The organism is Pseudomonas sp. TNT3 (assembly GCF_010095445.2).
GTDB lineage: Bacteria > Pseudomonadota > Gammaproteobacteria > Pseudomonadales > Pseudomonadaceae > Aquipseudomonas.
The window spans coordinates 1-57,185 of the sequence record NZ_WFGV02000006.1 but is presented as its reverse complement, the minus strand read 5'-3'; the positions used below and the strand labels follow the sequence as shown (position 1 = coordinate 57,185).

General features: G+C 58.7%; 57 protein-coding genes. 7 read left to right on the top strand and 50 right to left on the bottom strand.

The window, feature by feature from the left end:
- Positions 1-306: 306 nt before the first annotated feature.
- The 9 genes from GBC55_RS05795 to GBC55_RS05755 all read right to left on the bottom strand — a co-directional run bounded on the left by GBC55_RS05795 (position 307) and on the right by GBC55_RS05755 (position 7,454).
- Complete coding sequence (locus tag GBC55_RS05795; RefSeq protein WP_162436386.1) at positions 307-909, bottom strand: START domain-containing protein; 603 nt, start codon at positions 907-909, stop codon at positions 307-309.
- A 41-nt stretch (positions 910-950) separates the two neighbouring features.
- The gene (locus GBC55_RS05790; protein WP_162436387.1) at positions 951-1,205 is read right to left on the bottom strand and encodes a YkgJ family cysteine cluster protein; all 255 of its coding nucleotides are present in this window, start codon (positions 1,203-1,205) and stop codon (positions 951-953) included.
- A gap of 165 nt (positions 1,206-1,370) precedes the next feature.
- Positions 1,371-1,841 (bottom strand): translation initiation factor 2, encoded by a 471-nt coding sequence (locus GBC55_RS05785; RefSeq protein ID WP_162436388.1) that lies wholly within the window; start codon positions 1,839-1,841, stop codon positions 1,371-1,373.
- A gap of 102 nt (positions 1,842-1,943) precedes the next feature.
- Entirely contained in the window at positions 1,944-3,383 is a 1,440-nt protein-coding gene (locus GBC55_RS05780) for a PLP-dependent aminotransferase family protein (RefSeq protein ID WP_162436389.1), read from the bottom strand.
- Positions 3,384-3,582: 199 nt separating this feature from the next.
- Complete coding sequence (locus GBC55_RS05775; RefSeq protein WP_162436390.1) at positions 3,583-4,395, bottom strand: OmpA family protein; 813 nt, start codon at positions 4,393-4,395, stop codon at positions 3,583-3,585.
- Positions 4,392-4,748: a DUF4398 domain-containing protein gene (locus GBC55_RS05770; protein ID WP_162436391.1), complete on the bottom strand. Its 357-nt coding sequence runs from the start codon at positions 4,746-4,748 to the stop codon at positions 4,392-4,394. Before GBC55_RS05770 ends, GBC55_RS05775 begins: the two co-directional genes overlap by 4 nt.
- Before the next feature lie 9 nt (positions 4,749-4,757).
- On the bottom strand, positions 4,758-5,582 hold the full coding sequence (locus GBC55_RS05765) for a transporter substrate-binding domain-containing protein (protein ID WP_162436392.1): 825 nt from the start codon (positions 5,580-5,582) through the stop codon (positions 4,758-4,760).
- Between the two features lie 192 nt (positions 5,583-5,774).
- Positions 5,775-6,704, bottom strand: a complete 930-nt coding sequence (locus GBC55_RS05760; protein WP_162436393.1) for an FAD-binding protein — start codon at positions 6,702-6,704, stop codon at positions 5,775-5,777.
- Complete coding sequence (locus GBC55_RS05755) at positions 6,705-7,454, bottom strand: electron transfer flavoprotein subunit beta/FixA family protein (RefSeq protein WP_162436394.1); 750 nt, start codon at positions 7,452-7,454, stop codon at positions 6,705-6,707.
- A gap of 546 nt (positions 7,455-8,000) precedes the next feature.
- On the opposite strand from GBC55_RS05755, the gene GBC55_RS05750 reads away from it, so the two are divergent.
- The gene (locus GBC55_RS05750; RefSeq protein ID WP_162436395.1) at positions 8,001-9,665 is read left to right on the top strand and encodes an electron transfer flavoprotein-ubiquinone oxidoreductase; all 1,665 of its coding nucleotides are present in this window, start codon (positions 8,001-8,003) and stop codon (positions 9,663-9,665) included.
- A gap of 90 nt (positions 9,666-9,755) precedes the next feature.
- On the opposite strand, the gene GBC55_RS05745 is transcribed toward GBC55_RS05750, so the two are convergent.
- The gene (locus GBC55_RS05745; RefSeq protein WP_162436396.1) at positions 9,756-10,646 is read right to left on the bottom strand and encodes an AraC family transcriptional regulator; all 891 of its coding nucleotides are present in this window, start codon (positions 10,644-10,646) and stop codon (positions 9,756-9,758) included.
- Between the two features lie 192 nt (positions 10,647-10,838).
- On the opposite strand from GBC55_RS05745, the gene GBC55_RS05740 reads away from it, so the two are divergent.
- Positions 10,839-11,891 (top strand): NAD(P)-dependent alcohol dehydrogenase, encoded by a 1,053-nt coding sequence (locus GBC55_RS05740; RefSeq protein WP_162436397.1) that lies wholly within the window; start codon positions 10,839-10,841, stop codon positions 11,889-11,891.
- Here GBC55_RS05740 and GBC55_RS05735 read toward each other — a convergent pair.
- The 6 genes from GBC55_RS05735 to GBC55_RS05710 all read right to left on the bottom strand — a co-directional run bounded on the left by GBC55_RS05735 (position 11,888) and on the right by GBC55_RS05710 (position 17,762).
- A complete protein-coding gene (locus tag GBC55_RS05735) occupies positions 11,888-12,691 on the bottom strand; it encodes an IclR family transcriptional regulator (protein ID WP_162436398.1) in 804 nt (267 codons plus the stop codon). The two genes, GBC55_RS05740 and GBC55_RS05735, sit on opposite strands and share 4 nt — an antisense overlap.
- A 60-nt stretch (positions 12,692-12,751) precedes the next feature.
- A complete protein-coding gene (locus GBC55_RS05730; protein ID WP_162436399.1) occupies positions 12,752-14,062 on the bottom strand; it encodes an MFS transporter in 1,311 nt (436 codons plus the stop codon).
- Positions 14,063-14,258: 196 nt separating this feature from the next.
- Positions 14,259-15,407 (bottom strand): galactonate dehydratase, encoded by a 1,149-nt coding sequence (gene dgoD, locus GBC55_RS05725; protein WP_090186690.1) that lies wholly within the window; start codon positions 15,405-15,407, stop codon positions 14,259-14,261.
- A gap of 61 nt (positions 15,408-15,468) precedes the next feature.
- Positions 15,469-16,089, bottom strand: coding sequence for a 2-dehydro-3-deoxy-6-phosphogalactonate aldolase (locus tag GBC55_RS05720; protein ID WP_162436400.1), 621 nt, complete (start codon positions 16,087-16,089; stop codon positions 15,469-15,471).
- A gap of 19 nt (positions 16,090-16,108) precedes the next feature.
- Complete coding sequence (locus tag GBC55_RS05715; protein WP_162436401.1) at positions 16,109-17,101, bottom strand: 2-dehydro-3-deoxygalactonokinase; 993 nt, start codon at positions 17,099-17,101, stop codon at positions 16,109-16,111.
- Positions 17,102-17,279: 178 nt separating this feature from the next.
- Complete coding sequence (locus tag GBC55_RS05710) at positions 17,280-17,762, bottom strand: GNAT family N-acetyltransferase (RefSeq protein ID WP_162436402.1); 483 nt, start codon at positions 17,760-17,762, stop codon at positions 17,280-17,282.
- Positions 17,763-18,136: 374 nt separating this feature from the next.
- Between GBC55_RS05710 and GBC55_RS05705 the strand changes: the two genes are divergently transcribed.
- From GBC55_RS05705 to GBC55_RS05695, 3 genes are all read left to right on the top strand, one after another.
- Positions 18,137-19,342 carry an MFS transporter gene (locus GBC55_RS05705; RefSeq protein ID WP_162436403.1) on the top strand — a complete coding sequence of 402 codons (1,206 nt, stop codon included), beginning with the start codon at positions 18,137-18,139 and terminating at the stop codon, positions 19,340-19,342.
- 84 nt (positions 19,343-19,426) lie between these two features.
- Complete coding sequence (locus GBC55_RS05700) at positions 19,427-19,765, top strand: hypothetical protein (protein WP_162436404.1); 339 nt, start codon at positions 19,427-19,429, stop codon at positions 19,763-19,765.
- Between the two features lie 44 nt (positions 19,766-19,809).
- Positions 19,810-20,064: a hypothetical protein gene (locus tag GBC55_RS05695; protein ID WP_162436405.1), complete on the top strand. Its 255-nt coding sequence runs from the start codon at positions 19,810-19,812 to the stop codon at positions 20,062-20,064.
- A 131-nt stretch (positions 20,065-20,195) separates the two neighbouring features.
- On the opposite strand, the gene GBC55_RS05690 is transcribed toward GBC55_RS05695, so the two are convergent.
- From GBC55_RS05690 to GBC55_RS05540, 31 genes are all read right to left on the bottom strand, one after another.
- Positions 20,196-21,125 (bottom strand): PfkB family carbohydrate kinase, encoded by a 930-nt coding sequence (locus GBC55_RS05690; protein WP_162436406.1) that lies wholly within the window; start codon positions 21,123-21,125, stop codon positions 20,196-20,198.
- A complete protein-coding gene (locus GBC55_RS05685; protein WP_162436407.1) occupies positions 21,118-22,584 on the bottom strand; it encodes a cytosine permease in 1,467 nt (488 codons plus the stop codon). Before GBC55_RS05685 ends, GBC55_RS05690 begins: the two co-directional genes overlap by 8 nt.
- 134 nt (positions 22,585-22,718) lie before the next feature.
- A complete protein-coding gene (locus GBC55_RS05680; protein WP_162436408.1) occupies positions 22,719-23,726 on the bottom strand; it encodes an ADP-ribosylglycohydrolase family protein in 1,008 nt (335 codons plus the stop codon).
- Positions 23,723-24,436 (bottom strand): GntR family transcriptional regulator, encoded by a 714-nt coding sequence (locus tag GBC55_RS05675; RefSeq protein WP_162436409.1) that lies wholly within the window; start codon positions 24,434-24,436, stop codon positions 23,723-23,725. Before GBC55_RS05675 ends, GBC55_RS05680 begins: the two co-directional genes overlap by 4 nt.
- A 264-nt stretch (positions 24,437-24,700) precedes the next feature.
- On the bottom strand, positions 24,701-24,970 hold the full coding sequence (locus GBC55_RS05670; protein WP_162436410.1) for a PAAR domain-containing protein: 270 nt from the start codon (positions 24,968-24,970) through the stop codon (positions 24,701-24,703).
- Positions 24,967-26,643, bottom strand: coding sequence for a DUF2875 family protein (locus GBC55_RS05665; protein WP_162436411.1), 1,677 nt, complete (start codon positions 26,641-26,643; stop codon positions 24,967-24,969). The genes GBC55_RS05670 and GBC55_RS05665 overlap by 4 nt, the downstream gene beginning before the upstream one ends.
- The gene (locus GBC55_RS05660; protein ID WP_162436412.1) at positions 26,640-28,673 is read right to left on the bottom strand and encodes a DUF3274 domain-containing protein; all 2,034 of its coding nucleotides are present in this window, start codon (positions 28,671-28,673) and stop codon (positions 26,640-26,642) included. The genes GBC55_RS05665 and GBC55_RS05660 overlap by 4 nt, the downstream gene beginning before the upstream one ends.
- Positions 28,670-31,231 (bottom strand): type VI secretion system Vgr family protein, encoded by a 2,562-nt coding sequence (gene tssI / locus GBC55_RS05655; protein WP_162436442.1) that lies wholly within the window; start codon positions 31,229-31,231, stop codon positions 28,670-28,672. The genes GBC55_RS05660 and tssI overlap by 4 nt, the downstream gene beginning before the upstream one ends.
- 148 nt (positions 31,232-31,379) lie before the next feature.
- Complete coding sequence (gene araH, locus GBC55_RS05650) at positions 31,380-32,348, bottom strand: L-arabinose ABC transporter permease AraH (protein WP_162436413.1); 969 nt, start codon at positions 32,346-32,348, stop codon at positions 31,380-31,382.
- Positions 32,349-32,360: 12 nt separating this feature from the next.
- A complete protein-coding gene (araG, locus tag GBC55_RS05645) occupies positions 32,361-33,902 on the bottom strand; it encodes an L-arabinose ABC transporter ATP-binding protein AraG (protein WP_162436414.1) in 1,542 nt (513 codons plus the stop codon).
- A 64-nt stretch (positions 33,903-33,966) separates the two neighbouring features.
- Positions 33,967-34,971, bottom strand: coding sequence for a substrate-binding domain-containing protein (locus GBC55_RS05640; protein WP_162436415.1), 1,005 nt, complete (start codon positions 34,969-34,971; stop codon positions 33,967-33,969).
- Positions 34,972-35,076: 105 nt separating this feature from the next.
- Entirely contained in the window at positions 35,077-35,895 is an 819-nt protein-coding gene (locus GBC55_RS05635) for an SDR family oxidoreductase (RefSeq protein WP_162436416.1), read from the bottom strand.
- Between the two features lie 196 nt (positions 35,896-36,091).
- Entirely contained in the window at positions 36,092-36,967 is an 876-nt protein-coding gene (locus tag GBC55_RS05630) for an SMP-30/gluconolactonase/LRE family protein (RefSeq protein ID WP_162436417.1), read from the bottom strand.
- A gap of 133 nt (positions 36,968-37,100) precedes the next feature.
- Complete coding sequence (locus GBC55_RS05625; protein WP_162436418.1) at positions 37,101-37,817, bottom strand: FadR/GntR family transcriptional regulator; 717 nt, start codon at positions 37,815-37,817, stop codon at positions 37,101-37,103.
- Between the two features lie 101 nt (positions 37,818-37,918).
- Entirely contained in the window at positions 37,919-38,479 is a 561-nt protein-coding gene (locus GBC55_RS05620) for a DUF1285 domain-containing protein (RefSeq protein WP_162436419.1), read from the bottom strand.
- Between the two features lie 17 nt (positions 38,480-38,496).
- Entirely contained in the window at positions 38,497-39,105 is a 609-nt protein-coding gene (locus GBC55_RS05615; protein ID WP_162436420.1) for a DUF4823 domain-containing protein, read from the bottom strand.
- Positions 39,106-39,221: 116 nt separating this feature from the next.
- Complete coding sequence (locus GBC55_RS05610) at positions 39,222-40,190, bottom strand: radical SAM protein (RefSeq protein ID WP_162436421.1); 969 nt, start codon at positions 40,188-40,190, stop codon at positions 39,222-39,224.
- Between the two features lie 139 nt (positions 40,191-40,329).
- The gene (locus tag GBC55_RS05605) at positions 40,330-40,968 is read right to left on the bottom strand and encodes a TetR/AcrR family transcriptional regulator (RefSeq protein WP_162436422.1); all 639 of its coding nucleotides are present in this window, start codon (positions 40,966-40,968) and stop codon (positions 40,330-40,332) included.
- Between the two features lie 342 nt (positions 40,969-41,310).
- On the bottom strand, positions 41,311-42,096 hold the full coding sequence (locus GBC55_RS05600) for a TatD family hydrolase (RefSeq protein ID WP_162436423.1): 786 nt from the start codon (positions 42,094-42,096) through the stop codon (positions 41,311-41,313).
- A 15-nt stretch (positions 42,097-42,111) separates the two neighbouring features.
- A complete protein-coding gene (locus tag GBC55_RS05595; RefSeq protein WP_162436424.1) occupies positions 42,112-42,468 on the bottom strand; it encodes a PilZ domain-containing protein in 357 nt (118 codons plus the stop codon).
- A gap of 42 nt (positions 42,469-42,510) precedes the next feature.
- Complete coding sequence (locus tag GBC55_RS05590) at positions 42,511-43,497, bottom strand: DNA polymerase III subunit delta' (protein ID WP_162436425.1); 987 nt, start codon at positions 43,495-43,497, stop codon at positions 42,511-42,513.
- Positions 43,490-44,122: a dTMP kinase gene (tmk, locus tag GBC55_RS05585; RefSeq protein WP_162436426.1), complete on the bottom strand. Its 633-nt coding sequence runs from the start codon at positions 44,120-44,122 to the stop codon at positions 43,490-43,492. Before tmk ends, GBC55_RS05590 begins: the two co-directional genes overlap by 8 nt.
- A 19-nt stretch (positions 44,123-44,141) precedes the next feature.
- Positions 44,142-45,356: an endolytic transglycosylase MltG gene (gene mltG / locus GBC55_RS05580; RefSeq protein ID WP_162436427.1), complete on the bottom strand. Its 1,215-nt coding sequence runs from the start codon at positions 45,354-45,356 to the stop codon at positions 44,142-44,144.
- 3 nt (positions 45,357-45,359) lie between these two features.
- Positions 45,360-46,175, bottom strand: a complete 816-nt coding sequence (pabC, locus tag GBC55_RS05575) for an aminodeoxychorismate lyase (RefSeq protein ID WP_162436443.1) — start codon at positions 46,173-46,175, stop codon at positions 45,360-45,362.
- Positions 46,175-47,419 carry a beta-ketoacyl-ACP synthase II gene (gene fabF / locus GBC55_RS05570; protein WP_162436428.1) on the bottom strand — a complete coding sequence of 415 codons (1,245 nt, stop codon included), beginning with the start codon at positions 47,417-47,419 and terminating at the stop codon, positions 46,175-46,177. Before fabF ends, pabC begins: the two co-directional genes overlap by 1 nt.
- A gap of 108 nt (positions 47,420-47,527) precedes the next feature.
- The gene (gene acpP, locus GBC55_RS05565; protein ID WP_003175607.1) at positions 47,528-47,764 is read right to left on the bottom strand and encodes an acyl carrier protein; all 237 of its coding nucleotides are present in this window, start codon (positions 47,762-47,764) and stop codon (positions 47,528-47,530) included.
- Positions 47,765-47,955: 191 nt separating this feature from the next.
- Positions 47,956-48,699 carry a 3-oxoacyl-ACP reductase FabG gene (gene fabG, locus GBC55_RS05560; RefSeq protein ID WP_162436429.1) on the bottom strand — a complete coding sequence of 248 codons (744 nt, stop codon included), beginning with the start codon at positions 48,697-48,699 and terminating at the stop codon, positions 47,956-47,958.
- A 16-nt stretch (positions 48,700-48,715) separates the two neighbouring features.
- On the bottom strand, positions 48,716-49,654 hold the full coding sequence (gene fabD / locus GBC55_RS05555; RefSeq protein WP_162436430.1) for an ACP S-malonyltransferase: 939 nt from the start codon (positions 49,652-49,654) through the stop codon (positions 48,716-48,718).
- A gap of 125 nt (positions 49,655-49,779) precedes the next feature.
- Positions 49,780-50,790 (bottom strand): phosphate acyltransferase PlsX, encoded by a 1,011-nt coding sequence (gene plsX, locus GBC55_RS05550; protein ID WP_162436431.1) that lies wholly within the window; start codon positions 50,788-50,790, stop codon positions 49,780-49,782.
- A 4-nt stretch (positions 50,791-50,794) separates the two neighbouring features.
- Entirely contained in the window at positions 50,795-50,977 is a 183-nt protein-coding gene (rpmF, locus tag GBC55_RS05545; protein ID WP_008152339.1) for a 50S ribosomal protein L32, read from the bottom strand.
- 13 nt (positions 50,978-50,990) lie between these two features.
- Positions 50,991-51,518, bottom strand: a complete 528-nt coding sequence (locus GBC55_RS05540) for a YceD family protein (RefSeq protein WP_004371317.1) — start codon at positions 51,516-51,518, stop codon at positions 50,991-50,993.
- A 105-nt stretch (positions 51,519-51,623) separates the two neighbouring features.
- Here GBC55_RS05540 and GBC55_RS05535 point away from each other — a divergent pair, with 105 nt between their 5' ends.
- A complete protein-coding gene (locus GBC55_RS05535; RefSeq protein WP_162436432.1) occupies positions 51,624-52,202 on the top strand; it encodes a nucleoside triphosphate pyrophosphatase in 579 nt (192 codons plus the stop codon).
- Between the two features lie 48 nt (positions 52,203-52,250).
- Here GBC55_RS05535 and sppA read toward each other — a convergent pair whose 3' ends face one another.
- Genes sppA through rluC form a run of 3 tightly spaced genes read right to left on the bottom strand, consistent with a single transcriptional unit; the run spans position 52,251 to position 54,876 of the window.
- Complete coding sequence (gene sppA, locus GBC55_RS05530) at positions 52,251-53,240, bottom strand: signal peptide peptidase SppA (protein ID WP_162436433.1); 990 nt, start codon at positions 53,238-53,240, stop codon at positions 52,251-52,253.
- A gap of 24 nt (positions 53,241-53,264) precedes the next feature.
- Positions 53,265-53,927, bottom strand: coding sequence for an HAD-IA family hydrolase (locus tag GBC55_RS05525; RefSeq protein WP_162436434.1), 663 nt, complete (start codon positions 53,925-53,927; stop codon positions 53,265-53,267).
- Positions 53,914-54,876: a 23S rRNA pseudouridine(955/2504/2580) synthase RluC gene (gene rluC / locus GBC55_RS05520; RefSeq protein ID WP_162436435.1), complete on the bottom strand. Its 963-nt coding sequence runs from the start codon at positions 54,874-54,876 to the stop codon at positions 53,914-53,916. The genes GBC55_RS05525 and rluC overlap by 14 nt, the downstream gene beginning before the upstream one ends.
- A 699-nt stretch (positions 54,877-55,575) precedes the next feature.
- On the opposite strand from rluC, the gene rne reads away from it, so the two are divergent.
- Positions 55,576-57,185, top strand: a 1,610-nt coding sequence (gene rne, locus GBC55_RS05515; RefSeq protein WP_247266864.1) for a ribonuclease E, incomplete at its 3' end; no start/stop codon positions are given.

The following is a 57,185-nucleotide window of genomic DNA, read 5'->3' as shown; positions in this document are numbered from 1 at the left end:
CTCTGTTGGCCAGGAACTGGCCCCGGGGCTTGCGCGGTGCGCAAATGTTGCACGATCACCCGCAGCATTGCCATTGATTACTGTTCGGTATTGGCGCGGGCGGATTGTCTTGGAGGCTTTGTGAAAATTTCGTGCAACGCATATCCGGAAACAAAATAAAGGCTCTTTGTGGTAATACCGTCAAGCTGAGCCGCTTCATCGACAACGCAAACTCTGTAGCAGCTGGCGAAGCCTGCGTTCGGCTGCGCTGTGGCTTGATAAAAAACGCCCCAAACCAGTCGGGGCGTTTTTTCACGAGCGATGCAATTACTTCTCGGCGCGTTCTTTCAGGGCTTTCAACGTATTGAACGGCGCATCCACCACAAACTTGTTAGCCACCATTGACGGCACGCTGCCGCCCGGCTCGGTGTGAACCTGGTAGATCACTTCGATCTGATCGCCCTTGGGCACGAATTTCCAGAAGCCTTCAACCTTGGCGACCCGCACAAAACCTTTCTCTTCAGGCAGGTACGTCGGCACGCTCTCAAGCTTGCGGGTCAGGCTGCCATCAGCGCCTTGGGTCGAGGTGACATGCATGACTGAATCACGCGGGGTGACAGGCCATGGCGTATTGAATTGCGTGTAGGTCCAGCTTTGATCGCCTTCGTGCTTGAGCAATTTCTGCATCTTGCATTCATGAATCCAGGCACAGGCACCCGGTACGTCTTCCTGCAATGCGCGCAGTTTGGCCATGGTGGTCTTCATCAGGGTCACACCCTGGTAAGCCTTGTAGTCGGAACCGGCCACTTCACTGAGGGACACCTTGATCCCGTCCTCGTTCTTGGCAACTTTCCAGTCCTCGGCGTGTGCCGATGTCGCCAGAAAAACCGTTAACCCACACAGCACAGCCATACGATGCAGCGAACCCATAGTCTTATTCCTTATTGTTGAAGTTCCGTTCGTCAAACACATCACGCCGCCGTCATCTGCTCCCACCAGCCAATCAGGTTGATCGCTTCTTCGCTGCTGTTGCCACAGACCTCGGGGTCGGCATCAAACGCCGAACAAACCGCAGGACGCTCCGGTTTGCCGAAAATGTTGCACAGGTTTTCGACCGACAGTTGCAGGCAACGTTCTCCCGCGGGTTTGCCATTGGGCATACCGGGAATCGGTGAGCTGATTGAAGGGGCAATGCAACAGGCGCCACAGCCCTCACGGCATTTCATGACGACAAGCTCCTCGCGACGGGCGATGTATGAAAAGGACGGGACACAGAGTAACCGCTTAAACAGTTGTTTTAAATTACACGGGCGCAGGTTTTTACGATCAGACAGGTGAGACTGAGCAGTCTCCGACAAAGCGTCCGGCTTGTGAGTCACGTATCAGGGATTTTACTGTTTGAACTCGAAGTCCAGGGCAGCGCCTTCGACGTCGCGGCGCTCTTCATTGCGCAGTTGCAACTGCATTTCATTGTTGAGCAGACGTCCGTTAAGCTGAAAAGGACTGCTACCGGCCTTGTCCCCGAACATTTGTGGCAGCAGTTCATCGTGCCGGGGCAATGGCACCGTACCGATCGGGTCAAGCTCTTCGACCATGTCTTTGGGCAAGCTTAAATCGAGCTTGGCCGCCGGTAGTGGGGTTTTTGCGATCTCACTGGCGGATTTCGACTTGGAAGCAACCGGCGGGCGTTTTTTTACTACCGCTTGTTTGCTTTGGGCCGCCGCTGTTTTTTTCGCGGGTGTCGTTTTCTTCTCGCGAGCGCTTGCCGTCGGGTTTTCCTGAACGGAAGCCGCCATGACGCTTTCTTGAACAGTCATCAGCAGGAAGATCGAAAGACAGGCAGCGGGGAAAAACTGTTTCATGGACCCAACGGCACTCAGGGCAGAGGGCCATATGCTCGCCTGTTGAAGACCACAAGACAAGCACGGGCAGGAATTACCTGCCCTCCCCGTCAAATTTGCCCGTCAAATACCGGCGCCCATTTCCTGGCAAAGCTGGGTGGCAAGCATGCCCAGCGTCATCAGGGCACGCTCGGCCTCACGGTTCCAGGGGATTCCGCAGTTCAGTCGAATGCAGTGGTTGAACTGCTCGGTGTTACTGAAAATCAGCCCCGGAGCAATGCTGATACCTTGCTGCAACGCTCGCACATGCAGTTCCTGGGTGTTGACGCGTCCCGGCAGACTCACCCACAGGATGAAACCACCGGTAGGCCGGGTCATCTGTGTGCCTTCGGGGAAATGCTGCTGAACCGCCAGTTGGAAAGCGCTGAGGTTCTTGCGGTACTCCTGGCGGATGTAACGCAGATGCCTGTCGTAGCCGCCGTTTTCCAGATAAGCAGCAATGCCCATTTGCGTGACACTGCACGCTGAATGGGTGCTGAAGGTCTGCAAACGCTGGATTTCCTGCTGATACTTGCCCGCAATCATCCAACCGATCCGCACGCCGGGCGACAAGGTTTTGGAGAAGCTTGAGCAATAGATCACCCGATCCAGCCGGTCATAGGCCTTGAGCGATTTGGTACGACCTTGTTCGAACATCAGTTCGCCGTAAATATCGTCTTCGACGATCTGGATATCGAAGTCCGATGCCAGGCGCAGCAATTGCTTCTGGCGCTCTTCGGGCATGGTGCCGCCCAAGGGATTGCTCAGACGAGTGGTCAACACCAATGCCTTGATCGACCACTGGTTGGCCGCCAGTTGCAAGGCTTCAAGGCTCATTCCGGTGGCCGGATCGCTGGGAATCTCGATGACCTTGAGGCCCAGCAGATCGGCCAGTTGGAGCAAACCGTAGTAAGTCGGCGATTCGGCGGCGATCAGATCGCCCGGTCGGGTCAGAACGCGCAAGGACATCTGCAGGGCATCGACGCAGCCGTGAGTAATGACCACTTCAGATGGATCGACCACCACACCCGCATCACGCATGCGAATCGCGACTTGCCGGCGCAACGGTTCGAAACCCGGGCTGAACATGTAGCTGAAGGCGCGCGGGCTATGGAAGCGAGTGACCTTGGCCAGTTGCTGATGCAGCGCACGCACCGGCAGGTAATCGACACTCGGCACGGCGGCGCCCAAGGGAAAAACGCCTTCACGACGCGACTCGACCAAGACCTGCTGGATGATGCTGCTGCGCGTCACCAGTCCGGGGCGCTCGACCCGGGCGATGTCTGGTGTCGGCGCGGTCAGGGCGGGAGTCTGGTGCACGTAGTAGCCAGACTGCGGCCGGGCACGAATCAGCCCCTGGTCTTCGAGATTGGCGTAGGCCTGCAACACCGTGGCGTGGCTGACGTTGAGCTGCGAGCTCATCTTGCGCACCGAAGGCACGCGCTCCCCCGGTTGATAGACACCGCGGCGGATGTCCTCGGCCAGCTGTTGAGCAATACGTTGGTAAAGCAGGAGATTGGTCATGACGCGACACTCGATTTCACGGGCATTTTATTCTTGTGTGAAACATACCGGAACAGTTTAGAAGTGTACTGGGACAGTTGCCACAATAGTCGACCATACAGTGCAGTGTCAGCAAAAACTGTACTGTTTTGAGGGCTGGTTGGCAGGCATAAAAAAACCCGGCACTGTCGAGCAGGCCGGGCTTTCCAACTACGCAACCCTATCGGGCGGCGCCGAGTTGGCCTTTTTCGTCGGAGAACACAATTTCCACCCGACGGTTCTGTGCACGGCCCCGTTCGGTGGCATTCACGTCCACCGGGTATTCATCGCCATAGCCCTCGACCTGAATTCGCTTGTCGTCGATGCCCAGGTCCATCAGCACGTCCGCCACCGATTGCGCGCGGTCACGGGACAACTTGAGATTTTCCTGCTTGCCGCCGGTGCTGTCGGTATAGCCTTCGATGCGTACTACGCGCTTCGGATTGAGCTGCAGAAACTGCACAATCTTCAACACCACCCGGTTTGCCGAACTCTTCAATTCCGCTTCGCCCGTGTCGAACAGTACGTCACCCAAGGTCATCACCAGACCACGGTCGGTCTGGGTGGTTGCCAGCGCAACAATCTGTTCTTCCAGCCACTTGCCCTGCTGCTGCACGCTGAGCAGCTTGGATTCGCGCAGGGCCAACTGCAGGCGCTGACGCTCGAGCTCCAGCTTCGCGGCACTCTCTTCATTGAGCACTTTATTGGTGTGCTCACGAGCGATTTCGCTGTAGCGCTGACTCAGGTAGGCGTAATGCAGCACATCCGAACCGCTCCCCCAATAGCTGGAAAGACGGTCAGCGCGCGCCAGCGACTCGCCCGCACGGATCACGTCCTTGGGCGCGATGCGCAACACGTTGGAATCTTCCTTCACCTTCTGAAAGTCGGTCCCCGCCTGCTGCAACGCAGCGTCGCTGTGCTGACCGGCACACCCAAAGAGACCTGCACAACTTGCCAGGATCAAGCCACCAAAGGCTTTGGATTTAAGGCTCATTGGGCATCTCCCAGTTGCTTGCGCAGTCGAGTGATGCGGGTATTGAGGACGTTCAACTGCTCCTCGCTCTTGAGGGTCAGCACACGTGCTTCGGCCAGACGTGCGTCCAGCTCAGCCTGCTCGGCTCGCATGCGCGCATTCTTGAAGGATTGGTCGTTCATGCTGCCCTTGGCACGGTTGTACTTGTCTTCGGCCAATTTCATTTCCGGCACATCGTCGGCGGTAGCACCCACAGCCTTGGCTTGTTCAAGCGCTTGTTCCGTCAGACGCAGTTGTTCATTCGGCGCCGGATCGGCTGCACAACCCGCCAGAGCCAGAAGGGCCAGGGCAGCGAAAAGAGGTCGAATACTCACTAAAAATCCCTACTGTTTTGGGGTACTGGCGGGTTGTTGCTGCTGCTGTTTCCAACGCTCGATATTGCGTTGCAACGCGGCTTCCGTCAGTCCGGACGCGGGCAATTCTGTCATCTTTTTGGCCAACTGTCCGCGCAACCACGGATCGTTGCAGGCGGAGTTATGGGAAACCGCCAGATACAGCCCCGGTTTGTCGACCGGCTGCGCACGCGCGATGAGGTCATTGGCCATGCTTAACGACTGCGCGGCGGCCATGCCCGAGTAACGTCCCGCCAGCACGAACTCCACTTCACCCAACAGCAGTTTTTGAAAAGCCTGGGTCAGGTTGGGCGTGCGTGTGAGGCTTAATTGCTGTTCGGCGAAGGTGCCGAACTGCGGTGTCAGACGCGACTTTTCAGACAGTGCGCCGGGATGCCCGTGCAGGTCTTGCGCTTCGCTGTAGACCAGTACCGAGTCTTTTCGGGTCCAGACGAGGTAATCGTTTTCCAGCAGCGGAGGATGAATGTAATCCAGCGATTCCAGCTCGCTGAGCGTCAACGGAGCATCGGCCAACATATCCATGCGCCCGCTGCGCACTTCGTCCAGGGCTTGGGAGCGTTTACCGGCGTACAGCAGGTCGACCTTGATCCCCAGTTCTGCGGCTACGTGCTGTAACAGGTCCGCACTGGCGCCGATCAGGTGCTTGGGGTTTTGCGGGTCCTGCCACAGGTACGGGGGCGCGTCGGGGCTACCGGTCACCACCAGGCGCTCGCACTTGCCTGCCGCCAAGGACAGCGTCGGCAACGCCATCAGGCCCAACAGCATTGACCAACTGCACATGCGGCGTAAATCCATGACGGTACACTCCCCTGAACCCGGTTACATAACCTGTAGGAGCGAGCTTGCTCGCGATGATCTCAACTGCACCGCGTTTAGCCAGAACGCACGCGTCATCGTTAACGTCCATCGCGAGCAAGCTCGCTCCTACAAAAAAACAAAAAAAAACCCGACCAAAAGGTCGGGCTCTTTATAAGTGAAGCGGCTGGATTAGACCAGCTTCTCCAACTCCGGGATGGCTTCGAACAAGTCCGCTACCAGGCCGTAATCGGCAACCTGGAAGATCGGTGCTTCTTCGTCCTTGTTGATCGCAACGATCACTTTGGAGTCTTTCATGCCAGCCAGGTGCTGAATCGCGCCGGAGATACCGACGGCGATGTACAGCTGTGGAGCAACGATCTTGCCGGTCTGACCGACCTGCATGTCGTTCGGCACAAAACCTGCGTCGACCGCGGCGCGGGAAGCACCCACGGCAGCGCCCAGCTTGTCGGCCAGGGCGTACAGGTGTTTGAAGTTGTCGCCGTTCTGCATGCCCCGGCCGCCGGAAACGACGATCTTGGCAGCGGTCAGTTCAGGACGGTCCGATTTAGCCAGCTCTTCGCCAACGAAGCTGGAAAGGCCAGCGTCGTGAGCTGCAGCAACGGCTTCAACGGCAGCCGAACCACCGGTCGCAGCTACCGGGTCGAAACCGGTGGCACGCACAGTGATCACTTTGACCGCAGCGTTCGATTGAACGGTAGCAATGGCGTTACCGGCGTAGATCGGACGCTTGAAGGTGTCGGCGCTTTCTACCGAGATGATCTCGGAGATCTGGTCAACGTCCAGTGCAGCGGCAACGCGCGGCAGGATGTTTTTGCCGTTGGAAGTGGCAGCAGCCAGGATGTGGCTGTAGCCCTTGCCCAACTCTGCGACCAGAGGAGCGACGTTTTCCGGCAGCTGGTGAGCGTAGGCAGCGTTGTCGGCTACCAGCACTTTCGCCACGCCAGCCACTTGTGCAGCGGCTTCAGCCACGGCGCCAGCGCCCTGACCTGCAACCAGCACGTGGATGTCGCCGCCGATTTTGGCAGCAGCAGCAACGGTGTTCAGCGTGGCCGGAGCCAGCACTTTGTTGTCGTGTTCAGCAATAACCAAGATAGTCATTTAGATTACCTTCGCTTCGTTTTTCAGTTTCTCGACCAGTTCAGCCACCGACTTGACCTTGATACCCGCGCTGCGTGCAGCAGGCGCTTCGACTTTCACGGTCTTGTTGGTGGAGGCGGTGGAAACGCCCAAAGCGTCCGGAGTCAGCACTTCGAGAGGCTTCTTCTTGGCTTTCATGATGTTTGGCAGAGACGCGTAGCGCGGCTCGTTCAAACGCAGGTCGGTGGTGACGATGGCCGGCAGCTTCAGGGAAACTGTCTGCGCGCCGCCGTCGATTTCGCGAGTTACAGCCACGGTGTCGCCGCTGATTTCGACTTTCGACGCGAACGTGCCCTGACCGTAGCCGCTCAATGCAGCGAGCATCTGGCCAGTCTGGTTGTTGTCGCTGTCGATGGCTTGTTTGCCAAGGATCACCAGCTGAGGCTGTTCCTTGTCGACAACAGCTTTCAACAGTTTGGCAACGGCCAGGGAAGTCAGATCTTCGGCGGATTCGACGAGGATGGCGCGGTCGGCACCCAGAGCCAGCGCGGTGCGCAGTTGCTCTTGAGCGGTGGACGGGCCGACGGAGACAACGACGATTTCAGTCGCAACACCTTTCTCTTTCAGGCGTACGGCTTCTTCAACGGCGATCTCGCAGAACGGGTTCATCGACATCTTGACGTTGGCAAGATCGACGCCGGAATTGTCCGCCTTGACGCGAACCTTGACGTTGTAATCAACAACGCGTTTGACAGCTACAAGAACCTTCATGGATTCCTCGTTACTCTCCGGTGAAAAGAAAGTCGCCTAGGCGAACCTGGCGGTTGATGCTCATCGGGCGCAAGGGCACCTCCAAAAACGCCGGCAAAAGTAGCAAGTGACCATCGCTCATGATGAAGTTGACCGTTCGTCAGCGGTGACCGACGAGTCATTCATTATCGCGGCGTGTAAACTGCGCGCCAAAGCAGCGCTGCGCATCACCTTCTACTGCCATCGCCCTGTCTTTAGAGGTGCTCTTGAAACCAACAGTCAGCCTACGGCGAGCGCAAAACCGACCGTATCTTGACCGGAACACCTATTCCGGTCAATACGCCAAAACTGCCGTTCATGCGGCGCGTGACTTTGATTTCTCTGGCTTTGAGCCAATTCAAACAAACGTTTGTATTGGACGCTAGGAGTGGTGTAGATATAATGCGCCACCCAGAGAGAAAGGTGGTCAATCGATTGTCCGTTCCGCGCGTTGCGAGGAATTTGTGGATGCGACACCAAAACTCCAATTAGAAAAAAAACTGTTGAGCCTTGAGTAGGAGATAACCTGTGGAACGCGAATACATGGAATTCGACGTCGTCATCGTCGGTGCCGGCCCCGCTGGTCTTTCCGCTGCCTGCCGATTGAAGCAGAAGGCCGCTGAAGCCGGTAAGGAAATCAGCGTCTGCGTGGTCGAAAAAGGCTCCGAAGTCGGTGCTCACATCCTTTCCGGTGCCGTGTTCGAACCACGCGCCCTGAACGAATTGTTCCCGGACTGGAAAGAACTGGGCGCTCCGCTGAACACACCGGTGACTCGCGATGACATTTTCGTCCTCAAGAACGCCGACAGCGCGCAGAAAATTCCTGACCTCTTTGTGCCCAAGACCATGCACAACGAAGGCAACTACATCATCTCCCTGGGCAACCTGTGCCGCTGGCTCGCCCAGCAGGCGGAGAACCTGGGCGTGGAAATCTACCCGGGCTTCGCGGCTCAAGAAGCATTGATCGACAAAAACGGTGTGGTCCGCGGGATCATCACCGGTGACCTGGGTGTCGACCGCGAAGGTCACCCTAAAGAAGGCTTGTACACGCCGGGCATGGAACTGCGTGGCAAGTACACGCTGTTCGCCGAAGGCTGCCGTGGTCACATTGGCAAGCAGTTGATCAAGCGCTTCAACCTCGACAGCGATGCCGACGCCCAGCACTACGGCATCGGCCTGAAGGAAATCTGGGAAATCGACCCGGCCAAACATCAGCCAGGCCTGGTGGTCCACACCGCCGGCTGGCCGCTGGACATCATGGGCAGCGAGAACACCGGCGGCTCGTTCCTTTATCACCTGGAAAACAACCAGGTGGTTGTCGGCCTCATCGTCGACCTGTCCTACAGCAACACCTACCTGTCGCCGTTCGACGAATTCCAGCGCCTCAAGCATCACCCGGTACTCAAACAGTACCTGGAAGGCGGCAAGCGCATCAGCTACGGCGCCCGCGCTATCTGCAAAGGCGGCCTGAACTCACTGCCGAAAATGGTCTTCAAGGGCGGCGCGCTGATCGGTTGCGACCTCGGCACCCTGAACTTCGCCAAGATCAAAGGCAGCCACACCGCGATGAAGTCCGGCATGCTCGCCGCTGAATCCGTGGCCGAAGCGCTGTTCGCCGAGAAGGATGGCACCGAAGAACTGACCACTTATGTGGACGCGTTCAAGAAGAGCTGGCTCTACGACGAATTGTTCGCCAGCCGCAACTTCGGCCCGGCGATCCACAAGTTCGGCGCGATCGTCGGCGGTGGTTTCAACTGGCTGGACCAGAACATCTTTGGCGGCAAACTGCCGTTCACCTTGCACGACACCAAGCCGGACTACGCTTGCCTCAAGCTCGCGGCTGACTGCAAGAAGATCGACTACCCGAAACCGGACGGCAAGATCAGCTTCGACAAATTGAGCTCGGTGTTCATCTCGGGTACCAACCACGAAGAAGAACAGCCTTGCCATCTGAAGCTGACCGATCCGAGCATCCCGATCGCCAAGAACCTGCCGCTGTACGATGAGCCTGCCCAGCGTTACTGCCCGGCCGGCGTGTACGAAGTGGTGACCAAGGAAGACGGCGAGAAGCGCTTCCAGATCAACGCCCAGAACTGCGTTCACTGCAAGACCTGCGACATCAAGGACCCTGCGCAGAACATCACCTGGGTGGCGCCGGAAGGCGCTGGCGGCCCGACTTACCCGAACATGTAAGTCGAACGCCTGAACATCAAGGCTCCCGAAACGGGGGCCTTTTTGTTGCCCGGGATTCAAGCCACACTCCTACAGAGAAACCATTGCCACTCAGGCGGCGCGTTCGTCGCCGGGACTGCGCTCGAAGTAGCGCTTGTACTCGCGGCTGAACTGCGACGTGCTCTGATAACCCACACGATGCGCGACCTGCGCCACGCCCAACCCCTCGGTCACCAGCAACGCCTGCGCCTTGAGCAACCGCAAGCGCTTCAGGTACTGCACCGGCGATAACAACGTGCTGCGTTTGAAATGCTCATGAAAAGTCGACGCACTCATGTTCGCGCAACTCGCCAGCGTCTCCACGTTCAATGGCTCGGTGTAATGCCCATGCAGGTGGTTAAGCGAGGCGGCAATCCGCGCGAACTGACCTTGCTGCTCCACCAACGCCCGCAACACATCGGCCTGCGGTCCACGCAAGGCAACGAACAACAACTCACGCAAACGGGCCTGGCCCATGATCTGGCATTCCAGCGGATCGTGCAGGCAGCGCAACAACCGTTCCACGCAGCCGCGCATCGCGTCGTCCAGTACCGCCGAGGTCATGGATTCTGGTGTTTGCGCTGGAATATGACGCCCCGGTGCCAATCCCATGGCCAACACCAACTCACCCAGCAACACGCGGTCAATCGCGATGGACACGCCCAACATCGGTCCATCTGGCGCCGCAAAGGTTTCGCATTCGAAAGGCACCGGCAGGGCCTGAATCAGATAATGGCCGGCGCCGTACTCCAGCCGCCGCGGCCCCAGATACGCCAGTTTGCTGCCCTGAGCGATGATGACCAGGCTCGGCTCATAAATCTGTGGACCACGGGCGACATCGCAGCTGGCACGCAGCACCTGCACGCCGGGCAACGCTGTCGGTGCGAAGCCGTCGCGAGTCGTCAGTGGCTGGACCAGAGAAACCAGCGTGGCATTGGCATCGAGATGGCGGGTCAACAACATGGAAAGCTCTTCACAGAAAAAGTGGCGGAAAACGGGATGAAACCATCATCGCAGGTCTGCAAACCAATATGACCAATCAACGGCGCATGTCGGAGGATTAGGCATGATACGCGGAGGAATCGCCATGGCCGGGCGAACAGAGGACGCCCAAAATGCGCCACCTCACCCGTCACTGCTTCTGCGAGGTTTCTTATGTACACCGCCATCGGTTATGCCGCCCAATCGGCCACCACTCCCCTCGCCCCCGTGAAATTCGAACGCCGCAGCCCCCGCGCTGATGATGTTGCCATCGATATTCTTTACTGCGGCGTGTGCCATTCCGACATCCACCAGGCCCGCAACGAATGGGGCATAGCGGTTTACCCGCTGATGCCCGGCCACGAGATCGTGGGCAAAGTCACTGCCATAGGTGCAAACGTCACCCGGCACAAAATCGGCGACCTGGTCGGTGTCGGCTGCATGGTCGATTCGTGCCGCAGTTGCGAAGCCTGTCAGTCGAACCTCGAGCAGTATTGCCTCGAAGGCCCGACCATGACCTACGCCACGCCTGACCGTGTCGATGGCAGCAACACCATGGGCGGCTATTCGGACAGCATCGTGGTCAGCGAACACTTCGTCGTGCGCATCCCGGAAAAACTCGATCTGGCCAGCGCCGCGCCAATTCTCTGTGCCGGTATCACCACCTACTCGCCGCTCAAGCACTACGGCGTCAAGGCGGGCGACAAGGTGGGTATTCTCGGTATGGGCGGACTCGGCCACATGGGCATCAAGTTCGCCAAGGCCATGGGCGCCGAAGTGACGCTGTTCACACGCTCGGCGAGCAAGGCCGAGGAAGGTCGTCGCCAAGGCGCGGACCATGTGATCGTGTCCACCGATGCTGAACAGATGAAGGCCGCAGCCGGACATTTCGACTTCCTGCTGGACACCATTCCGGTCCAGCACGACCTCAATCCCTACCTCGACACCCTGCGTTTCGACGGCGTGCACATTCTGGTGGGCTTGATCGAACCGGTCGATCCACCGGTTCATGCGGGCAAGTTGGTGATGAGCCGCCGTGTGTTGGCCGGTTCCCTGATCGGTGGCATCGCAGAAACCCAGGAAGTGCTGGATTTCTGCGCCGAGCACAACATCACCTGCGACATCGAAATGCTCGACATCCGTCAGATCAACGAGGCATACGCCCGCATGATTGCCGGTGATGTGAAGTACCGGTTCGTCATCGACATGGCGACCTTGAAGGTCTAAACCTTCGCGCCAAGTTCTGCCGAAAGCCTTGCTGTGACCCCTTTGATCAGGGGAATCAGCTCGGCCATTTTTTCCAGCGGCATGTATGGCACGGTGCTGGCGATGCTGATACCGGCGACGATGCGCCGGCTGGCATCACGGATCGGTGCCGCCACGCAGCGAATCGACGGTTCGTTGTCTTCCAGGTCAAAGGCGTAACCGCCCGCCACGTACTCGACCATGCGCTGCTGAAATTGCTCCCAGGACTGCTCGGGGTGCTGCGGCCAAAACTGATTCTTCCCACCCGCCGGCAAGCTGACTTCGTACAGCCGCTGCCATTCCTGCTGCGTGTCATCGAGCATCAGCGCCTTGCCAATCCCGGTGCGTGCCAACGGCATTCGGTGGCCGACCCGCGAGCGCATTTCCGGGCCGTTGCGCCCCGGATTCTTGTGCAGGTACAGCACCTCGTCACCTTCGCGAATCGCCAGGTGAATGGTGTCGCCCGTCAGCGCCGACAACTCATCCAGATAAGGCCCCGCCAGGGTTACCAGCGGCAATTCCTCACGCGCCTGAAAGCCCAGTTCGATGAGCTTCGGCCCCAACAGGTAACCGACTTGCGGCACCACGCGCAGATAGCGCTCGTCCACCAGGCAACTGGCCAGGCGGTGAGTGGTGCTTCGCGTCGTGCCGATCAACCGGGCAATTTCCTTGAGATCACGGGCACCGCTGGCCACGGCCTGAACCACACCCAAACCACGAAGCAGGGTCTGGGTGCCGGTCGGTGCGGCGTCCTTGGCGATTTTTGGGGCGTCTTCCTGCATATCCAGCCTTTACCGTTGAGCGAGTGAACGGGTGGCATTATGGTCGCCCCATGCTTGGGACTACAACTTGATACGCTCGACCTTACCCACCAGCAGCACGTAGGAAAGCGCCCCGATCAATGCCAGCACCGAGATGTAGGTAATGGCCGGCGCAAATGAGTCACCCGTCGCCAGGAAACCGATGACGATCGGCGTGGTAATCGCCGACAGATTGCCGATGAAATTGAACACCCCTCCGGTCAATCCAAGTAACCGCGCCGGGGCCAATGTCGACACCAGCGACCAGGTGATCGACGCCAGTCCGTTACCGAAAAACGCGAGCGCCAGGAAGGCAATCACCAGCGGTGTGGACTCGACGAAGTTGGCGCCGATGATCGAGGTGGAGATCAGCAGCCCACCGATGATCGGCAACTTGCGGGCGAACCCGACCGTGTAGCCGCGACGGATCAGAAAGTCGGAAAAGAACCCGGAACACAGCACACCCACGAAGGCGGCGAGAAACGGCAACGACGCCAACAGGCCGGACTTGATGAAGTCCATGCCGCGATATTTCACCAGGTACGTCGGGAACCAGGTCAGGAAAAACCACAGCGTCGAGTTGAGGCAGAACTGACCGAGGTAAATGCCCCAGAGTTTGCGTTTGGTCAGGACAATGCCGAGGTCGACCCAACTGAATTTCGCCTTGACCTTGGCTTGCTCAGCCTGGATATCCACCAGCCCGCCGCCCTCGCGGATCAGGTCGATTTCGGCTGCGTTGGCGCCTTTGAAGTCCCGAGGTTCGCGATACACGGCGTACCAGATCACGGCCCACAGAATGCCCACCGCACCCGTGCTGACAAACACCATGTGCCAGCCATATTGATGCTGCAGCCAGGCCAGTACCGGCGTCAGAAAGGCCAACCCCACGAACTGCCCCGAGGTGTAGAAACCGATAGCCGTGGCGCGCTCGCGCTCCGGAAACCAGGTGGTCACCACACGGCTGTTGATGGGATACGCCGGCGCTTCCAGTGCACCCACTGCCATGCGCAGGACGAAAAGCGCAATGAAGCTGGCGGCGAAACCGAGCATCACCGTGGCGATCGACCACAACAACAGCGCGACGCTGTAAAGAATGCGCGGCGGCACCCGATCCACCAGCCAGCCGCCGGGGATCTGCATGGCCGCGTAGGTCCAGCCGAAGGCGGAGAAGATCAGCCCGACATGAATCGGATCGATGCCCAGTTCGCTGGTCAGCGCCGGGGCGGCAATCGACAGGTTGCTGCGGTCCAGGTAGTTGATCACCACCGTGATGAACAGCAGCACCATGATGAAAAAGCGCTTGCGGCTGGGTGCCACCAACGACGCCTGCCCGGTAAGGGTTTGCGGTTGCATGGGGAGTGCCTCTTATTATGTTTATTGAGGTCGAATTGAAGACTGGTGTTCGCGGATCTCCTGTCCATGGAGATCAAACTGTGGGAGCCAGCCTGCTGGCGATAGCGGCGTGTCAGTCGCCATAAATGCTGGCTGTGCTGACCATATCGCCAGCAGGCTGGCTCCTACAGGGGATTTGCGGTGGGTCAGAGGGCGATCACCACTCGGCAAAACTGCCATCGGCATGGCGCCAGATCGGGTTGCGCCAGCGGTGGCCGACGGCCGCGCGTTCGATCACGTATTCCTCGTTGATCTCGATGCCCAGGCCCGGGCCGTTCGGGATTTTCACGAAGCCTTTGTCGTAGTCGAACACCCGAGGGTCCTTGACGTAGTCCAGCAGGTCGTTGCTTTCGTTGTAGTGGATGCCCAGGCTCTGTTCCTGGATGAACGCGTTGTAGCAAACCGCATCCAGTTGCAGGCAGGCGGCCAGCGCAATCGGGCCCAGCGGGCAATGCAACGCCAGCGCTACGTCGTAGGCCTCGGCCATGTTGGCGATCTTGCGGGTTTCGGTGATGCCGCCGGCGTGGGAGGCGTCGGGCTGGATGATGTCGACATAGCCCTCGCTGAGTACACGCTTGAAATCCCAACGGGAGAACAACCGCTCACCCAGGGCAATCGGCGTGCTGGTCAGCGGTGCCAGTTCCTTCAGCGCTTCGTAGTTTTCGCTGAGCACCGGCTCTTCGATGAACATCAGTTTGTAGGGGTCGAGTTCCTTCATCAGGACCTTGGCCATGGGTTTGTGCACCCGGCCATGGAAGTCCACGCCGATACCGACGTTCGGCCCCACCGCATCGCGTACGGCAGCGACGTTGGCCAGGGCCAGGTCGACTTTCTCGAAGGAATCGAGGAACTGCAGTTCTTCAGTGCCGTTCATTTTCACGGCGGTGAAACCACGCTCGACCGCTTCTTTCGCAGCGCGAGCGGTGTCCGCAGGCCGGTCGCCACCGATCCACGAGTAAACACGAATCTTGTCCCGCACCTGGCCACCGAGCAGATCGCTGACAGACACACCCAGCGCCTTGCCCTTGATGTCCCACAGCGCCTGATCAATACCGGCCAGCGCGCTCATGTGGATCGCACCACCCCGGTAGAAACCGCCACGGTAGAGCACCGTCCAGATATCTTCGATATTGCGTGGGTCTTTGCCGATCAGGTAGTCGGACAATTCCTCAACCGCTGCGGCAACCGTATGGGCGCGGCCTTCAACCACGGGCTCGCCCCAACCGGTCACGCCCTCGTCGGTTTCGATCTTGAGGAAGCACCAGCGCGGCGGAACGATGAAGGTGGTGAGTTTGGTGATTTTCATCTGTGCTCTCTTTTTGTAGATGCAGCTCTTATAGATGTAGCGCTCGCAGCGCCATGCCGTCTTAGCGAAGGGCTTTCCAGGCAGCCACGTAGGCCTTGGCGTTCAGCGCCACGTCCTCGGGCGTCATGCCCGGCTTGAACAGCCCCGAACCGAGGCCGAATCCTTTGACGCCGGCGTCGATGAACACCTGCATGTTGTCCGGCGTGATGCCGCCGACCGGTGCCAGGATCGTTCCAACCGGCAGCACGGCGAGCCAGGCTTTCACCACGGCCGGGCCCATTTGCTCAGCGGGGAACATCTTCAATACGTCAGCACCTTCGGCGAGCGCAGCGAACGCCTCGGTCGGCGTCGCCACACCCGGCGACAGGAACAACCCTGCCGCTTTGGCCGCACGCAAGACCTTGGCATCGCTGTGAGGCATGACGATCACCTGGCCGCCCGCGGCTTTTACCTGTTCGACCTGTTCCGGCGTCAGCACCGTGCCCGCACCGATCAGGCAATCGGCGGGCAAGGTACTGCGAAGGATGCGGATACTTTCGTACGGCTCGGGGGAATTGAGCGGCACTTCAATGACACGAAATCCGGCGGCATACAGGACCTCGCCGATAGCGGCCGCTTCCTGTGGGCGCAGGCCACGCAGGATTGCGATCAGACCGTTTTGCGCCAGTGCTTGCTTGAGCATGTCAGACCTCCAGTCAGGTTTAACGGGATGGGTTTTGCGTCACGAGTCCGGCGGCCAGCGCCAGCTGCCACAAACCGCGTTCGGTGGCTTGTTCCGCCTGCATCACGCGAGCGAAACCACAGGCATCGAGGGCCCGGCTGTAGCGGGCACACAGTTGGGAATTGCCGATGAGGATGATGGACGGCAGGTGAACGCTGTTACGCCGGCGGCGCTGAACGGTCGCCAGCGCCGACAACTCATGGCCGATCAGCAGACCGGACAGGTAATCCGGTTGGGCGGTGGCACTGAGTTCACCGGTCAGGCCCAGGCTGCGGGCACTGAACAGTGTCGACAAAGGCCCGATTTCGCCGTCAGTCGATAGGGCCACTTGCACGCCACGGTCAAACGCCTCGCCATCAAAAGACGCACCACGTTGCTGGGTGCGTCCCAGAATGCTGTGTTCACTGAGTACTGCGAAGACTTCGCCAGTCATGAACGTATCGAAATGCACAATGCAGCCGTCGGTGACTTCAACCCATTTCGAATGACTGCCAGGCAGGCCGATCAGCAGATCGCCGCCCGTCCCTTCCACCAGGTTTTGCAGGACACCGAGGACCTGGGTTTCTTCGCCGCGCATCACATTCGGCAAACGAGAACGCTGAATCACCCCCGGAACGATGTGCACATCAACGCCGCGAAGACTGCGAATCACTTGCAGGGAAGTGCCGAGCGTGGCGACGTTTGCCGGCGTATCGCGGTAGGCGGCTTCGCGCCAGCCCTGGGCGCTGCCGACCATGCCACAGGCAATCACCGGTAACCCTGGTTGCGCGTCGAGCCAGTCGCCGCAGGCCTCATCGAACGCCAGTTCAAAACCGTCGTTGCATGTCTGACCGGCAATGACTCGAGGGGTTTTGGGCAACTGCATGATCCCCGATGACAGCGAACGCTGTTCGAGCACCACGCCACCTTCGGCAAGTTTGTAAGCACGTAATGAGGTCGTCCCCCAATCGAGCGCGATCAATTGCGCCAGCATCGCTTCACCTGTTTTGTTTATTGGCAGTGAGTGCGCTGACTATAAACCTGGATGGACACAAATCTCAATATATAAATATCACTCCCATATATAGGGATTGATGCAAAAAAAGATCGCAGCCTCGTCAGCTCCTGCATGGGTGCAGGTGCTGCCGAACGGTGCGATCTTTTAGACGGTGTTAATTACCGCCAGCAAACTCCCGCAACACCGCCCCGTCCATCCGATACCGGACCCACTCTTCCTGTGGCTGTGCGCCCAAGGATTTGTAGAACTCGATGGCCTGTTTGTTCCAGTCCAGGACACTCCACTCAAAACGTCCGCAGTCATTGGCGCAGGCGATTTTTGCCAGGTGGCGCAACAACGTCTTGCCTGCCCCGCCACCGCGCTGTTCGGGGGTGATGTAGAGGTCTTCGAGGTACAGGCAGTTGCTGCCGAGCCACGTGGAATAGCTGAAGAAGAACACCGCGAAACCGATCGGCGAACCTTCACGCAAACAGATCAGGCCATGGGCGGTGGCGCCTTCGCTGAACAGGCTGCGTTCGATGTCGGCGACGCTGGCAATGACTTCGTGCCGGGCACGTTCGTAGTCGGCCAGCTCAGTGATGAACGCGAGGATTTGCGGAGCATCGCTGGGGGTCGCCGGGCGGATTTCGATCGTCATGGACGTGCCTTGTCAAAAGTTGAAAACGCCATACTAAGTCGGCTCGACGCGCGCGTCACATGGGATTACAAAAACCATGGAGCGCTGGGAGATTACTTGTGGCGAGGGAGTTCACTCCCGCTGGGTTGCGTAGCAGCCCCAAAAAAGGCGACCTACGTTTTCCGGTAAACAAGGTTGGTCATGACAAGGGCTGCTGCGCAGCCCAGCGGGAGTGAACTCCCTCGCCACAAGAGCGTATCCGGCTAATGCTGCGCGATTGAACTGGCGTTACTCCGGCCCGCACTAACGCTGAAATCGTGAACCTCGGACCTAACGCAAACCCCTTGCGTGGTAGAACGTCGAGCAGTGCGTTTATAAGTACAAGGAACAGCCACATGTCTACGGCAACACCATCGGTCTCCAGCAAGTCATTCGGCCTGTTCTGCGTCGCCAGTTACCTGCTGTCGCTCTCCTACGGCTCGACCTTTTTACTGTCGCTGCTGATCAGTGCCCGCGGTGGCAATGAGCATGACGCCGGCAGTGTGATTTCGGCGGCAATGCTCAGTACCTTTGCGGCGGTGATTGTTTCCGGGCACCTGTCCGATCTGCTCGGCGCGGCCCGCTCGATTGCGCTATTCGGCGTACTGCTGGTCGCTGCGAGCCTGGGCTTTGCGCTGACGCCGGGGTTTGGCAATCTGTTGCTGTTTTTCGGGTTGTTGCTGGGGTTGGGCTGGGGTGTGTTTTACACCCTGGGACCGATCATCGTGGCGAGCCTGGTCACACCGTCCCAACGGGCCAAATACTTTGCGCTGTTGTCGGGGAGCATGCTGAGCGGCATCGGCAGCGGTCCGTTGTTGGGTCGTGCCGCCAGTGCCCTGGGTTACCCCGTGACCACTGCTTTTTACCTCGCGGCGCTGGCGAGTCTGATTGGGGTCTTGATGTTTTGGCGACTGAGCGCACAGCTCGAAAATGCTCACGCTACCTCAGCGCCCGCCGCGCGTATCTCGTGGCGCACCACTTCTCGAGTGCTGTCGTCCAGCGCGGTGTTGCCGATCATCATGGTCGGGTTGGGCGGTTGCATCTTCGGCGGTCTTTCGAGCTTTCAAACCAGCTACGCAGCCGCGCGGTCACTGGACTATTCGCTGTTTTTCCTCGGGTTCATGAGCGCGGCGATCAGCGGCCGAATGTTGATCGCCGGTTTCGTGGTCAAGCGCGACCCGCTGATCGCGTCCTGCCTGTTATCAGCGCTGACGTTGATTTCGATCGGACTGTTCAGCTTTGTCGTCGACGACGCCTTCAGCTACCTCCTGGCAGCGGCGATACTCGGCATCGGCTATGGGCTGACGTATTCAGTGATCAACGGTCTGGCAGCGAACGAAGCACCGGCCGGCACCACTTCGCAGGCTTTGTTGCTGTTCAGCCTGTCGTACTTCATCGGCGTGTTTGGTTTTCCCCTGCTCGCCGGGAAGATCATCGTCGAACACGGGATGACGACACTTTTATACACAGTTCTGGGTGTGGCCTTGCTGAACTGGCTGATCACCGCGGGACGCCTGCTCTGGCGCCGGTTCGTCAGCGCACAAGCCCTGGAGCGCGCGTAGACCGTTCGTCGTTCATCAGGCACCAATCCAAATCGAGGGCGGACCAATATCAGGTAAGGACTCTAAACAAATGGAGACGACACCATGATCATGTCCAAATTGACCGCCCTCACACTCGCTACGCTGCTGTCTTCTACTGCTTTTGCCGCCACCGTCGCCACCGGCACGGGGCCGACCAACCCGGTTGAAAGCCCAAAATCCCCCGCCATCCAAAGCGCCCCAGGTATCAATACCAACGGCACGGGCGTGGACAGCAGTCTGCCGCCTTCCACGGGCACCGACCCTCGGACTCAGGGCAGCGACGCGGGCCGTCAAGGGGGAATGAACATGCCGGACACTCAAACACCTGACAACGCAGACACTGGCACCGGTTCGAAAACCACCACAGGAGGTTCAGGTTCCGAAGGGGGCGCCAGCCAATAGTTCGCCGACGCGAGCGACCTATCCACATCCATGAAGAGGTAAGCATGAACGTCGATAAAAACCTTGAAAAAGAAGTCTTGACCCGCCTGCTGCACGCCCACCCGAGTGGGCTGGGCAAAGAGGTCCTGGACAATTACCGAGGGGAAAAAGTCGTGGCCAGTACCCTCGCCGCCTTGCAGGAACGTGGCCTGATTCACCACGGGCATGTGACCTGTAACGAGGCCGGCGAACACTCTTTGCACCTGCCGATCAAACTCAGCGCTGCGGGCGTGGAAGAGGCGCGAAAGCTGGACGTTTAATTCGCTGAAAATCAAAAGATCGCAGGCTGGGTCGGTGCCCGCAGCGGGTTACAGCTGATTCAGGGTTTGCCGCCACTGCGATCTTTTCAACACAAATCACTGTGGGAGCGACTTGCCCGCGAAGGGCCAGATCAACAGGCGAAAGTCTCTCGGATTAACGCATCCACTTCAGCCGCACCGGGTGAAGTCGCCGGCCCCCATCGGGTCACTGCGAGTGCGGCTGCAGCATTGGCGCGCCGCGCCGCGTCATCCACTGACAATCCCTGTGCCAACCCCGCCACAAACACCCCGGCATGGGCATCGCCAGCACCGTTACTGTCCACCGCCTCGACCTTGAAGCCCGGGACATGCCGACGCTCGCCACGCTGTTCGACCCAGCATCCCTGCGGACCATCGCGCACCACCATCAGCACATCGGGTGGCAGATGGTCGGCCAGCGAAGTCAGCGCCTCGCCAATCTCTGACACTCCGGCGAACCGCAGCGCTTCGACGCTGTTACTGGTCCATAGATCAATGCGCGGCAACAACGACCGCATCAACGGAGCCTCCGGCGAATCCACCAGCGGCCCTGGATCGAAGACCACATTGATGCCTTTCGGTAACGCCAGCACCCAATCCACCAGCGCCTGTGCCTTGCCGCCATGCAGCAGGCTGTAGCCGCTGACGTAGACATAATCCCCCGCCTCGGCCGGCACACTGGCCAGGTCTTCGGCCGTCAGTTCGCCCTCGGCACCGATATAAGAGATGAAACTGCGTTCGGCGGACGCTTCGGTCACTGCGACGCACAGGCCGGTGTCGCGCTCGGCAGGGTGTGCAATGCCGATGCGAATGCCTTCGGCGTTCATGGCCTCCCGCGCCAGATCGCCGAATCGACCGGTGCCATGACGACCGAGGTACACCACCGGCAAACCATTGCGCTGGGCCGCCGCCATGACGTTGAAGCCACCGCCTGCTTCGAAACTGGCGGACTGCGCCAGTACATCACCACCCGATAGAGGCAACGCGTCGACGGACATGACCAGGTCGATCATGACCTGGCCGGTATGCAGCAATCTAGGCATGAGCGTTCTCGACCAAACCAGGGCGACGATCTTTCGCACCGCCCAATACACAGTAGATTCCGCCCGCCACCAGGAACGTCACGATCCAGCCGAGACCGTTATGTCCCAGCCAGGAGTCGGAAAGGAACCCGCGAAACCAGAGCGTTTGCTCGGTGGTGCCGATGGTGGTGAAGCTGAAGCCCAACACGATCGCCAGAGCCCAGGCGCCGAATGCGCGCCACTCTACGCCGCCGGCATACCAATAGGCGCTGCTCGGGCTGACGTCCAGCAAGTCCTTGGGGCTGTAGTAATGACGGTGAATCAGATCGACTACGAAGATCCCGACCCACGCAGTGATCGGCACCGCCAACAGCGAAATGAAGGTAATGAACGGGCCGTAGAAACTGTCGGCAATCAGCATGAAATAGATCGAACCCGCGAAGATCGCGACGATATCGACGACCACGGCGTAGACCCGTTTGACCTTCAGGCCAAGGGTCAGGGTCGTCAAGCCAGCAGAGTAGACCGACAGGTTGTTCGACAGCAGCAGACCGCCGAACGCAGTGATCAGGTAGGGCACGGCCATCCAGGTCGGCAACATGTCGCGGATCGCAACGATCGGGTCAGTGGCCGAGGCCAGGTCGTTGTTGCCCACCGACAGCAGTCCGCCGAGGGTGATCAGCAACACCAACGGAATCCCCGCACCGAAGGCGGCCGAAGCCACCAGGCGTACGGCTTTGACACTGCGATGCTGATAGCGCGACATGTCCGCACCCGCGTTCGCCCAGCCGATCCCGGTACCGGCGGCCATGGTGCCGACGCCGATGATCATTGCGCTCAGCGGGGCCGGCGTGGCGTTGAACACTGCGCTCCAGTCGATGGTGGCGCAGAGAAAACCGCCCACCACAATGTTCAACGCGCCGAACACGTAGGTGGCCCACTTTTGGATCACCAGCAGCGTGGCGTGACCGAGGCCGGAGACCGACAAGGTCAGCAGCACGAAAATCGCAATGAAGATCAGGGTCAGCACGGGGGCGCTTTTGGCTTCCACCGGCGAGCCGAAGAGGATCGAGCACAGCGACAGCAAGACGAACGCTGCGGTGGTGGTGTTGACGGTTTCCCATCCCAGGCGCGACATCAGCGAGACCAGCGTCGGGCCGATGTTGCCGCGCACGCCGAAGATTGCCCTCGACAGTGTCAGGCTCGGTGCGCGGCCACGCCGACCGGCGATGGAAATGATGCCAACCACCGCAAAGGAGCCGGCAGCGCCGAGGATGGCGACGATGATTGCCTGCCAGATCGCCAGGCCGCGAAACGCCACCAGCGTGGCGCCCAGCGGCAGGCCGAGAATGGAAATGTTGGCCGCGAACCAGACCCAGAACAGTTGCAGCGGATGACCGTTACATTCCGCTTCCGGCACCGGTTCGATGCCCCGGGTTTCCAGCTGGCCGGCGCTTTGCCCGGCGGTTGATGAACTCATGTGAAATACTCCTGTTGCCATTTTTGTGGTTGTCGGCAATGACGGAAGTCGACATAACATCCGGCCATCCGGGCCGTGTTTGCGCGATCCATTGCGGGTGAATGATTCGAATAGACGGCACTCCGACGATGGAGTCAGTCCTGTCTGCGCAGAGCCAACAGACCCTGCACCAACGGCTCAAGCTCCAGCCCGTTGACGGCTTTGACCTGATCGATCATCGCCACCGGCCAGCTCTCAAGGCCCAGGCAGGCCCCCAGCATCGCGCCGAGGATAGCCGCGATGGTGTCGGTGTCGCCCCCCAGACTGGCCGCCATGCACAGCGACTCAAAGGCGCTCATTTCGCCGATCGCCACCTGTTGGGCCAGGGCAAACGACACGACCACCGACTCCTGCGAAGCAACGGAGGTGCCGATGACGTCGTACAGCAGGTCAGCCAGCAAGGCCTTGTCGCTGTCGACACTGATGCTCCGCGCCCAACTGATACGCGAAGCAATACGCCCACCCGCCACCCAGTGGCCGCGACCTTCGGATTGCTGAGCCATCTGCTGGCCGAGGTTCAAGGCTTCGCCAAGGTCCGTGCCATTGATCCCGGCGGAAACCACCGCCGCCACCGCCGCCGCGCTGGAAATCCCCAGCGTGGTGTTGTGGGTCACCTGACAGGCCTGCACCACTGCGTTAATGAAGCGTTCAGGATCAGCAACGTCTGCCGCGATCCCGATGGGGGTAATGCGCATCGCCGCGCCATTGGTGGTGCCGTAGCGTCCCGCCTCTTCCGGCGAATGGCCGGCAAGAATCATCTCGATGGCACGCTTGGTCGAAGGGCCGAGCAAATCCTGCGAGCCCTTGGCCTGCATCTCGGCTTCCCACTCGATCAGCCGCTGAGCGAGCATCGCCGGCTCGATAGTGCCCCGACCCTCGATCATCAGTTGACCGACCAGAATCGCTTGCTCGGTATCATCGGTGATCGATCCTTTCGGCATATTCGCTGCGATCGGTTGATCCGGACCTGCGTCTTGCAGGTCGGTAATCTGGCCGAAGCGCGCCTTGATATCAGCACGGCTCAAGGATTGCGTGGGCATGCCCAGTGCATCGCCCAAGGCCAGTCCATAAAACGCGCCGAGGGCACGATTGAGCGTGGTCATTTTGAAGTTCCAAATTGCAGGTGCAGGCGAAAGTGCACGGGATCGAGCAGGCTTTCGACCTGTTCCATGAAGCGATTTTGCCGGTCGTACGTGGTGCGTAGCGCCTTGAGAAAGACGGTGCCAACCGGACGACCCAACAACTCGGCGTCCTCCGCGCTCAAGGGTTCGGCGCCGATCCATTGATCACCACGGTCACCGATGTAGCCATAGGCGGCCAGGGTGATGGTCAGGGAATTGTCGATCAGGCCGACCCGCGGCAGGCTTTCCAGGCCTCCAGTGGCGGGCATCAACGAGCGTTCGAGAGAGACCACTGTGCCATCGTTGGAGCGACGGCGACGGTCGAGGGTGATGAACTTCTCAGTGCCGAAACGCGACAACAAATCAGGCCGGTCCACCGCCTCCAGCCGCAGCACTTCGGTATTGACCAGCGCCCCGCTGTCGGCCAATGCCTGCGCCCAGCCACTCTGCTGATCGAGCACTACACCGTCGAATGTGACGATGGAACCGACACCGCTTTGGGTCGCGATGTAGTTGCGCCGTTTCAGCTCGGCCAGGGCTTCGCGCAGCGTCCCTCGGCTGACCTTGAATTCCTGAGCCAACTGATGCTCGCCCGGCAACAGAAAGCCGTCCTCCATGAGGCCACTTTCGATCCGCCGAATGAGTTCGTCGACCACCCGTTGTTTCTTGTCAAATCGTACCTGTCTAATCATGTACAAAGTGATAACCGAAACGGGTCTGGATCAGCAAGGAATATTTCAGGGAGGTGACGGGAGGTTGGAGTTTTTCATGATGGCGGGATGGGTCAGATCAGCCGCCATCGCGGGCAAGCCTTGCTCCCACAGGTCATGCGTCGAACGCCAATTTATGCGGCCGACATGAAACCTGTGGGAGCAAGGCTTGCCCGCGATGACGCCAGCCTAAACAACAAAATTTTTCGCGTTTATTTTGTAGGGCCGAAACGCCGGGATTACCGCTCAAGTCACTCTCACGTTCAGCGCATTACTCGCAACACCATGACAGCCACAAGCCAGGAGATGCCCCTGCAATACGACAGGTATGCCCTTCATACGCCGGTGCGAATGCCCTTCGATGAAGGCGAATTCGCCCTTATGCAATGGGCATGTAGCCTTGTCCCCCACGACCGCCGGTGTTTTGCCGTTAATGCAATGAGTACTTTCAAACTGGCAGAACACGACCGTGCCGCCGCTGCTGGTGGAATCGCCTAGACAGATGGGATGGGTCATGGCGTTCGCCCCGGCATGCGAAATGTGAAGGGGTCGACGCCGTGGGTTTGCTGGTTTTTTAGTTTGCGGGCTTCGTCCGGCGGGCGGACCATTTGCACCGTCACGCTGCCGTCATCTCCCGTGTAGACCACTGCACTGACGCCGCCGTCCTTGTAACTGGCAATGGTCGCTAGGTTGATTTCGACCGAGGCACTGCTCACACCGGTGTTACCCAGGCGACGGCCGATGTCGTACCCCTCTTCGACGTTGCCGATTTCGAGTCCCGTTCCGTCGGTATTGAGACTGTGCAGCGCGAGGGTCAGGGCGATTTCGCCGTGGGTGTTGTCGGTGCTGTCGTAGAACACGCGGACCGGCTTTTCACCTTCGGGTAGGGTTTCCAGCGCCTGTTGCCAGCCAGCTTGAAGGGCTTTGGCCTGAAGTGCCGGCTTGAGCAGTTTGCCGTTTTCGTCCTGCATCGGCACTTTGATGGGGCGGTGCAGGTAGCCGAGGATAGGGGCTTTGTCGAACTCTTTGACTTGATGGTTGGCCCAGCGTACCGGGAGCCATGGAGAGGGTTCGAAGTGGCCGGGGCCTCGGTTGCTCAGTGTTTTCCAGAGGGTGGGGAGTTGAGATTGCCAGTAGGCGGTGGACATGGTGCCGGGGCCATAAGGGTCCTTGATTCCCTCGGCACGCTTGGCGTCTTCATATACTGTTCTGAACAGCGGCGAATGCTTCCAGTAAAAAGCCCACAACTTGCCCATGTCGGTGTTTTTGTTTTGGTTGTCCTCGGATTCGTTTGTGGCAAAGGGACGGATAAAACGGTCTACGCGATCTGAACGCGTGACCAGCAGGCCAGTAACGCTTGTGTAAATGGTCGGTACGACCTGAACATTTTGCAGTCCAGGTGTGCCGGCCACTCGATATCCGTTCCGGGTGATATCACCGTCTTCGCTCACGATCAATGCTTGCGGCACCATGGGATTGTCGTCAAAGAACTTGAATAAGCGCTCAATCATGCTTTGGGCATGGGTTGTATTTTCCGCGTCCTGCCATAGGAACAGAGTGACACCCAATGTGGCGGCATTGCGCCCATCCAGAATGTTTGCGGCAGCTCCCGTATCTTCAGGCTGTTTGGGCGGCGCTATAGCAAACACAGGTAATGGCCAGTACGCGACCGAATCGCTGGCCGAAAACGTGAAAGCAGCACGAGTAGCGAGCCGATTAGAATTTGATCTGGACGTTAGGGAGGCTTTGTAATCTTTGGGATCTCGCGAATATATTGATATAAAGTTGTCTGCTCTCTCTCCAACTTTTCGCCACACCGATGATTGATACCACCCATGAACCGCCAAGCCCACCCCTCGTATTTCAAGCGAATACGTGCGTTTTTTTGTCGCATTTTGCTCGACTGAGTCTGTGATGACTTTAGTTCTGTAGGTTGAGAGTTGTTCCTTTTCATGAATTACCTGCTTGGCAAACCAATGCCCGCTGTAGGCCAACACGGAGCCAATCAAAACACTCACAACTCCCCAGCGCATAAAAGCCCCCATTTCCTTTGGTTTCAAATCTTCAGCTGGCGTTATATATATGACGAACAGTAAAAAGCCCAACAAGATTGCTATCAGTATTATTACACCCCGGAAATAGGGCTTGAGTTCAGGTCGTTGTGATGTGTTCTTTTGACATTCCATCATTTGCCTACACCTTCTACCGAAGAGGACGACACAATGGTTGGCGGGGTAAGCGATACCAGATCCTTGGGAGGGAATGTTCCTTCTTGGTAATACAAGTAGCAGGCATTCACCAATGTCCGCGTATGTGCAGCCAGGCGCGACCATCCCTCCATTTTTGTGACCTCATCGAAGTACCTTTTTGTGTCCATCTTCCAATCCGCAATCGCCACCAACACCTCGCGCATCACCGGATCATCCAGACACTTCGCCTGCCCAATCGCGATATCCATCGCTGTTACCCAGCGATGGTTTTCCGGGCTGCGTAACACCGCCGAGTGATAGCTGTTGTCACTCCACTCCTTAGGGTCGACTTCCATGCGCGCACGAATTTCGTTTGGCGTTTCCTCACGTTCGTAGCGGTAGTGGTCCTTGGTGTCGAGCAATGCAATACCGGACACAGCAGTGCGGCGGAAGGCGTGGGTCTGATCGTCCGGCTCTTTGCCATGGTTCCAGCGGTCGCGCACGCCTTCCACGTCGATTCGATCGGAGAGGTTTTGGACGAATATCCATTTGAAGGTTGCGCTTGGGTTGCCCAGTGCAGCGTTTTGCGACACAGCATCAGGGCGATCCATGCCCGCCTTGTGAGTCGAGCCTGTCAGTGCTTCGCCACCGAACATCTGCGGCTCATGAGGCGGGTGCAGTTGCTCTGCGTTGATGTTGCGCTCCTGGCCGTCCTGAATCGGTGCTCGCGAGGCAACTGCTGCGGCAGACCAACCACCGGGATAACGCGCTTCGCCTTTTGCTCTAATAAAATCCTGTTGCGGAGCCTTGCCGACCAGCACGGGTTCACCTTCGCGCACACGCTTGGTCCATAAACGCTGATAGAAGCGCAAGGATTGCAAAGCGTTCATGGCTGGCCGGCCATCAGGGAGCATGTCCGGTACGCCGTAAGTACCGATACCGTGCACATCCCTCAGCGCCACCGTGGTGTCGTCCGGGCAGAAGTACAGATAAACCTTGCCGCGATTGTCGCGCTCGGGGAATACCACGGTTTGGCCGTCAGCCCCCAAACGATGCCCCTGTTCAGGTGACCAGCGTGGCCCGGTGCGTCCGCCATAGCCCGGCACGCCACAACGCACGTCGCTCAGGGGCGGCTGCGTATGGGGCGATTGGGTAATTTGTTGCACGAGGTCGATCAGCACTTTAAGGGTGTTGGAGTCTTTCGGTGTTTTCCCGGGCATTACTGAATAGGGCGAGGCGACCATGATTGCGCAGTCCGCACAGCGTTCGCCCCGATCCACCAGCATGGCTTGAGCGAGCAAGGTGATCAGCGTGCCCTGACTGTGGCCCATGATGGTGATGGTTTCATCCGGTGAGACGCGGCGGATTTCGCTAACCAACATTGCTAACCGGGTCGCGGCCAAGACGAAATAACGTCGATGAGGACTTTTACCCATGTACAGGGAGTTGGGTAATGCCACTTGAGCCACATGGCGCACTTTATCTGCGAACCCAGCCTCATACATATCCAGCAAATTGTTCGTGGCATTTGCAAAGAAACCACCGCCCTTTGCGAAGTGACGGTCCAACCGGTTGTTGAATAGGTCCTGGAACTGATCACGCAATCTTGCTGGATCGCCATTCACATCGCGCTTGATTTCTCCCGGTTCGGCCCTGTAACCCCAGTAAAACGGGATCATCAGACTCCGTACTTTGGGATCAGTGGTATCTCGCTGGTAGAGGTAGGTGTCAGGATCATCGAGTGCAAATTTTTGCTCATCCCCTCTCTGCTCCTGCGGTAAAGCCTTGGCCGCACTGAATTCAGCCCCATACCGCCCCGCCCTGAGATCAGGCCGATCCAGCCGTTCATTCACCCCTTGGCACAGCCCCGTCTCTACCGACTCATACGACGCCCCCGGATCATTGACCCCATGCAAGAAAATCACCACGCCGGGCAGATCCCCAGGTACTTCCAACAGGTGGTCAGCAGAGCAGTTGGGAATTAATCGTGTGGTCGTCTGTGCCACCGTGTACACGCGTGAGTCCGTCATTGCTCCCCTCCTGCCGGGTCCGGTTTACGGGTCGCCGTTACCTGCGCACGATGCATCGCCTCTCGCTTTACTCGCTCCGTCAATCCCGTCGCGCTTGTCAAACCTTGCACCACGCTGCCGTCCCCCAGTTCAATCTGATACGCCTGATCAGCCGCCATCCGCGGGCTGTCGCTGACGTGTCCGGGGTAGTGAAAAGCCAGGCGTTTTGCCGATGGATCACGGCTGAAGGTCGGGATGGCAACGCTGTCGGTTTTCGGTCCCACCCAGTCGTGGTCACTGGCATGCACCCTGACTTTGTCCTGCGTGCCAATCTCGACGCCGCCACCGATCTTGATGAAGCTGCCGTCATCGGCTACCAGGCGGATAGTCGGCGCGGTGATGACCACCTCACCTTCAGCGGCTGACAAATGCAGGTTCTTTTGCGCGTTGAGCGCGATGTCATCCTCTTGGGCCTGCACGAGCACCTTGCCGCGATTGGCGATGGCGCTGATGCCTTGATCCTGGGCAAAAGCGCAAATCCCCTGGCCAGCGTTCAACCGCATCGCCGCTCCGCTGGTCAGTTGCAGGTGGTCCTGAGCCGTGGTGTCGTGGTTTTCGCCGGCGTAGTGCACTTGTGAACGCGGTGTCGCGCTGGCGATGCCCGCCTCGGCGGCCACTGCAACAACCGGCTCTCCTGAACTGTTGCTGCCAGGATCAGGCCATTCATTCAGGGACTGGCGCAGCGCTTCAATGCCTTGGGTGTCGACCTGCTGACTGCCTCGGGCCGCGGCGGTCTGGCCGAGGGACTGGAACAGTTCACCGCACTCGCCCAGCAGCTTGAGCAGTTCATCGCGGTCCAGCTGCGAACCCTGCGCACCGTGACGGGCATAGGTGGTCAACAACATGCCCTGGGCCGCTCGAAGGGCAATCGCAGCGTCGGTACGCAGTTCGGCACCGTTGCCTCTCGGCTGGGCTTGCCCATCGGTTCGGGGCGTGGTGAGTTTGCCAAGGTTCAGCGCCGTGGCGTGATGGGTCGTGGCCATTCGGGCCCGCAGCGCACCGGGCGTGTCGTCGAACAGCAGTTCGTTGAAGCCGTTGCCTTTGTGTTCCTGGGTCTGGATGCCCGACAGCGCCCGGTTACCCGGCAAGCCCGTGGCATTGCTGAAGCGCGGCGGCAAATGATCGGCGTTGTAGAGCACCGAGGTCACAAGCGGTCGGTCGATGTCGCCGCCCAGAAAGGTCACCAGCACTTCCTGCCCCACCCGCGGCAAAAACTGATGACCAAAACCGGCCCCCGCACTGGGCATGGCCACCCTCAGCCACGTGGTTGCGCCCGCGGGATCTTGCTCGCGCTGCCAGTGGAAGCGTACTTGCACCCGCGCCAGCGCATCCGTAAACACCTCTTCGCCTTCGGGACCCACCACAATGGCAGTGAGCGAACCCGCCAGCGACGGGCGCGGTGTAGTGATCGGGGGGCGATAGGGAATCTTTTGGCGGATGCAGACAAAACTGTTTCGATAACCTGCCGGTTGATCCGACAGGTAGTTGTTACGCGCGTGGTGCTCGACCCTCATCAGCAGGAAACGGCGATCGTCGATCAGGTCGCGGTCGTGATCAAAATGCTGGGTCAATTCGAAGGTGTAGCCGGGCAACATCGCGCGACAGTTGCTGGCGCCGTGAAACGTCTTGCCCTGCACTTCCAGTGCTTCGAGCCGATGACGAACCAGTGTCTCACCGCCCTCCGGCAGACCGTGGCTGTAATGACCGGCAACGTCGTAGATTTCGTAACGCGAGACCTCACCCTGATCATTGAGGCTGGGCATGCTGACCGGCAGCGGATTGCGCGGTTGCCGGTAGTCGAATGTCTGGATCGCCATGCTGCCGGACTGCAAAGAACGGTAGCTGCTCCAGTGCGTGATCGAGTCGGCCGTCTCGGTGACCGAGGCGCTGTGATAGCGGATCTGCGGTTGCTGCGCCAGCGGTTCCAGATGACGAGAGTGATCGGTGATGATCAGCTGATGCCCTTGCTTCGTATGATCGAAGTAAAAGAACAACCCTTCACACTCCAGCAGGCGCAAAACGAAATCCAGATCGCTCTCGCGGTACTGCGTGATGTAACTACGGGATTTAAGCGGCTGACCCAGACGGAACTCGAAACAGGGCAACGCACCGTAGTGTGCAAACACAGTACGAATGACGTCCTCAATCGTTTGTTCTTGAAAGATCCGTGAGTCGAAACGGCGCGACAGCATCCACAACCAGGGACTCAATGTGGCCGAATAGTGTGCAAGCCCCCCGTCACTGTTCGTCAGGCTGAAACGACTGATATAGCCATGAATGTATCGGGCGTCTCCGGTGGCCAGTTCGACGTCGAGTAGCGCGGGTTGCCCTATTAACGATTTGAGTTCCAGTCGCGCATCCTGGCTGATCAGCGATAACTCGAAACTGAATAATGTCGACAACCCTTCAGTGCCGGAGAGTTGTTCAAGGAGCAGTTCCTGCTCCCCCTTATTTGCCGACGTGAACCTGATCAGACGCCGGTTCTGTGGCGAAAATATTTTTGTTAGTTCCATTAACAGATTTCCTACGGCATAAACGACCGGGATTCCACCGAGAGCCTCTGCTCTGGGCGGAATCCAAACAAGGCGAATTAAGGCGCGTATGAAATAGTTTGTATGTAGGACGCTTCCTTTTTTACTGAAATCAAAGAAGAAACAGACATCAGTTTTAGCGTTGTTTCAGCCGGTCAATGACAACCGCCAACAACAAAATCGAGCCCCGAATCACATACTGATAAAACGTATCGATGTTCTTCAGGTTCATCGCGTTCTCGATAATCGCCAGTATCAACACCCCGGCAATCACATGCCGAATCATGCCGATCCCACCGCTGAGCGACACGCCCCCCAACACGCAGGCCGAAATGACCGTCAGCTCGAAACCCTGGCCGATCATGGGTTGCCCGGAGGTCATTCGCGACGCCAGGATCACCCCGGCCAACGCACCGATCACGCCGTGCACGGCAAAGATGATGATCTTGGTGCGATCGACATTCACCCCGGCCAGCAGCGCCGCTTCCTGGTTACCGCCGATGGCCATGGTGTTGCGTCCGTAGGTGGTGTAGTTGAGCAGCCAGCCGAAAAACAGGAAGCAGACGATGGTGATCAGGATGGGGACCGGCACGCCGAACAACTGACCGTTGCCGAACACGAAGAACTGCTCCTGGGAGACGCCGACCGCTTTGCCGTTGGCAAAAATGTAAGCCAGGCCGCGAACAATCTGCATGGTCGCCAGCGTGGTAATCAACGCATTGACCCGCAGTTTGGCGATGACGATGCCGTTGATCAGCCCGACTATCAGGCCCATCAGCAGCGCTGCGCTGACCCCGAGAAACACACTGTCGGTGTCGCGCATCACCACCGCCGCCACGACACCGGCACAGGCAATCACCGAGCCCACCGACAAGTCAAAATGCCCCGACGCCAGGCAGTACAACATGGTGCAGGCCGCGATCCCGGTCGTCGAAATTGCCAGCCCGAGGCCGCGCATGTTCAACGGTGAAAGGAAGTTGTCGATCAACAGTGTGCAGAGCACGAAGATCCCGACGGCCGCGAGCAACATGACCCAGTCATCGAGAAACCGGCGCAGGTCCAAAGGCTTGCGCTCGGTAGGCAAAGCGTTGTTTTGGGTTGTCATCATAGTCACCTCTCAGTTCGCCACGCCGTCAGCGCGGTGGCGTGGCAAAGCCAGTTGCAGCAGGTTGGATTCATTGGCCTGTTCGCGGGTGAGTTCGCCGCGCATCGCGCCTTCGCACAGCACCAGAATGCGGTCGGAAATCCCCATCACTTCCATCAGGTCGCTGGACACCACGATCACTGCGATGCCACTGGCAGCAAGGTTGTGGATGATCTGGTAGATCTCGGCTTTCGCGCCGATGTCGATGCCGCGTGTGGGCTCGTCAAGCAGCAGTACTTTCATCGGCATCGACAACCAGCGACCGAGAATGGCCTTCTGCTGATTGCCTCCGGACAGGTACATGATCTTCTGCGCCGCATCGGGGGTTTTTACCTTCAGGGCCTTGATCTGTTTGTCGGCGTTGCCCTTTTCCCACAACCCTCGCAGCAGGCAACCGAACGTGGAATGCGCGCCGCGAGCACTGATATTGATGTTCTCGGCGACGCTGGACAGCGGCATGATGCCTTCCTTCTTGCGGTCTTCGGGGCAGAGCAAAATGCCTGCCGCGATGGCGTCCCGGGGCGAGCGCAGGTTCAGTTCGTGGCCGCGAAGTTCCAGGCGTCCGGCGGTGTTGCGTTCGAGCCCGCTGAGCATGCGCAACAACTCCGTGCGACCGGCGCCGACCAGACCGAACAGCCCGAGAATCTCGCCCTTGTGCACGTCAAAACTTACGGGTTCGCGCAATCCAGGGCCGAGCAAGCCATGCACTTTGAGCGCCACGGCGCCGCGCTGCCGAGGGCGGTAATCGTAAATGTCCTGAATATCGCGACCGACCATGCACGTCACCAGTTGGTCGTGGCTGAGCGCGCTCATGTCCTCGAAGGTGCGCACGTAACGACCATCCTTGAACACGGTGACGGCATTGCAGATGCGGAAGACTTCTTCCATGCGATGGGAGACGTACAGCACCACTTTTCCCTCATCCCGCAGGCGGCCGATGATCGCCATCAAGCGATCGATTTCTCGTGCCGACAGGCTGCTGGTGGGCTCGTCGAACGCGATCACATGAGCGCCGCGTGACAACGCCTTGGCGATTTCCACCAGTTGCCGTTGGCCGAGGGACAGGCGCCCTACTTTCTCTTGCGGATCGATTTCGTCGGCCAGCCCCTTGAGACAAGCCAGCGCCTGTTGCCGTAATGCCGAGCGATTGATCAGGCCGAAGCTTGCAGGCAGATGACCTAGGAACAGGTTTTCCGCGACCGTCATTTCCGGCACCAGGTGCAGCTCCTGATGGATCACCGCGACGCCACTGCCGATGCTGTCAGCCGTCGACTTGAAGACGTGCGTCTGATCGCCGATTTGCAGGTCGCCGCTGCTTGGCGTGTATGCGCCACCGAGAATTTTCAACAGCGTGGATTTGCCGGCACCGTTCTCACCCATCAAGGCGTGAACCTGTCCCGGATGGGCGACGAAGCTGATGCCGTCCAGCGCCTTCACCCCGGGAAAGGTCTTGCCGATCCCGTTGAAGCGCAAGCTGCCGCCGGCACTGTGTTGCAGTTGTGTTTGCGCGTGCATAACCACCTCATCACACAGATCAGGCAGCCCCGTCGCCAGGGCCACCAGCGAAATCAATCAACCCTCAATTCCAGAGGCCGATCTTTTCCAGTTCCTGCTTGAAGTTCTCGCGAGTGATCAGGGTGACGTCGTCCATCGCGGTGTACTTGGGCGGCTCTTTGCCAGTGGTGACCCACTCGAACATCATGCTGGCGGTGTTGTAGCCCTCGATGTGGGGGCTAGGCAGCATCGAGCCGAAGAAACCGCTATTGGCTTTCTTCAGTTCGCCGATGGCGTCGGTGCCGTTGATGCCAATGCCGATGACATTGGCCGCTGCAAACCCGGCGCTTTCGGTAGCACGCACGCCGCCCAGCACGGTGTTGTCGTTCATGCCGCCGATGATCAGGTTTTTTGCTGCGCCTGGCAGTTTGACCAACGCCGAGTTGGTGGCGTCCATGCTGCCCGGCACGTCGAGGGTTTTCAGTGCCGAAAACAAAATGTGGTCTTTCGGCAGACCGGCATCTTCCAGGGCTTTGGCTGAGCCGTCGGTGCGTTTCTTGCCGGTGTCGAGTTCGTTGTAGGTGTTGATCACCGCGTAGGTGTCTTTCCAGTCCCAGCCGCGTTTTTTGGCTTCGGCGGCCATCGCGTTGCCCTGTTTCTGGCCGACTTCGAATGCCGCCATGCCCAGGTACGGAACGTCTTCCATGAACTTGCCACTGGCATCGACGAAACGGTCATCGACGGCGATCACTTTCAAGCCGTTGAGTTTGGCCTTGGCCATGATCGCAGGGCCCAGGGAGACATCCGGCGGGCAAATCACGAAGCCCTTGGCGCCATTGGCAGCCAGGCTGTCGATAGCCGAGAGGGTTTTCTCGCCGTCGGGCACGGCGATCTTGATGACCGTGAAACCTTTTTCTTTACCCGCCTTCTCGGCGAACGCCCATTCAGTCTGGAACCAGGGCTCTTCCGCTTGCTTGACCAGAAAACCGATCTTCACTTCCTCGGCCGCCATTAACGTACTGCCGAGACTGAACGCAGTGACCGCCAAGGCGGCACAGCACAGGGAACGGATCCCACGACGACGATTCATAAGCTGACTCCTTGTTATTTTTGTAGAGTTCGATAAAGCGAGAAATAGTCATATCGTATGATGATTGGATTACAGGCGAAGTCGTGCGCCTGAGACCTGTTTTACTCAGTCGTGGTACATGACCGAGCGGCCACCATCGATGGTGATGCAGGAAGCATTGATGAACGGTGCTTCATCGCTGGCCAGGAAAACGGCCGTCATCGCCACCTCCATCGGCTGCCCGATGCGGCGCGGTGGATGCAGATCGAAAGCGCGCTGACGCTCGGCGTGGGGATCGGCGAAACCGTTCCAGTAGTCGACATTCAGTTGGGTTTCGATGTAGCCCGGCGCGATCGCGTTGACGCGGATACCCTTCGGCGCGTATTCGATGCCCAGCGCTCGGGTCAGGCCGAGCAGGCCATGTTTGGCGACCGGGTACGGGAAGCAGCCCGGGATGATGTGGGTGGAATGGGTCGAGGCAATATTGATGATGCTGCCGATGCCCTGCTCGATCATTTGCGGCAGCACCGCTTTACAGCCATACCACGCGCCATCCAGATCGATGGCGAAGCAGCGGCGCCAATCCTCTTCGGTCATTTCCAGCGGATCGCGGAATACGTTGACCCCGGCACAATTGACCAGCACGTCGATTCGACCGTGCAACTCGATGGCCAATCTGGCCATGGCGTGCAGATCGTCCTGGCGTGAAACGTCGGCCTTGATGGCCTGGACATCGAAGCCCTTTTCACGCCAGTGCGCCGCGACTTTTTCGACTTTCTCCGCCTGGATGTCGCTGATGACCAGCCTGGCCTGCTGCGAGGCGAAGGTCGCGACAATGGCTTCGCCAATGCCCTGGGCGGCGCCAGTCAACAGCACGACCTTGTTTTTCAGTCGCTCGCCCGTTGGCGGCTCGGGAACTGGCGGCAGGGATAAAGGTTCAGCCATGGATCAAGACTCCTTTTCGCAGGCACGACAAAAACCGGGCATCTGTGGATGTCCGGCCGAAAGCTTTTCTGGAAAATCGCTGCATCACTTCACCTGTTTTATTTTTTTAAGTGTGAGTGCGTGTAACTGATGGCCGACTATAAACCTGACGACGCAACAATCTCAATATATAATTTTACATCCCATATTTTGGGATTCACCCCACAAAACGCTGACAAGGTTTTCCGGGTATTTCGACCTCAATGGAAAGAACAGCGCCGTCAAGGGGATGCTTTAGCGGGCTGGCTGCGCTGGTGATGTAGAGGGTTTTCAAGTCTGCACCGCCAAACACGCAACTGGTCGGGCGGCTGACTGGCAGTTCGATCACGCGGTCGACTGTGCCGTCCGGCGTCAATCTGAGCAGGCAACTGCCATCCCATCGGGCGTTCCAGATGAATCCCTCGGCATCCATCGCCGAGCCGTCAGGGCCGCCGCGCTCATGGGGACCGAACCAGACCTGCGCGGCATCGAGGTTGCCATCGGTGCGGATGAAATGCCGGTAGAGCGTGCTGTCGAGGCTGTCGCCGAAATACACGGTGGTTGCGTCATCGCTCCACAGCAAGGTGTTGGGAATGCCCAGTCCGCGGAGCAACGGCATGACCCGCGCATCACGATCGATACGAAACAGGCCACCGGAACGTCGCACGACGGGCAAGTCCTCGCCCTGCTCGCCGATGTTGTTTTGCATCGTGCTGAGCCAGAGTCTGCCCTGAGCATCGCAACGCGCTTCGTTGGGACGATTACCCGGCTGCGGATCAGCGACACAGAACAAGGTCAGACGCGGCTCAAGGCCCGGGGAGTCAAGGTCCAGTCGATACACGCCACTGCTCAATGCCACCAGCGCATCGCCGCTTTCACAGGGAATGAAGGCGGATACGTGTTCCGGCATCTCCCAGATCTGCACATTGGCGCCGATCAACCGCAGCGCTTGCTTGCCAGCAATATCCACCCAGTAAAGCGCTTGGGTGGGGACGTCCCAGAATGGGCCTTCGCCGAGCTGCGCGCGGTGTCCGGTCACTGCGGTCCACGTCATGAAACCTCCTGCATTGTTCTTGTTTTAGGTGGGAGTGAGCCTGCTCGCGATGACGGTGTGTCAGTCAACATCATTGCTGGATTTGCCGGCCTTATCGCGAGCAGGCTCGCTCCCACGGGGAGAATGTATTTTTTCAGCTGGCTTTTCGGTCAGCCATGACTTGTGGGTAGAACCGCTTGATAGCCAGATCGGCATTGTCGATGAGGGTCATGCAGGCCCAGACACCGCGCGCCGCATCCCGCGCGGCGATAGCGTCGGCCATGTCTTTATGGATCGGCAGGGTGCGGCGCAATTCGTCGGGGTCGGCTGCGGACACCTCGAACGAGACAGCCAATAATGCGCCGAGCGCGGGGACCATCTGTTCGATGAACTGGTTGTGGCTCGCGGCGAGGATGCATTCGTGAAAGAACTGGTCTGCGCGGTTGTAATCGATGCCGCTTTCCACCGCACGTTCCAGCGCGTTGTAGGCCTGCAGGATGGCTTGCACCTGGTCGACCGTGGCCCTTTCGCACGCCCAACGCACGGCCATTGGCTCGATGGTTCGGCGCAGGTCGAGGAGATCGTCGACAAAGTTTTCCGGTAACCCGTTCCGCGAAAGCCACCCTACGACTTGCGGATCAAACAGGTTCCAGCGCCGCACTGGCAGAACCCGCGTCCCCACCTTGGGCCCGACTTCGAGCAGGCCTTTGGCGACCAGGGTTTTGATGGCCTCGCGGATGACGGTACGGCTGACACCGAGCTGCTCGCCAAGGTCGGCTTCTACCTTGAGGGTTTCACCGGGCTTGACCTGGCCAGCGGCGATCCAGCTACCCAGCCAGTCGACCGTCGATGCGTGAAAGCTGCTGGACATGGGGACCCCGGAACCGTTCGCTAAGGAGGTCTACGCTAATCATCACATGATTGGGTGTCAATTCGATTTTTTCGAAATCGCAGAGCGCCTTACAGGAGCGATCAGGGTTCGAGACCGATAGGGAAAAATTCTCCGCCGCTCCACACGCCCAACCAATGTTGCCCATCGATTTCGCGGGTCACGGCCAGCTCCACCAGTTGGTAAAACACATTGCGATGGATGAGTGCTTCAAGGTTGGTGCGCACGTGCACGTAAGGCGCCGGCTCTTGGGTGACGGGGTCTGTGACAACGCGAATCGGGTGTTCGGCGCCCGCTTCGGCGAACTCATCGACGTTGGTGGTAAAGCGCAGCACCTGGGACTCGCCCTCGCCTTCTACCTCTACGGCGATGGCCACGAACGGCGCATCGTCGACCTTGATACCGACCTTTTCGACGGGGGTAATCAGGAAGTAATCATCGCCGTCGCGGCGAATGATGGTGGAGAACAGCTTGACCATCGGCTTACGTCCGATCGGCGTGCCCAGGTAATACCAGGTGCCGTCCCGGGCGATGCGCATGTCGATATCGCCGCAGAAGTCGGGATTCCACAGGTGGACCGGCGGCAAGCCTTTGGTCTTGGGGATTTGCCCCAACAGGTCGTTGGCTTTTTGCGGGCCGCTCATGGCGATCTCCTTATGAATTATTGGTCACTTAGACCCAGCAGGCTGCGCGCGTATTGCTCCAGTGGCGGGCCCATCAGGTCTTCCGGCTTGGTGTCGTGGAATGTCAGCAAACCGCCACGACTCTTGATGCGTGCAGTATCAATCAAATACTGGGTGCTGGTCTCGATCAACATGATCTGAATGACGCCAGTGTCCACGCCCAGCCGATCCACGGCCTCTTGATCGAGCCATTCGTCCGAGTTGCCGATACGGTCATCGGACTTGGCGAAACGCGTGTACAGAAGATAGTGCGCGCCGACAGCCCGGGCTTCGCCCATGGCTTCATCAAGACCTTCAGGCATGCGGGCACGGCGAACCATGGGGAAATACTCGATGAAGCCATCGAAGGCGACCTCGGCAATCACGTTAGGTCGTGGGTAGGTGGTGCTGCCAGGCGGCGCGAAGGCGCCCTGGGCGATGTAGATGAAGGAGTCCGGCTGAATACGCAGGTTATTCACGCGGCGACTGTCGCTATGGTCAAGCAGACCGGCGTCGCTCATGTGGTAGCGAGTCCCTTCGGCCATATCGCTGACGTTCATGCAGCCACCAAGCGCCAAAATGGCCAGCAGCAAAACCAGGCTACGCATCCTATCCTCCAGAGGCCGGTGACGGAAAACCGGCGAATGGGCGTTGGATGCAGCTTCCGCGCCAGCACGAAGAGGCTATGACGGGTCTTTCAAATAAAATGCGGACCTGAGGCAGATCAGCCACCAATAATCTTCATGACGGTCGCACCACCTGAGAATGCCACCTCCTGCTTGTCGCCCAAGGCTTTCACCAGAAGTCGCTGCAAGGCTGGGAGCGCTTGATGACGAGGTTTATCCAGCAGGTCGCCGACATAGTGACGGTTGCTCGACGACAGGCAGCCATGCAGCCACCCCGTCGACGACAGACGTAGTCGCGAACAGGTGCGGCAGAACGGTACGCTTTCGTTGGCGATGACGCCGAAGTGGCCCAGCCCCGGAACCTCATAGCGCACCGCAGTGGCATCAACGGGCGCATCGGCTTGCAGGTATTCGTAGCGCTCACCAATCAGGCTGAGCAACTGTTGCAGGCTGACGAATTGTTGCAGAAAGGCGTTGGAGTCGCTGGCCAGATGTCCCATGCGCATCAGTTCGATAAACCGCAGCTCATACCCGCGCTCAAGGCAGTAATCGAGCAGCGGCATTACCTGGTCAAGATTCTGTCCACGCAGGGGCACCATGTTGACCTTGATCTTGATGCCGGCTGAACTGGCCTGATCCATGCCGTCGAGCACGGTCGCCAGATCACCACCGCGAGCAATACTGCGGAATGCGCTGGCATCGAGGGTATCGAGTGACACGTTGATGCGCCGGATTCCGGCATCAACCAAAAGCGGGAGTTTTTTCGCGAGCAACTGGCCATTGGTGGTCAGGCTGATATCGTCCAGCCCCATCTGCCCTACGGCTGTCATGAAGGCTTCGAGCTTGGGACTGACCAGTGGTTCGCCGCCGGTGATCCGTAACCGCTCGATTCCGGCGGCCTCGATCAAATACGCCACGCCGCGTGCCATGGCCTCTGCCGACAGCTCATCCTGCGCAGCGACCAGCCGCTTGCCGTTTGGCACACAGTAAGTACACGCGTAGTTGCAGGCTGAGGTCAGGCTGATCCGCAAATTGCGAAAACGCCTGCCTTGACGGTCAACGATCATGGATCACTCCGGCAATGGGATATTAGAACGCGTAAAACTTGACTCACAAATCAAGTTTTAGCAAGTCCCAAACCTGAGTATATTCCTGCGGTACTGCGCCATGTAGCAAAATCATGGCGCAATAAGGCGAATGAATGGCTCAGCTACCAGAAGTGTCGGGGTCGCGCTTGCGTTTGTTACCCATGCGCACGCCGATGTCCATCAGGAACTGGAAGAAACCCTCCTGATCTTCCAGGACATTGCTCCAGAACGGCGAGTGATACAGCGCCACCGCGCCATGCACCAGCGCCCAGGAGGCGCAGTAATGGAAGTAAGGCGGCACGTCTTCGAGCTTGCCTTCGCTGATCCGGCCCTTGATCAGCAGGGTCAGACGTTCGAAGTTCGAGGCGCGGATCTTGTGCAACTCCTCGACCATCTCAGGCACCTGATTGCCCTTGACCACCTTTTCTTCCAGGCGATCGAACAATCGATAGCGTTGCGGATCGCGCATGCGGAATTCGAAGTAGGCGCGAGACAGCGCTTCCTTGTCCTTGTCGACATCAGCCGAATGCAACAGCTCGTTCAAATCACGCTCGTAATCGAGCATAAGGCGCAGGTAAATCTCGGCCTTGGATTTGAAGTGCTTGTAGATCGTGCCTTTGCCGATACCGACGGCATCAGCAATCATCTCGACGGTGACACTGTCTTCACCTTGTTCGAGGAACAGCTTGAGCGCGGTATCGAGAATTTCTTGCTCGCGGCGACGAAACTCACGGACCTTACGAGGTTCTTTATGCATAAGAAAAGGTCTGTAGGGGTCAAAATTCGAAGCCGCGTATTATGCCTAACTTGCGCAAAAATGCACGGATCATCCGACCATATCTATGTTTCTTGTAGATTTCCTGCAGGGTCGTACGTTGATGAGAACTCTTCCGAAGCGCCCGTATTCCAAAATTGTTTAAAAACCCGACGGGCTAAACTGGACTCGGCGCAATACTGATCAATACTTCAACTGTCGGCGGGACATCTCCCCCAAGTGTCACGCTGATAAAGGTACCAACGGACCGCGTATCTTTGTTTTACTCCTAATGGTCTTAACCCGGATTCACCCCCCAGAACCCGGGTTTTTTTTGCCTGCGATTTAACCTTTCACGTGCGCCAGCGGAAACAGCCGCTTGAAATTTTCGGTCGTTTGCTCGGCAAATCGCTCGTAAGTCTCACCACGCAACATTGCCAGAAATTCCGCTACCTCACGCACGTATTGCGGCAGGTTCGGCTTGCCGCGATGCGGGATCGGCGCAAGGTAGGGAGAATCGGTTTCCACCAGCAAACGGTCTGCCGGGACCTTACTGGCCACATCGCGCAGCGCGTCGGCATTGCGAAAAGTGACAATACCGGACAAGGAAATGTAATAGCCCATGTCCAATGCAGCTTTCGCCATGTCCCAGTCTTCGGTGAAACAATGCAGGACGCCCGCTTGCGGCAGCGCGGCTTCTCGCAGCAGGTTCAAGGTGTCGGCGCGTGCACCCCGGGTATGGATGATGACCGGCTTGCCGGTTTGCTGCGCCGCCTGCAGGTGCAGGCGGAACGACGCTTGCTGCAGTTCTGCCGCTTCCGGCTCGTAGTGATAGTCCAGACCGGTTTCCCCGATCGCGACCACACGTGGATGATTGAGCTCGCGCAACAGCCAATCGAGCGCTGGCGCGGCATCCGGCTGTACATCCAGCGGGTGCACGCCTACCGAACAATCGACATCGTCATAGCGCTCAGCGAGCGCTTTGACGTCGGCGGCGTTGTCGACGCTGACACCGATACACAAAAAGTGTCCGACTCCGCGCTCGCGGGCCGCATCGAGTGCTGCATCCAGGGAGCCGTTGTGAGCGGCGAGGTCAAGGCGATCAAGGTGACAATGGGAATCTACGAGCATAAAAAAGGCTGCAACTTACATCGTATGGGTGGGACGGTCGGATTTAAGCGCTCCGGCCAGATGGGTTTCGATTCGATTTCGCGCCGTGTTGTCGCCGTCGTTGAACTGAACGCCAACACCGGCAGCCCGGTTGCCCTGGGCACCTTTGGGTGTGATCCAGGTCACCTTGCCGGCGACTGGAATTTTCTCGGCCTCATCCATCAGGTTCAGCAACATGAATACCTCATCGCCCAACTTGTAGTTTTTGTTGGTCGGGATAAACAGTCCGCCATTCTTGATGAAGGGCATGTAGGCGGCGTACAGCACCGACTTGTCCTTGATGGTCAGGGACAGGATGCCGTTTCGCGGTCCAGAGTTGATGGGTTCATTCATGCTGACCTCCACTGCTGATGTTCAGAGTCTAGGCACACTCGATCACTTCTGGGTAGGCAAAGACGCCCATTGCACCAACAGCGCCTCGAGGAGCAACACCCGGTTGAGGTTAGCTTTGCTCATGACCTTCTGGCGCTGGGCAAGGATCCAGTCCTGAATATTCAGCACTTTATCCTGAGCGGACTTTTGCGCGAGGTACTGAATCACCTTACGCATGTCCACCAGCCCTAACCCTTCTTCATCCTGGGTCAACTGGTAGCGCAATATGAGGCTCGACCAGTCGCAGAACCAGTCGAACAACAGCAGCAAAGGAATCGCATTCCAGCCTTCCGCCAGTTGGGTCGGCGATTGCTGTTGCTTGAGGAGCTTCTTCACGCCATCGACCACCAGCGCCCGCTGCTCACGCACGCCTTGCGCCTGCAAGTTGACCGCCGCCAGTGGCGAACCCGCCGCCAGGGTCAGCAGTTCGACGCGCTCTTCTTCGGAACAATCCGGTAATGTCTTTGCCAGCCATGCAAGGCTCATGGCCTCACTGGGCAATGGGCACGCCTGCTGTACGCAGCGACTCTTGATGGTGGGCAACAGCCGACTGGTCTGGTGGCTGACGAGCAGCAACACGGTATCGCCCGAAGGCTCTTCGAGGCTTTTGAGCAAGGCGTTGGCGGCGTTGATGTTCATCGCCTCTACCGGCTCGATCAACACCACTTTGCGCCCGCCCATTTGCGCGGTCTGCACCACGAAGCTGACGAGATCACGAACCTGATCGACCTTGATCGCCTTATCGGCTTCTTCCGGTTCCAGGATGTAGTTGTCGGGATGACTGCCGGCCTTCAGCAACAGGCAGGATTTGCATTCGCCGCAAGCGTCCTGAGCACTGGGACGCTGGCACAGCAAACTGGCCATCAAACGTTCCGCCAGGGCGCGCTTGCCGATTCCCGCCGGACCATGCAGCAAGTAGGCGTGCGCATGTTGCTTGCGACCGGCCAATTGCTGCCAGAGTGCGTCCTGCCACGGATAGGCTTCAGCCACGGGTCAACTCCAGCAAGCGCGGCAGCAAGGCGTCCAGAGACTGCTGAACCTGCGCCAGCGGCTGGGCAGCATCGACGAGCACGTAACGCGCCGGGTCGGCTTCCGCGCGCTTGAGAAACGCACCGCGCACGGCATCGAAAAATGTGCGGCCTTCGAGCTCGAAGCGGTCGAGGCGTCCTCGAGCAGTTGCACGCGCCAGGCCGATTTCCACGGGCAGATCGAAAATCAACGTGATGTCCGGGCGCAGATCACCTTGAACGAACGTTTCCAGTGCCGCGATACGCTCAAGCGACAAGCCGCGCCCGCCGCCCTGGTAGGCATAGGTGGAATCAGTAAAGCGGTCACACAACACCACCGCGCCACGTGCCAACGCTGGACGTATCACCTCAGCCAGATGCTGGGCTCGCGCGGCGAACACCAGCAGCAACTCTGTATCCGGGTGCATGACTTCGTCGACCGGCGCCAGCAACACGTCGCGGATTCGTTCAGCCAGCGGTGTACCGCCCGGCTCGCGGGTCAGTAAGACCTCAATGCCGGCGGCGCGCAAGCGCTCGGCCAGGTATTCACGATTCGTGCTTTTACCAGCGCCTTCGGGGCCTTCCAGGGTGATAAACAAGCCAGTCACAGGCAGTCCTTAATCAGTGTCATTGCGGGCTTTGCGGCGCAGTTGCATCCGGCTCGGAAGCGGGAGCAGGTACCGGTTCATTGGGTTCTACCTGCTGTGGCGCTTCTGGCGGCAATGCCTCGGGATCGGGATTGGGTGAAGCGGCGGGGATCGGAGCTTCACCCGCTGGCGTTTCAGCACTCTGCGTTTCTGGCCCTGAAGCTGGCGCCGGACTTGAACGGTAATCTGCGCGGCGCTTGATCTGGAACTCACGCACCGCGGTGTTGTGCGCATCCAGATCGTCAGAGAACACATGGCTGCCATCGCCACGCGCAACGAAATACAGACTGTTGCCGGCCACCGGATTCAACGCCGCATGGATCGCTTCGCGTCCGACCATTGCAATCGGAGTCGGCGGCAGACCCGAGATCACGTACGTATTGTAAGGCGTCGCTTCCTTGAGATGGGCGCGGGTCAACTTGCCACTGTAGCGGTCGCCAAGCCCGTAGATCACCGTCGGGTCCGTCTGCAACAGCATGCCCATGGCCATGCGCCGGACAAATACGCCGGCGATCTGCCCGCGCTCTTGTGGCACACCGGTTTCCTTTTCCACCAGGGAGGCCATGATCAGCGCCTGATAAGGTTCGGTGTAAGGCACGTCAGCGGCGCGCTGCTCCCACTCCTTGGCGAGCACTTCGTCCAGGCGTTCATAGGCCGTCTTCAGCAGCTCGGCGTCGGACATTCCTCGAACGAAACGATAGGTATCAGGGAAAAAGCGCCCCTCCGGAAAGATCCCGGCGTGGCCGAGTTTTTCCATCACCTGGGCGTCGCTCAAACCATCGAGGGTCTGCTCGAGTTTTTCATCCTTGGCCAATGCCGCGCGAACCTGATGGAAGTTCCAGCCTTCAACCAGCGTCACGCTGTACTGAACAACTTCGCCGCGCTTCCACAGGTCGATCAACCCTTCTACGGTCATGCCGGGCAACATGCGGTATTCGCCACTGTGCAGGGGTTGTCGAGCGAGATTGAAGCGCCAATAGACACGAAGCCAGAACGCGTCTTTGATAACGCCATCGGCTTCGAGTCGGTAGAGGGTACGGGTAGGTGTCGTGCCTTTTGGCACTTCCAGCATTTCTTCCTGGGTGATGTTCAGCGGCTGTTCCAGCGCCGAATGGATTTTCCAGGCAGAAGCGCCCAACAGCAGCCCTGCCAGAACCAATCCGGTTTCCAGCAGTAGCAAGAATTTACGTCTCACGAATCAAGCATCCAGTAGCGCGCGGGCAATGGTTTGGAGTTTACGGGTGAGCGGCCCAACCGGCCAGCTCAGTGCAGCGTAGGCACACACCGGCCAAATGCCATAAACGCTGTTGCAAACAAAGACTTCGTCAGCCCATTGCAGCTGTTCGAGGGTGATATCGGTGACTTGCGTAGGCATCCCCAATGACTCGGCTTGAAACAATAATTCGGCACGCATCACGCCGGCGACACCACAACGCTTGAGATCGGCGGTAATCAGTACACCATTACGCACCAGGAACAGGTTGCTGAACACACCCTCGATGACACGTCCGGCATGATCGAGCATCAGGCCTTCGGCATGCCCGGTGTCTTGCCATTCGGATCGCGCAATCACCTGCTCAAGGCGATTCAGGTGCTTGAGACCGGCGAGCAAAGGTTGTCTGGAGAGGCGAGTCACACAAGGGAATAGACGAATGCCCTGCTCGGCATTGTCGACCGGATAAGCTGGCGCAGCGCTGCCTTGCAGAATGCGTCGGCCTTGGGCCAAGGGATCAGCGGCGTAACCGCGCAAACCGTCGCCCCGGGTGAGGATAAACTTGAGCACGCCCTCGCCCAGCATCGCGGCAAAGGCCACCAGCTCCTCGCGAACCAGATCATGGTCGGTAGCGATGCGCAGACGCGAACAACCGTCCATCAGGCGCGACAGATGCCGATCCAGTAACAGAGGTTGTCCGCGTCGCACGGCAATGGTCTCAAACAGACCATCGCCGTAAGCCAGGCCGCGATCCTTCAGCGACAGAGCGTCAGCCGGCTGACCGTCGACCCAGCTGTCCATCATTCAGCGAACCGGCGGAACACCAGCGAGCCGTTGGTACCGCCAAACCCGAAGGAGTTGGACAGGACAACATCGATATCCATATTGCGCGCCGTGTGCGGCACAAAATCGAGGTCGCAACCTTCGTCCGGCTCATCGAGGTTGATGGTCGGCGGCGCTACCTGGCTGTTGATTGCCAGGACGCTGAAGATCGCCTCGACCGCACCCGCGGCGCCCAACAGGTGACCTGTCATGGACTTGGTCGAACTGACGGCCAGCTTGTAGGCGTGATCGCCGAACACCGACTTGATGGCACAAGCTTCCGCCAGGTCACCGGCGGAGGTCGAGGTACCATGGGCGTTGATGTACTGAACCTGATCGCCATTGATCTTGGCATCGCGCAGCGCATTGGTGATGCAACGGGCAGCACCCGCGCCGTCAGCCGGTGGCGACGTCATGTGGTAGGCATCGCCACTGGTGCCGAAACCGATCAGCTCGGCGTAGATCGTCGCACCACGGGCCTTGGCGTGTTCCAGTTCTTCCAGAACCAGAGCACCGGCACCGTCAGACAGCACGAAGCCGTCACGGCCCTTGTCCCACGGACGGCTGGCACGGGTCGGCTCGTCGTTGCGAGTCGACAGCGCACGAGAGGCACCGAAACCGCCCATGCCCAGACCGCACGCGGCCATCTCGGCGCCGCCGGCAATCATCACATCAGCTTCGTCGTACATGATGTTGCGCGCCGCCATGCCAATACAGTGAGTACCGGTGGTACAGGCCGTGGCAATGGCGTAGTTAGGCCCCTGTGCTCCAAGGTGGATGGACAGGAAGCCGGAAATCATATTGATGATCGAGCCAGGCACGAAAAACGGAGAAATCCGTCGTGGGCCGGAATCATGCAGTGTGCGGCTGGTTTCTTCGATATTGGTCAGGCCGCCAATACCCGAACCCATGGCTACGCCGATGCGTTCACGATTGGCATCAGTCACTTCCAGGCCGGCGTTGCGTACCGCCTGAAACCCTGCAGCCAGGCCGTATTGAATGAACAGGTCGAGCTTGCGCGCTTCCTTGACCGAAAGGTATTCCTCGACATTGAAGCCCTTTACCGAGCCGCCAAAACGGGTGGAATAGGCAGAAAGGTCGGTGTGTTCGATCAGACCAATGCCACTGCGGCCAGCCAGAATGCCCTGCCAACTGCTCGGCACATCCGTGCCCAGTGGCGACAACATACCCATACCGGTGACTACGACGCGTCTACGCGACACAGCACTCTCCTTTTTCAAATGACGACTTTGCATGAGGCCTAAAGAAAAAACCGCACGCCATGATGGCAGTGCGGTTTTTCCATGACAGCAAGCAACGATTACAAACTATTACGCCTGGTGGCTAGTAACGTAGTCGATTGCAGCTTGTACGGTAGTGATCTTCTCAGCTTCTTCGTCAGGGATTTCGGTCTCGAATTCCTCTTCCAGAGCCATCACCAGCTCAACGGTGTCAAGGGAGTCGGCACCCAGGTCTTCAACGAAGGAAGCAGTGTTGACCACTTCTTCTTCTTTAACGCCCAGTTGCTCAGCAACGATTTTCTTGACGCGCTCTTCGATGGTGCTCATACCTTGTTTTCACTCCTAATGGACAAATTCAGGCAGCTGGCCAGTGGGTAAGTGTATAGAAAGACTTTTCAGTTTTTCAACTGAAAGCTTCACTCCTCAAACCCGGTAGCCCTCTGCCTATAAATAGATTGCAGCTTTATAACGGATTTTAGACAGCTCGTATGACATTTTTTTGAAGCAACCCGTCACATTTAACTCATGTACATCCCGCCGTTCACCGGGATTGTAGCCCCAGTAACGTAAGCCGCACCGTCGGATGCAAGAAAAGCGACCACAGACGCGATCTCTTGTGCTTGTCCCAGACGGCCCAGCGGAATTTGTGTTACCAGGCTTTCACGCTGTGCCTCGGGCAGCTCGCGCGTCATATCGGTGTCGATGAACCCAGGGGCCACCGAGTTTACCGTAATCGAACGCGAACCGACCTCACGGGCCAGTGCACGGCTGAAACCTTCCAGACCGGCCTTGGCTGCGGCGTAGTTTACTTGGCCTGCGTTGCCCATGGCACCCACAACCGAGCCAATACTGATAATTCGTCCCCAACGGGCCTTGGTCATACCGCGCAAAACACCCTTGGACAGGCGGAACAGACTGTTCAGGTTGGTATCGACGACGTCATGCCATTCGTCATCTTTCATGCGCATCATCAAATTATCGCGGGTGATACCGGCATTATTGACCAGGATCGCCGGCGCACCGAATTGCGCCTGAATGCTTGCCAACACTGCCGCGACAGATTCGTCGCTCGTGACATTGAGCTCCAGACCAGTGCCTTGAACACCGTTTTCTTTCAGGGTAGCGGCAATGCGTTCAGCACCCGACGCGGAGGTCGCGGTGCCAACAACAATGGCGCCCTGACGACCCAGTTCCAGGGCGATAGCCTGGCCGATACCGCGGCTTGCGCCGGTGACCAATGCAACTTTACCTTGCAGGCTCATGCAAGTTTCTCCTGATTCAGGCCAGCGCTGCACGGGCGGCAGCGAAAGCATCTGGGGTATTGAGGTTGGATGTCGACACGCCTTCTGCGCAACGCTTGTTCAGACCGGCCAGCACTTTGCCAGGCCCGCATTCGACCAGCTGGGTTGCGCCTTGGGCGGCGAGTGCCTGGACCGATTCGACCCAGCGCACAGGCTTGTAGAGTTGTTCCAGCAGATCGCGTTTCAGTGTTTCCAGATCGGCCGGCACGCTGGCGCTGACGTTCTGAACCACAGGAATCTGGGGCGCTTGCCAGTCGATCGCTGCGATTGACTCGGCGAAACGTTCGGCTGCCGGACGCATCAACTCGCAATGGGACGGCACACTGACCGGCAATGGCATGGCGCGCTTGGCACCACGCGCCTTGCATCCTTCAATGGCACGCTCAACCGCCGCCTTGGCGCCCGCGATGACCACTTGGCCAGGGGAGTTGAAGTTGACCGCGCTGACTACGTCGCCTTGCGCCGCTTCGGCACAGGCCGCCAGTACATCGGCATCTTCCAGACCAAGGATCGCAGCCATGCCGCCCTGCCCGGCCGGAACGGCTTCCTGCATCAGCTTGCCACGGGTTTCGACCAGTTTGACCGCATCACCGAGGCTCAGGCTGCCGGCCGCCACCAAGGCGCTGTATTCGCCAAGGCTGTGACCGGCCACATAAGACGGACGCGCGCCGCCTTCTGCCAGCCAGAGACGCCACAAGGCGATCGAGGCGGTCAGGATGGCCGGCTGGGTTTTATCGGTTTGATTGAGTTGCTCTTCCGGCCCTTGCTGGGTCAGCACCCAGAGGTCGTAACCCAGAGCATCGGAAGCTTCTTTGAATGTTTCAAGGACAACTGGATGTTGTGCGCCCAACTCGGCCAGCATGCCGAGGGACTGCGAACCCTGTCCTGGAAAGACGAATGCGAGGGAAGCAGACATGTAACAAGCCCCTAATGATCTTGTCGTCGAAGAATTGACGTCCCGCCTGGGGGACGCAAGAAACTGACAGTTGGATGGCCAATTGAACTGAGCGGTCACATTTAAGCATTGTCCGACGAAAACGCCTAAAGCAACAAATCCTCCAGACGACCGTGTATGCGTTCAGGGAGATTTTCCTGGATTTCAATCAGCGCTCGGGAAATGGCACTTTGAAAACCTTGAACCCCCGCCGACCCATGGCTTTTCACCACGATTCCCTGCAGTCCCAGAAAACTGGCACCGTTATGTCGCGCCGGAGCCAGGTCAGCCTGCAGGCGCCTCATCAGGGGCAACGCCAGTGCGCCGACCATTCGTGACGCGATATTTTTCTTGAACAGGGCTTCGATGCGCCCCGAAATCATGGTCGCGAGGCCTTCGCTCGACTTGAGCAGGATATTGCCGACAAATCCGTCACACACAACCACATCCGCTTCGCCGCGGTACAAGCCGTCACCCTCGATAAAGCCGATGTAGTTGATGCCACGGGCAGCCTGCAGCAAGGTCGCTGCCAGCTTGACCTGCTGATTGCCCTTGATGTCCTCGGTGCCGATGTTCAACAGCGCAACACGTGGACGAACAATACCGAGGGCTTGCGCCGCAACCGACCCCATCACAGCGAACTGCAACAGATGCTCGGCGCTGCAATCGACGTTAGCCCCCAGATCGAGCAACTGGCAATAACCTTTCTGCGTCGGAATTGCCGCCACCATCGCCGGTCGATCGATACCCGGCAACGTTTTCAGCACAAAGCGCGACAACGCCATCAGCGCACCGGTATTACCCGCACTGACGCAAGCCTGCACCTTGCCATCCCGCAACAGTTCCAGCGCCACGCGCATCGACGAGTCCGGCTTGCCGCGCAATGCCTGGGCGGGCTTCTCGTCCATGGTGATGACTTCGGAGGCCGGTGTAATTGACAGGCGCGCGCGGTCCACAGCCGAATGACCGGAGAGCAACTCTTCTAAGAGGGAGGGTTGACCGACGAGGGTCAGGTGCAGCGAGGGTGTAGCAGACAGGCAAGCAAGGCTGGCCTGAACAATGCTGCGGGGACCGAAGTCCCCGCCCATTGCGTCAATCGCGATGACTTGAGCAGACAAGTGATTACTCGTCAGCGCCCTTGTCGATCACTTTACGGCCACGGTATACGCCTTCTGGCGATACGTGGTGACGCAGGTGAATTTCACCGGTGGTTTTTTCTACAGACAGAGTGCTTGCCGTCAGGGCATCGTGCGAACGACGCATGTCACGGGCAGAGCGGGATTTTTTGTTCTGCTGAACAGCCATAATTGATTAACTCCTAAACGTTTGGGTCACGCTTTAACTGCGCCAATACACTGAACGGGTTGGACCGCGTTACCTCGTCCTCGCTCGGTTCGGGCTCATCGAGACCCGCCGGCTGCTGGCATTCTTCCGGATGATGAGCAGGCACAATGGGCAAGGCGAGCAAAAGCTCCTCCTCGATCAGTGACTGCAGATCCAATGGATCTTCGCCCAGTTCCAGCACGTCATAACCTTTCGGCAACGACTGGGTATTCGCACCCTCCTTCACCACAGCATAACTGCATTCGCTATGGATCGGCAGGGTGACCAGCTCAAGACAACGCTGGCAAACCATTTTGACCTCGGTGTCGATAAAGCTGTGAATTACCACAGATTTACGTTCATCTCGTTCAAAAACGAATTTAGCCTGCACCGTACCGACAGTATCGGAAAGCGGGTCGCAGAGTCTCTCCAAATCGGCCAGCAGCAGTTCACCTTGAAGGGTGGTGCCACGGTCAGCCAATTTGCGCGGGTCAACGTGAGGTGGAATCGGGTCATTCAACATAGGCGCAGCATTATAGGGATGCACCCAGCCATGTCAAAGGAAATTCAGCCCTGTCCGTCACTTGGAAGCCTCGCTAGAATTCGCGCCTGACTTTTGGAGTTGCGCATGCTGCCTTTATTACTCGCTTCCAGCTCGGTTTACCGCCGGGAATTGCTGACCCGCTTACAGCTGCCCTTCACCTGCAGCTCGCCGGATATCGACGAAAGCCATCGTCCGGGTGAGTCCGCCATAGCGCTGGTGAAGCGACTCGCCACGGAGAAAGCCCAGGCACTTGCGCAGAGCCATCCCGCTCATCTGATTATCGGCTCCGACCAGGTAGCCGTCCTCGGCGAACACATTATCGGCAAGCCCCATACCTTTGATAAGGCCCGGGAACAACTGCTGGCCTGCAGCGGTAAAAGCGTGACCTTCCTGACGGGCGTGGCCCTGCTCAACAGTCAAACCGGGGTTTGCCAGGTCGACTGCGTGCCTTTCACCGTCCACATGCGCACACTCGACAGCGAACGCGTCGAGCGTTATCTGCACGCCGAGCAGCCCTACGACTGCGCTGGCAGCTTCAAAGCGGAAGGACTAGGGGTGAGCCTGTTCAGAAGCACTGAAGGCCCGGACGCCACCAGCCTGATCGGCCTGCCACTGATTCGCCTGATCGACATGCTGCTCGCTGAAAGTGTGCAGATTCCCTGACTTAAAAAAACCGGCCACTTGGGCCGGTTTTTTTATGCACTCAAACAATCAGCGCAGCGACGGACCCTGAAAACCCATCCACATTGCCAATTGCTCAGCCACGCTGGCACCGAGCTTTTTCGAGAAGCGATCGAACGGTGACTCCTGAACGGTAAAGTCGACCAGTTCTTTCTCACCGATCACATCACGTGCAACCGAACTGGCGCTGCCCAGACCATCAATCAAGCCGAGCGGCAAAGCCTGCTCACCAGACCAGACCAACCCGGAGAACAACTCCGGATGCTCCTTGTCTTTCAGACGATCGCCCCGCCCCTTCTTCACGCTACCAATGAATTGCTGGTGCGTCGTATCAAGCACACCCTGCCAGAATTGAGTTTCCTCAGGCTTCTGCGGCTGGAACGGATCAAGGAAAGATTTGTGCTCGCCGGACGTGTAGGTACGCCGCTCGACACCCAGCTTCTCCATGGTGCCGACAAAGCCATACCCGGCCGCCGTAACACCAATGGAGCCCACCAGACTCGCCTTGTCGGCATAAATCTGATCCGCAGCACTGGCGATGTAATACGCACCAGAAGCGCCAAGATCGGATATCACCGCGTAAACCTTGGTGTCCGGATGCAGCGCGCGCAAACGACCGATCTCGTCATAGACGTAACCCGACTGCACCGGACTGCCACCCGGGCTGTTGATTCGCAGGATCACACCCTTGACCTTTTCATCCTCGAAGGCTGCACGCAGACTGCCCACGATGTTGTCGGCGCTGGCGGGCTCCTTGTCGGCGATCACACCGGTCACGTCGATCAGCGCCGTGTAGTGGGAGCCGCGAGTCGCGCTTTTTTCCATGTCCATCAGCGGCGTAAACAGAATCAACGCGCCAAACAGATACACGAAGGTCAGCAGCTTGAAGAAAATCCCCCAGCGACGGGACCGACGCTGCTCCTGGACACTTGCCAGCAGGGTCTTTTCCAGCAGCTTCCAGCTTTTTTCGTCACCGCTCTCTGCGCTCGACTTTTCGGGCGCTTTCCATTCGTCGGTCATGACCACTACCCCAGCAAAAAACTATTAAACCTGCTGATTCAGCCAGGCATGCAATTGTGAAAAACGGTCAATCGCCAGTCTCGGCTCAAACGCGTTCAGCGCTTCGATCGATTGAGCGCCATAGCTGACCGCTACCGAATCCATGCCGGCGTTACGCGCCATTTGCAGATCAAAGGACGAATCGCCGACCATCAGCGCCTGCTCTGGACCAACCTCGCAATGCGCGAGAATCTGTTCGAGCATCAGCGGATGGGGCTTGCTGGCGGTTTCGTCGGCCGCGCGGGTGATATCGAAATAATCCTCCCAACCGTGAGCCTTCAGCACCCGATCCAGCCCGCGACGGGCTTTTCCGGTGGCGACCGCGAGGCGATAGCCCTGGGCGCGAAACGCCTCCATCGACTCGACCACACCCTCGAACAACGGCGAAGGCACGGCCTCCGCCGCAATATAGTGATCCGCATAATGCTCGCGGAACGCAATCAGCTCGGCGTCAGTAATGTCGGGGTACAGGGTGCGAATCGCTTCAGGCAACCCGAGGCCGATGATGCCCTTGACGGCAAAATCATCGCGCAACTCGAACCGGGACCGCTCGGACGCCACATGCATCGCTTCGACAATCCGACCAATGGAGTCAGCGAGAGTGCCATCCCAATCAAATATCAGCAGCTTGTAATCAGAGGGGTGCACTCAGGCGCTCCACGGTCTTGGCCCACATTTCATCCACCGGCGCCTGCAGCTTCAGCTCACCGCCATCTGGAAGCGGTACTGTCAGCATGTAGGCGTGCAGGAATAGACGCTTACCGCCCAGATCACGAATTTCCTTGCTGAAATCGTCATCACCGTACTTGGTGTCGCCGGCGATGCAATGCCCGGCGTGCAAGGTGTGGACGCGGATCTGGTGGGTGCGGCCGGTGATTGGCTTGGCTTCGATCATGGTGGCAAAGTCGCCGAAACGACGCAGGACCTTGAACACGGTCACTGACTCCTTGCCCTCCTCCTCGTCGACCTCGACCATGCGCTCGCCGGAACGCAGATTGCTCTTGCCCAGCGACGCCCGGACCTGCTTGATCGAGGCCGCCCAGTTACCGCGGACCAGCGCCATATAGCGCTTATCGACGCCATCACCGCGCAACGCCGTGTGCAAGTGACGCAGCATGCTGCGCTTCTTGGCGATCATCAGCAGACCGGACGTGTCACGATCGAGCCGGTGAACCAGCTCAAGCTCTTTGCAATCGGGACGCAACTGACGAAAGGCTTCGATCACGCCGTAATTCAGGCCGCTGCCACCGTGAACGGCAATGCCGGCGGGCTTATTGATCACGATCAGCGCCTTGTCCTCGAACACGATCGAGGCTTCGAGACGCTGGAGCAGGCCTTGTGCCAGCGGCACCGGCTCATCGCGCTCAGGCACGCGAACGGGCGGAACGCGCACGATGTCACCCGCCTGCAGCTTGTATTCGGGCTTGATCCGACCTTTGTTCACCCGCACTTCGCCCTTGCGCAAAATGCGATAAATCAAGGTCTTGGGCACGCCTTTGAGCCGAGCGAGAAGGAAGTTATCAATACGTTGGCCGGCATATTCCGGCGAGACCTCCAGCAGTTGTACGGCTGGGGTCGAAGGGGCAGTAGTCGTCATGTCGCGGATGATAACAATTTTTATGGAATTGAAGCACTTAATCATTACTGCTATAGTCGCGAACGCCGCCAAAAGCGGCCTGGACAGTGGACCAACGGTCAAAAACCGGCCCTGACCAACGCAATTCACCAGGACGCGAGGCCGTCCTACGGAGCTTTCGCTACGTAACGGTGGAGTTTGCAGGTGTAACGAGCGCAGGTGACATGAGGCCTGAATCAAGCCGCAAAGCCGAGTTTTCACTCCCCCTTGCGAGCCAATATTCATGGCCAGTTCACAAAGTGCAGTCAGCTGCGAATGACCCCGAGCGAACGCTTCGGAAACACCGCCTAAATTAGCCATGATGCGTGACCTCCCCTTTTGGAGCTCACGGTAAATGCCAACCCGCTGCGGATTCTGCGCGCGGCAGCACCCGAATTATCAGGGATACGTGTAGGGTGGAGATGCACAACCGCTGGACTGTGTAGCAATAGGCTTTATCAAGACGCTTCATCTCGTCCACAGCCACTGGTTGATTCCTCCTCCTGACTGAGTGCTTAAGTAGCCACAGCAAGCAGGACGCGTACGTCGCGACATCGGCCCAATTGGCCGGGTTCGCTAGACACTGGAGTGTCCAACCACTCCTGACGCACCTGACACCGACCGTGAGAAGTCGTGTGTGCCGAACGCCGTTTCCGGCAGCCCGGAAACCGACGGTACTACATGAAAAGAATGCTGATTAACGCAACTCAACCCGAAGAGTTGCGTGTTGCACTGGTAGATGGCCAACGCCTCTACGACCTGGACATCGAATCCGGTGCACGCGAGCAGAAGAAGGCCAACATCTATAAAGGCCGGATTACTCGCATCGAACCAAGCCTTGAGGCTGCCTTTGTCGATTTCGGCTCCGAGCGCCACGGCTTCCTGCCCCTTAAAGAAATCTCCCGCGAATACTTCAAGAAAGCCCCGGAAGGTCGCGTCAACATCAAGGACGTCCTGAGCGAAGGCCAGGAAGTCATCGTTCAGGTCGAAAAAGAAGAACGCGGCAACAAGGGCGCTGCCCTGACCACGTTCATCAGCCTGGCCGGTCGTTACCTGGTGCTGATGCCGAACAACCCGCGTGCCGGTGGTATCTCCCGCCGCATCGAAGGTGAAGAGCGCAACGAACTGCGTGAAGCCCTGAACGGCCTGGTTGCCCCGGCTGACATGGGACTGATCGTTCGCACTGCCGGCCTGGGCCGCAGCAGCGAAGAAATGCAGTGGGACCTCGATTACCTGCTGCAACTCTGGACCGCCATCAAAGAAGCCTCGCTGGATCGCTCCGCGCCTTTCCTGATCTATCAGGAAAGCAACGTGATCATCCGCGCCATCCGCGATTACCTGCGCCAGGACATCGGCGAAGTGCTGATCGACAGCGTTGAAGCCCAGGACGAAGCCCTGACCTTTATCCGCCAGGTGATGCCGCAGTACGCCAGCAAGATCAAGCTGTACGAAGACAGCGTTCCACTGTTCAACCGTTTCCAGATCGAAAGCCAGATCGAGACCGCTTTCCAGCGCGTTGTTGAACTGCCTTCCGGCGGCTCCATCGTTATCGATCCGACCGAAGCCCTGGTGTCCATCGACATCAACTCGGCGCGCGCCACCAAAGGCAGCGACATCGAAGAAACCGCCCTGCAGACCAACCTTGAAGCCGCCGAAGAAATCGCCCGTCAGTTGCGCCTGCGCGACATCGGCGGCCTGATCGTCATCGACTTCATCGACATGACCCCTGCCAAGAACCAGCGCGCCGTGGAAGAGAAAGTCCGCGAATGCCTGGAAGCCGACCGCGCTCGCGTGCAAGTCGGTCGCATCTCGCGCTTCGGCCTGCTGGAAATGTCCCGTCAGCGCCTGCGTCCGTCCCTGGGCGAAAGCAGCGGCATCGTCTGCCCGCGTTGCAACGGCACCGGCATCATCCGTGACGTTGAATCGCTGTCCCTGGCGATCCTGCGCCTGATCGAAGAAGAAGCCCTGAAAGACCGTACCGCCGAAGTTCGTGCACAAGTGCCGATCCCGGTGGCTGCTTTCCTGCTTAACGAAAAACGCAACTCGATCACCAAGATCGAACTGCGCACCCGCGCCCGCATCGTCATCCTGCCGAACGATCACCTCGAAACGCCGCACTTCGAAGTTCAGCGTTTGCGCGATGACAGCCCGGAAGCCGCAGTAGGCCAGTCCAGCTATGAAATCGCTGCTGCCGCTGCCGAAGTCGAAGAAGTCCAGCCAGCCGCTGCGACCCGCACCCTGGTTCGCCAGGAAGCCGCGGTCAAGACTGCGCCGGCCCGCGCCAACGCTCC

Bases quoted from the DNA above. Each gene is read 5' to 3' on its own strand.
- GBC55_RS05660 (WP_162436412.1), bottom strand. From the start codon at position 28,673: ATGACGGACTCACGCGTGTACACGGTGGCACAGACGACCACACGATTA.
- fabG (WP_162436429.1), bottom strand. From the start codon at position 48,699: ATGAGCCTGCAAGGTAAAGTTGCATTGGTCACCGGCGCAAGCCGCGGT.
- GBC55_RS05745 (WP_162436396.1), bottom strand. From the start codon at position 10,646: ATGTTGTTGACCCGCCATCTCGATGCCAATGCCACGCTGGTTTCTCTG.
- GBC55_RS05615 (WP_162436420.1), bottom strand. From the start codon at position 39,105: ATGCGTAGCCTGGTTTTGCTGCTGGCCATTTTGGCGCTTGGTGGCTGC.
- GBC55_RS05635 (WP_162436416.1), bottom strand. From the start codon at position 35,895: ATGGCTGAACCTTTATCCCTGCCGCCAGTTCCCGAGCCGCCAACGGGC.
- fabD (WP_162436430.1), bottom strand. From the start codon at position 49,654: ATGTCTGCTTCCCTCGCATTCGTCTTTCCAGGACAGGGTTCGCAGTCC.
- GBC55_RS05620 (WP_162436419.1), bottom strand. From the start codon at position 38,479: ATGAGCGGCCCGCAAAAAGCCAACGACCTGTTGGGGCAAATCCCCAAG.
- araG (WP_162436414.1), bottom strand. From the start codon at position 33,902: ATGCACGCGCAAACACAACTGCAACACAGTGCCGGCGGCAGCTTGCGC.
- GBC55_RS05720 (WP_162436400.1), bottom strand. From the start codon at position 16,089: ATGCTCAAGCAAGCACTGGCGCAAAACGGTCTGATCGCAATCCTGCGT.
- GBC55_RS05705 (WP_162436403.1), top strand. From the start codon at position 18,137: ATGTCTACGGCAACACCATCGGTCTCCAGCAAGTCATTCGGCCTGTTC.
- GBC55_RS05540 (WP_004371317.1), bottom strand. From the start codon at position 51,518: ATGTTGAATGACCCGATTCCACCTCACGTTGACCCGCGCAAATTGGCT.
- sppA (WP_162436433.1), bottom strand. From the start codon at position 53,240: ATGACCGACGAATGGAAAGCGCCCGAAAAGTCGAGCGCAGAGAGCGGT.
- GBC55_RS05715 (WP_162436401.1), bottom strand. From the start codon at position 17,101: ATGCTGGCGCAATTGATCGCGCTCGATTGGGGGACGACCTCATTACGT.
- GBC55_RS05535 (WP_162436432.1), top strand. From the start codon at position 51,624: ATGCTGCCTTTATTACTCGCTTCCAGCTCGGTTTACCGCCGGGAATTG.
- GBC55_RS05670 (WP_162436410.1), bottom strand. From the start codon at position 24,970: ATGACCCATCCCATCTGTCTAGGCGATTCCACCAGCAGCGGCGGCACG.
- pabC (WP_162436443.1), bottom strand. From the start codon at position 46,175: ATGGACAGCTGGGTCGACGGTCAGCCGGCTGACGCTCTGTCGCTGAAG.
- GBC55_RS05685 (WP_162436407.1), bottom strand. From the start codon at position 22,584: ATGAGTTCATCAACCGCCGGGCAAAGCGCCGGCCAGCTGGAAACCCGG.
- GBC55_RS05780 (WP_162436389.1), bottom strand. From the start codon at position 3,383: ATGACCAATCTCCTGCTTTACCAACGTATTGCTCAACAGCTGGCCGAG.
- GBC55_RS05740 (WP_162436397.1), top strand. From the start codon at position 10,839: ATGTACACCGCCATCGGTTATGCCGCCCAATCGGCCACCACTCCCCTC.
- GBC55_RS05790 (WP_162436387.1), bottom strand. From the start codon at position 1,205: ATGAAATGCCGTGAGGGCTGTGGCGCCTGTTGCATTGCCCCTTCAATC.
- dgoD (WP_090186690.1), bottom strand. From the start codon at position 15,407: ATGAAAATCACCAAACTCACCACCTTCATCGTTCCGCCGCGCTGGTGC.
- GBC55_RS05785 (WP_162436388.1), bottom strand. From the start codon at position 1,841: ATGAAACAGTTTTTCCCCGCTGCCTGTCTTTCGATCTTCCTGCTGATG.
- GBC55_RS05600 (WP_162436423.1), bottom strand. From the start codon at position 42,096: ATGCTCGTAGATTCCCATTGTCACCTTGATCGCCTTGACCTCGCCGCT.
- rluC (WP_162436435.1), bottom strand. From the start codon at position 54,876: ATGACGACTACTGCCCCTTCGACCCCAGCCGTACAACTGCTGGAGGTC.
- GBC55_RS05730 (WP_162436399.1), bottom strand. From the start codon at position 14,062: ATGCAACCGCAAACCCTTACCGGGCAGGCGTCGTTGGTGGCACCCAGC.
- GBC55_RS05765 (WP_162436392.1), bottom strand. From the start codon at position 5,582: ATGGATTTACGCCGCATGTGCAGTTGGTCAATGCTGTTGGGCCTGATG.
- GBC55_RS05630 (WP_162436417.1), bottom strand. From the start codon at position 36,967: ATGACGTGGACCGCAGTGACCGGACACCGCGCGCAGCTCGGCGAAGGC.
- araH (WP_162436413.1), bottom strand. From the start codon at position 32,348: ATGACAACCCAAAACAACGCTTTGCCTACCGAGCGCAAGCCTTTGGAC.
- GBC55_RS05605 (WP_162436422.1), bottom strand. From the start codon at position 40,968: ATGCATAAAGAACCTCGTAAGGTCCGTGAGTTTCGTCGCCGCGAGCAA.
- GBC55_RS05610 (WP_162436421.1), bottom strand. From the start codon at position 40,190: ATGATCGTTGACCGTCAAGGCAGGCGTTTTCGCAATTTGCGGATCAGC.
- GBC55_RS05695 (WP_162436405.1), top strand. From the start codon at position 19,810: ATGAACGTCGATAAAAACCTTGAAAAAGAAGTCTTGACCCGCCTGCTG.
- GBC55_RS05595 (WP_162436424.1), bottom strand. From the start codon at position 42,468: ATGAATGAACCCATCAACTCTGGACCGCGAAACGGCATCCTGTCCCTG.
- rpmF (WP_008152339.1), bottom strand. From the start codon at position 50,977: ATGGCTGTTCAGCAGAACAAAAAATCCCGCTCTGCCCGTGACATGCGT.
- GBC55_RS05755 (WP_162436394.1), bottom strand. From the start codon at position 7,454: ATGAAGGTTCTTGTAGCTGTCAAACGCGTTGTTGATTACAACGTCAAG.
- GBC55_RS05625 (WP_162436418.1), bottom strand. From the start codon at position 37,817: ATGTCCAGCAGCTTTCACGCATCGACGGTCGACTGGCTGGGTAGCTGG.
- GBC55_RS05710 (WP_162436402.1), bottom strand. From the start codon at position 17,762: ATGACGATCGAAATCCGCCCGGCGACCCCCAGCGATGCTCCGCAAATC.
- acpP (WP_003175607.1), bottom strand. From the start codon at position 47,764: ATGAGCACCATCGAAGAGCGCGTCAAGAAAATCGTTGCTGAGCAACTG.
- GBC55_RS05675 (WP_162436409.1), bottom strand. From the start codon at position 24,436: ATGATTAGACAGGTACGATTTGACAAGAAACAACGGGTGGTCGACGAA.
- GBC55_RS05640 (WP_162436415.1), bottom strand. From the start codon at position 34,971: ATGAATCGTCGTCGTGGGATCCGTTCCCTGTGCTGTGCCGCCTTGGCG.
- GBC55_RS05795 (WP_162436386.1), bottom strand. From the start codon at position 909: ATGGGTTCGCTGCATCGTATGGCTGTGCTGTGTGGGTTAACGGTTTTT.
- GBC55_RS05665 (WP_162436411.1), bottom strand. From the start codon at position 26,643: ATGATGGAATGTCAAAAGAACACATCACAACGACCTGAACTCAAGCCC.
- GBC55_RS05680 (WP_162436408.1), bottom strand. From the start codon at position 23,726: ATGACCACGCTCAATCGTGCCCTCGGCGCGTTTTATGGACTGGCCTTG.
- GBC55_RS05735 (WP_162436398.1), bottom strand. From the start codon at position 12,691: ATGCAGGAAGACGCCCCAAAAATCGCCAAGGACGCCGCACCGACCGGC.
- GBC55_RS05760 (WP_162436393.1), bottom strand. From the start codon at position 6,704: ATGACTATCTTGGTTATTGCTGAACACGACAACAAAGTGCTGGCTCCG.
- GBC55_RS05775 (WP_162436390.1), bottom strand. From the start codon at position 4,395: ATGAGCCTTAAATCCAAAGCCTTTGGTGGCTTGATCCTGGCAAGTTGT.
- GBC55_RS05700 (WP_162436404.1), top strand. From the start codon at position 19,427: ATGATCATGTCCAAATTGACCGCCCTCACACTCGCTACGCTGCTGTCT.
- GBC55_RS05690 (WP_162436406.1), bottom strand. From the start codon at position 21,125: ATGCCTAGATTGCTGCATACCGGCCAGGTCATGATCGACCTGGTCATG.